At 64.3% G+C, this 54,262-nt stretch carries 62 protein-coding genes and 1 pseudogene (2 of these 63 only partly in view); 44 read left to right on the top strand and 19 right to left on the bottom strand.

Going from position 1 to position 54,262, the window contains the following annotated elements; all coding sequences use genetic code 11:
• The 6 genes from rdgB to radC form a co-directional block, all read left to right on the top strand.
• Positions 1-8, top strand: the 3' end of a protein-coding gene (gene rdgB / locus ACDI39_RS19270; RefSeq protein ID WP_225787554.1) for an RdgB/HAM1 family non-canonical purine NTP pyrophosphatase. 589 nt of this gene lie to the left of the window's left edge; 8 of the gene's 597 nt are visible here — the last part of the coding sequence; its start codon lies off the left edge, out of view; the stop codon is at positions 6-8.
• The gene (gene hemW, locus ACDI39_RS19265) at positions 5-1,219 is read left to right on the top strand and encodes a radical SAM family heme chaperone HemW (RefSeq protein ID WP_253090983.1); all 1,215 of its coding nucleotides are present in this window, start codon (positions 5-7) and stop codon (positions 1,217-1,219) included. The genes rdgB and hemW overlap by 4 nt, the downstream gene beginning before the upstream one ends.
• A 9-nt stretch (positions 1,220-1,228) precedes the next feature.
• Positions 1,229-1,555 (top strand): DUF3392 domain-containing protein, encoded by a 327-nt coding sequence (locus tag ACDI39_RS19260; RefSeq protein ID WP_003257821.1) that lies wholly within the window; start codon positions 1,229-1,231, stop codon positions 1,553-1,555.
• A 745-nt stretch (positions 1,556-2,300) separates the two neighbouring features.
• Complete coding sequence (locus tag ACDI39_RS19255; RefSeq protein ID WP_023083128.1) at positions 2,301-3,503, top strand: tyrosine-type recombinase/integrase; 1,203 nt, start codon at positions 2,301-2,303, stop codon at positions 3,501-3,503.
• Entirely contained in the window at positions 3,500-4,564 is a 1,065-nt protein-coding gene (locus tag ACDI39_RS19250; RefSeq protein WP_023083127.1) for a PDDEXK nuclease domain-containing protein, read from the top strand. Before ACDI39_RS19255 ends, ACDI39_RS19250 begins: the two co-directional genes overlap by 4 nt.
• A 340-nt stretch (positions 4,565-4,904) precedes the next feature.
• Entirely contained in the window at positions 4,905-5,414 is a 510-nt protein-coding gene (gene radC / locus ACDI39_RS19245) for a RadC family protein (RefSeq protein WP_008643200.1), read from the top strand.
• Positions 5,415-5,455: 41 nt separating this feature from the next.
• On the opposite strand, the gene arsH is transcribed toward radC, so the two are convergent.
• The 8 genes from arsH to ACDI39_RS19205 are packed head-to-tail and all read right to left on the bottom strand — an operon-like array spanning position 5,456 to position 11,195.
• A complete protein-coding gene (arsH, locus tag ACDI39_RS19240) occupies positions 5,456-6,193 on the bottom strand; it encodes an arsenical resistance protein ArsH (RefSeq protein WP_023083126.1) in 738 nt (245 codons plus the stop codon).
• Positions 6,171-6,593, bottom strand: a complete 423-nt coding sequence (gene arsC, locus ACDI39_RS19235) for an arsenate reductase (glutaredoxin) (RefSeq protein ID WP_023083125.1) — start codon at positions 6,591-6,593, stop codon at positions 6,171-6,173. Before arsC ends, arsH begins: the two co-directional genes overlap by 23 nt.
• A 14-nt stretch (positions 6,594-6,607) precedes the next feature.
• Positions 6,608-7,720, bottom strand: coding sequence for an ACR3 family arsenite efflux transporter (gene arsB, locus ACDI39_RS19230; protein WP_008643204.1), 1,113 nt, complete (start codon positions 7,718-7,720; stop codon positions 6,608-6,610).
• Positions 7,717-9,483, bottom strand: a complete 1,767-nt coding sequence (gene arsA / locus ACDI39_RS19225; protein WP_023083124.1) for an arsenical pump-driving ATPase — start codon at positions 9,481-9,483, stop codon at positions 7,717-7,719. The genes arsB and arsA overlap by 4 nt, the downstream gene beginning before the upstream one ends.
• Before the next feature lie 13 nt (positions 9,484-9,496).
• A complete protein-coding gene (gene arsD / locus ACDI39_RS19220; RefSeq protein WP_023083123.1) occupies positions 9,497-9,856 on the bottom strand; it encodes an arsenite efflux transporter metallochaperone ArsD in 360 nt (119 codons plus the stop codon).
• Between the two features lie 41 nt (positions 9,857-9,897).
• Positions 9,898-10,395 carry an arsenate reductase ArsC gene (locus tag ACDI39_RS19215; protein ID WP_008643209.1) on the bottom strand — a complete coding sequence of 166 codons (498 nt, stop codon included), beginning with the start codon at positions 10,393-10,395 and terminating at the stop codon, positions 9,898-9,900.
• Positions 10,396-10,406: 11 nt separating this feature from the next.
• Entirely contained in the window at positions 10,407-10,853 is a 447-nt protein-coding gene (locus ACDI39_RS19210) for an ArsI/CadI family heavy metal resistance metalloenzyme (RefSeq protein WP_023083122.1), read from the bottom strand.
• Positions 10,854-10,865: 12 nt separating this feature from the next.
• Positions 10,866-11,195, bottom strand: a complete 330-nt coding sequence (locus ACDI39_RS19205) for an ArsR/SmtB family transcription factor (RefSeq protein WP_008643211.1) — start codon at positions 11,193-11,195, stop codon at positions 10,866-10,868.
• A gap of 369 nt (positions 11,196-11,564) precedes the next feature.
• On the opposite strand from ACDI39_RS19205, the gene ACDI39_RS19200 reads away from it, so the two are divergent.
• The 5 genes from ACDI39_RS19200 to ACDI39_RS19180 all read left to right on the top strand — a co-directional run bounded on the left by ACDI39_RS19200 (position 11,565) and on the right by ACDI39_RS19180 (position 16,188).
• A complete protein-coding gene (locus ACDI39_RS19200) occupies positions 11,565-11,915 on the top strand; it encodes a DUF2958 domain-containing protein (protein WP_023083121.1) in 351 nt (116 codons plus the stop codon).
• A gap of 65 nt (positions 11,916-11,980) precedes the next feature.
• Positions 11,981-12,259: a hypothetical protein gene (locus ACDI39_RS19195; RefSeq protein WP_023083120.1), complete on the top strand. Its 279-nt coding sequence runs from the start codon at positions 11,981-11,983 to the stop codon at positions 12,257-12,259.
• A gap of 703 nt (positions 12,260-12,962) precedes the next feature.
• Entirely contained in the window at positions 12,963-13,790 is an 828-nt protein-coding gene (locus ACDI39_RS19190) for a DUF932 domain-containing protein (protein WP_023083119.1), read from the top strand.
• Positions 13,791-13,870: 80 nt separating this feature from the next.
• The gene (locus tag ACDI39_RS19185) at positions 13,871-15,916 is read left to right on the top strand and encodes a ParB/RepB/Spo0J family partition protein (RefSeq protein ID WP_023083118.1); all 2,046 of its coding nucleotides are present in this window, start codon (positions 13,871-13,873) and stop codon (positions 15,914-15,916) included.
• A 62-nt stretch (positions 15,917-15,978) separates the two neighbouring features.
• Positions 15,979-16,188, top strand: coding sequence for a hypothetical protein (locus ACDI39_RS19180; RefSeq protein ID WP_023083117.1), 210 nt, complete (start codon positions 15,979-15,981; stop codon positions 16,186-16,188).
• Positions 16,189-16,318: 130 nt separating this feature from the next.
• On the opposite strand, the gene merR is transcribed toward ACDI39_RS19180, so the two are convergent.
• Positions 16,319-16,717: a mercury resistance transcriptional regulator MerR gene (gene merR / locus ACDI39_RS19175; RefSeq protein ID WP_023083116.1), complete on the bottom strand. Its 399-nt coding sequence runs from the start codon at positions 16,715-16,717 to the stop codon at positions 16,319-16,321.
• Between the two features lie 75 nt (positions 16,718-16,792).
• On the opposite strand from merR, the gene ACDI39_RS19170 reads away from it, so the two are divergent.
• The 4 genes from ACDI39_RS19170 to ACDI39_RS19155 all read left to right on the top strand — a co-directional run bounded on the left by ACDI39_RS19170 (position 16,793) and on the right by ACDI39_RS19155 (position 18,827).
• Positions 16,793-17,140, top strand: a complete 348-nt coding sequence (locus tag ACDI39_RS19170) for a mercuric transporter MerT family protein (protein ID WP_023083115.1) — start codon at positions 16,793-16,795, stop codon at positions 17,138-17,140.
• Positions 17,141-17,152: 12 nt separating this feature from the next.
• Positions 17,153-17,428 carry a mercury resistance system periplasmic binding protein MerP gene (merP, locus tag ACDI39_RS19165; protein WP_023083114.1) on the top strand — a complete coding sequence of 92 codons (276 nt, stop codon included), beginning with the start codon at positions 17,153-17,155 and terminating at the stop codon, positions 17,426-17,428.
• 7 nt (positions 17,429-17,435) lie between these two features.
• Positions 17,436-17,651, top strand: coding sequence for a GDCCVxC domain-containing (seleno)protein (locus ACDI39_RS19160; protein WP_071535040.1), 216 nt, complete (start codon positions 17,436-17,438; stop codon positions 17,649-17,651).
• Positions 17,652-18,512: 861 nt separating this feature from the next.
• Positions 18,513-18,827, top strand: a complete 315-nt coding sequence (locus tag ACDI39_RS19155) for a DUF736 domain-containing protein (RefSeq protein WP_023083113.1) — start codon at positions 18,513-18,515, stop codon at positions 18,825-18,827.
• A gap of 318 nt (positions 18,828-19,145) precedes the next feature.
• On the opposite strand, the gene ACDI39_RS19150 is transcribed toward ACDI39_RS19155, so the two are convergent.
• The gene (locus ACDI39_RS19150) at positions 19,146-19,439 is read right to left on the bottom strand and encodes a helix-turn-helix domain-containing protein (protein ID WP_071533935.1); all 294 of its coding nucleotides are present in this window, start codon (positions 19,437-19,439) and stop codon (positions 19,146-19,148) included.
• A gap of 319 nt (positions 19,440-19,758) precedes the next feature.
• On the opposite strand from ACDI39_RS19150, the gene ACDI39_RS19145 reads away from it, so the two are divergent.
• The 13 genes from ACDI39_RS19145 to ACDI39_RS19085 all read left to right on the top strand — a co-directional run bounded on the left by ACDI39_RS19145 (position 19,759) and on the right by ACDI39_RS19085 (position 31,367).
• The gene (locus ACDI39_RS19145; protein ID WP_023083111.1) at positions 19,759-20,109 is read left to right on the top strand and encodes a DUF2958 domain-containing protein; all 351 of its coding nucleotides are present in this window, start codon (positions 19,759-19,761) and stop codon (positions 20,107-20,109) included.
• 343 nt (positions 20,110-20,452) lie between these two features.
• Positions 20,453-21,223 carry a DUF2285 domain-containing protein gene (locus tag ACDI39_RS19140; RefSeq protein ID WP_023083110.1) on the top strand — a complete coding sequence of 257 codons (771 nt, stop codon included), beginning with the start codon at positions 20,453-20,455 and terminating at the stop codon, positions 21,221-21,223.
• Between the two features lie 129 nt (positions 21,224-21,352).
• The gene (locus ACDI39_RS19135; RefSeq protein ID WP_021204050.1) at positions 21,353-21,622 is read left to right on the top strand and encodes a helix-turn-helix transcriptional regulator; all 270 of its coding nucleotides are present in this window, start codon (positions 21,353-21,355) and stop codon (positions 21,620-21,622) included.
• Positions 21,623-21,648: 26 nt separating this feature from the next.
• Positions 21,649-22,494, top strand: a complete 846-nt coding sequence (locus ACDI39_RS19130; RefSeq protein WP_031668140.1) for a replication initiator protein A — start codon at positions 21,649-21,651, stop codon at positions 22,492-22,494.
• Between the two features lie 265 nt (positions 22,495-22,759).
• Positions 22,760-23,398 carry a ParA family partition ATPase gene (gene parA, locus ACDI39_RS19125; RefSeq protein WP_021204048.1) on the top strand — a complete coding sequence of 213 codons (639 nt, stop codon included), beginning with the start codon at positions 22,760-22,762 and terminating at the stop codon, positions 23,396-23,398.
• Entirely contained in the window at positions 23,395-23,658 is a 264-nt protein-coding gene (locus ACDI39_RS19120) for a hypothetical protein (protein ID WP_023083107.1), read from the top strand. The genes parA and ACDI39_RS19120 overlap by 4 nt, the downstream gene beginning before the upstream one ends.
• A complete protein-coding gene (locus ACDI39_RS19115; protein ID WP_023083106.1) occupies positions 23,655-24,212 on the top strand; it encodes a DUF2840 domain-containing protein in 558 nt (185 codons plus the stop codon). Before ACDI39_RS19120 ends, ACDI39_RS19115 begins: the two co-directional genes overlap by 4 nt.
• The gene (locus ACDI39_RS19110; protein WP_023083105.1) at positions 24,209-24,808 is read left to right on the top strand and encodes a S26 family signal peptidase; all 600 of its coding nucleotides are present in this window, start codon (positions 24,209-24,211) and stop codon (positions 24,806-24,808) included. Before ACDI39_RS19115 ends, ACDI39_RS19110 begins: the two co-directional genes overlap by 4 nt.
• A 448-nt stretch (positions 24,809-25,256) precedes the next feature.
• Positions 25,257-27,245, top strand: coding sequence for a relaxase/mobilization nuclease and DUF3363 domain-containing protein (locus ACDI39_RS19105; protein ID WP_019043455.1), 1,989 nt, complete (start codon positions 25,257-25,259; stop codon positions 27,243-27,245).
• 312 nt (positions 27,246-27,557) lie between these two features.
• On the top strand, positions 27,558-29,036 hold the full coding sequence (locus tag ACDI39_RS19100) for a SulP family inorganic anion transporter (protein ID WP_019043456.1): 1,479 nt from the start codon (positions 27,558-27,560) through the stop codon (positions 29,034-29,036).
• 14 nt (positions 29,037-29,050) lie between these two features.
• Complete coding sequence (locus ACDI39_RS19095) at positions 29,051-29,914, top strand: universal stress protein (protein ID WP_019043457.1); 864 nt, start codon at positions 29,051-29,053, stop codon at positions 29,912-29,914.
• Positions 29,915-30,155: 241 nt separating this feature from the next.
• The gene (locus tag ACDI39_RS19090) at positions 30,156-31,067 is read left to right on the top strand and encodes a LysR family transcriptional regulator (protein WP_023083103.1); all 912 of its coding nucleotides are present in this window, start codon (positions 30,156-30,158) and stop codon (positions 31,065-31,067) included.
• A 33-nt stretch (positions 31,068-31,100) separates the two neighbouring features.
• The gene (locus tag ACDI39_RS19085) at positions 31,101-31,367 is read left to right on the top strand and encodes an EexN family lipoprotein (RefSeq protein ID WP_024570447.1); all 267 of its coding nucleotides are present in this window, start codon (positions 31,101-31,103) and stop codon (positions 31,365-31,367) included.
• Here the strand turns inward: ACDI39_RS19085 and ACDI39_RS19080 are convergent.
• A complete protein-coding gene (locus tag ACDI39_RS19080; RefSeq protein WP_060446475.1) occupies positions 31,334-31,513 on the bottom strand; it encodes a hypothetical protein in 180 nt (59 codons plus the stop codon). The genes ACDI39_RS19085 and ACDI39_RS19080 overlap by 34 nt on opposite strands.
• Positions 31,514-31,602: 89 nt before the next feature.
• Between ACDI39_RS19080 and ACDI39_RS19075 the strand changes: the two genes are divergently transcribed.
• The 13 genes from ACDI39_RS19075 to ACDI39_RS19015 are packed head-to-tail and all read left to right on the top strand — an operon-like array spanning position 31,603 to position 43,976.
• Positions 31,603-33,609, top strand: a complete 2,007-nt coding sequence (locus tag ACDI39_RS19075; RefSeq protein WP_019043460.1) for a conjugal transfer protein TraG — start codon at positions 31,603-31,605, stop codon at positions 33,607-33,609.
• Complete coding sequence (locus tag ACDI39_RS19070) at positions 33,606-34,094, top strand: hypothetical protein (RefSeq protein ID WP_023083102.1); 489 nt, start codon at positions 33,606-33,608, stop codon at positions 34,092-34,094. The genes ACDI39_RS19075 and ACDI39_RS19070 overlap by 4 nt, the downstream gene beginning before the upstream one ends.
• A complete protein-coding gene (gene trbB, locus ACDI39_RS19065; RefSeq protein WP_019043462.1) occupies positions 34,091-35,161 on the top strand; it encodes a P-type conjugative transfer ATPase TrbB in 1,071 nt (356 codons plus the stop codon). Before ACDI39_RS19070 ends, trbB begins: the two co-directional genes overlap by 4 nt.
• The gene (locus tag ACDI39_RS19060; protein WP_019043463.1) at positions 35,158-35,550 is read left to right on the top strand and encodes a TrbC/VirB2 family type IV secretion system protein; all 393 of its coding nucleotides are present in this window, start codon (positions 35,158-35,160) and stop codon (positions 35,548-35,550) included. The genes trbB and ACDI39_RS19060 overlap by 4 nt, the downstream gene beginning before the upstream one ends.
• The gene (locus ACDI39_RS19055) at positions 35,547-35,816 is read left to right on the top strand and encodes a VirB3 family type IV secretion system protein (RefSeq protein WP_019043464.1); all 270 of its coding nucleotides are present in this window, start codon (positions 35,547-35,549) and stop codon (positions 35,814-35,816) included. Before ACDI39_RS19060 ends, ACDI39_RS19055 begins: the two co-directional genes overlap by 4 nt.
• Before the next feature lie 12 nt (positions 35,817-35,828).
• A complete protein-coding gene (trbE, locus tag ACDI39_RS19050) occupies positions 35,829-38,279 on the top strand; it encodes a conjugal transfer protein TrbE (protein ID WP_019043465.1) in 2,451 nt (816 codons plus the stop codon).
• Positions 38,276-39,019: a P-type conjugative transfer protein TrbJ gene (trbJ, locus tag ACDI39_RS19045; RefSeq protein ID WP_023083101.1), complete on the top strand. Its 744-nt coding sequence runs from the start codon at positions 38,276-38,278 to the stop codon at positions 39,017-39,019. Before trbE ends, trbJ begins: the two co-directional genes overlap by 4 nt.
• Positions 39,020-39,031: 12 nt before the next feature.
• Positions 39,032-39,346 (top strand): hypothetical protein, encoded by a 315-nt coding sequence (locus ACDI39_RS19040; RefSeq protein ID WP_023083100.1) that lies wholly within the window; start codon positions 39,032-39,034, stop codon positions 39,344-39,346.
• Positions 39,343-40,731, top strand: a complete 1,389-nt coding sequence (gene trbL, locus ACDI39_RS19035) for a P-type conjugative transfer protein TrbL (protein ID WP_019043468.1) — start codon at positions 39,343-39,345, stop codon at positions 40,729-40,731. Before ACDI39_RS19040 ends, trbL begins: the two co-directional genes overlap by 4 nt.
• Positions 40,732-40,748: 17 nt before the next feature.
• On the top strand, positions 40,749-41,453 hold the full coding sequence (gene trbF / locus ACDI39_RS19030) for a conjugal transfer protein TrbF (RefSeq protein ID WP_019043469.1): 705 nt from the start codon (positions 40,749-40,751) through the stop codon (positions 41,451-41,453).
• The gene (trbG, locus tag ACDI39_RS19025) at positions 41,450-42,454 is read left to right on the top strand and encodes a P-type conjugative transfer protein TrbG (RefSeq protein WP_023083099.1); all 1,005 of its coding nucleotides are present in this window, start codon (positions 41,450-41,452) and stop codon (positions 42,452-42,454) included. The genes trbF and trbG overlap by 4 nt, the downstream gene beginning before the upstream one ends.
• Before the next feature lie 2 nt (positions 42,455-42,456).
• Positions 42,457-43,734, top strand: coding sequence for a TraB/TrbI/VirB10 family type IV secretion system protein (locus ACDI39_RS19020; RefSeq protein WP_019043471.1), 1,278 nt, complete (start codon positions 42,457-42,459; stop codon positions 43,732-43,734).
• Complete coding sequence (locus ACDI39_RS19015; RefSeq protein WP_019043472.1) at positions 43,731-43,976, top strand: DUF2274 domain-containing protein; 246 nt, start codon at positions 43,731-43,733, stop codon at positions 43,974-43,976. The genes ACDI39_RS19020 and ACDI39_RS19015 overlap by 4 nt, the downstream gene beginning before the upstream one ends.
• 334 nt (positions 43,977-44,310) lie before the next feature.
• Here the strand turns inward: ACDI39_RS19015 and trmB are convergent, their stop codons facing one another.
• The 4 genes from trmB to ACDI39_RS18995 all read right to left on the bottom strand — a co-directional run bounded on the left by trmB (position 44,311) and on the right by ACDI39_RS18995 (position 46,564).
• A complete protein-coding gene (trmB, locus tag ACDI39_RS19010; protein WP_225787556.1) occupies positions 44,311-45,033 on the bottom strand; it encodes a tRNA (guanosine(46)-N7)-methyltransferase TrmB in 723 nt (240 codons plus the stop codon).
• Positions 45,034-45,042: 9 nt separating this feature from the next.
• Complete coding sequence (locus ACDI39_RS19005; RefSeq protein WP_253100168.1) at positions 45,043-45,837, bottom strand: thiazole synthase; 795 nt, start codon at positions 45,835-45,837, stop codon at positions 45,043-45,045.
• Between the two features lie 51 nt (positions 45,838-45,888).
• Positions 45,889-46,089, bottom strand: coding sequence for a sulfur carrier protein ThiS (gene thiS / locus ACDI39_RS19000; RefSeq protein ID WP_225787558.1), 201 nt, complete (start codon positions 46,087-46,089; stop codon positions 45,889-45,891).
• Between the two features lie 103 nt (positions 46,090-46,192).
• Positions 46,193-46,564 (bottom strand): DUF423 domain-containing protein, encoded by a 372-nt coding sequence (locus ACDI39_RS18995; protein WP_368815395.1) that lies wholly within the window; start codon positions 46,562-46,564, stop codon positions 46,193-46,195.
• Between the two features lie 37 nt (positions 46,565-46,601).
• Between ACDI39_RS18995 and mtgA the strand changes: the two are divergent.
• Positions 46,602-47,341, top strand: a pseudogene (mtgA, locus tag ACDI39_RS18990) (monofunctional biosynthetic peptidoglycan transglycosylase); the annotation flags it as partial.
• Positions 47,342-47,554: 213 nt separating this feature from the next.
• On the opposite strand, the gene rpoH reads toward mtgA, so the two are convergent.
• The 4 genes from rpoH to ftsY all read right to left on the bottom strand — a co-directional run bounded on the left by rpoH (position 47,555) and on the right by ftsY (position 51,768).
• On the bottom strand, positions 47,555-48,409 hold the full coding sequence (gene rpoH / locus ACDI39_RS18985; protein ID WP_225787561.1) for an RNA polymerase sigma factor RpoH: 855 nt from the start codon (positions 48,407-48,409) through the stop codon (positions 47,555-47,557).
• A 112-nt stretch (positions 48,410-48,521) separates the two neighbouring features.
• Positions 48,522-49,547: a permease-like cell division protein FtsX gene (ftsX, locus tag ACDI39_RS18980; RefSeq protein WP_225787562.1), complete on the bottom strand. Its 1,026-nt coding sequence runs from the start codon at positions 49,545-49,547 to the stop codon at positions 48,522-48,524.
• Complete coding sequence (gene ftsE, locus ACDI39_RS18975; RefSeq protein ID WP_225787563.1) at positions 49,544-50,215, bottom strand: cell division ATP-binding protein FtsE; 672 nt, start codon at positions 50,213-50,215, stop codon at positions 49,544-49,546. Before ftsE ends, ftsX begins: the two co-directional genes overlap by 4 nt.
• Positions 50,212-51,768: a signal recognition particle-docking protein FtsY gene (ftsY, locus tag ACDI39_RS18970; protein WP_486536985.1), complete on the bottom strand. Its 1,557-nt coding sequence runs from the start codon at positions 51,766-51,768 to the stop codon at positions 50,212-50,214. Before ftsY ends, ftsE begins: the two co-directional genes overlap by 4 nt.
• Before the next feature lie 232 nt (positions 51,769-52,000).
• Here ftsY and ACDI39_RS18965 point away from each other — a divergent pair, with 232 nt between their 5' ends.
• Positions 52,001-53,356 carry a M16 family metallopeptidase gene (locus tag ACDI39_RS18965; protein WP_225787565.1) on the top strand — a complete coding sequence of 452 codons (1,356 nt, stop codon included), beginning with the start codon at positions 52,001-52,003 and terminating at the stop codon, positions 53,354-53,356.
• On the top strand, positions 53,349-54,262 hold the 5' portion of the coding sequence (locus tag ACDI39_RS18960) for a M16 family metallopeptidase (RefSeq protein ID WP_225787566.1). The gene runs 583 nt beyond the window's last position; only the first 914 of its 1,497 coding nucleotides appear in the window; the start codon lies at positions 53,349-53,351; its stop codon lies off the right edge, out of view. The genes ACDI39_RS18965 and ACDI39_RS18960 overlap by 8 nt, the downstream gene beginning before the upstream one ends.

Here is a 54,262-nt window from a genome sequence, read left to right as displayed (position 1 = left end):
TGGCATGACCGACAAGCCGTCCATCCAGCTGCTCCACCCCGGGGCGGCTGGTTCCGGCCTGCCAGCGCCACACCTGGCACTGCCGGAACTCCCGCCATTGGCGTTGTACATCCATATCCCCTGGTGCGTGCGCAAGTGTCCCTATTGCGACTTCAACTCTCACCAGGCAGGCCCCGACCTGCCGGAAGAAGCCTACGTCGACGCCCTGCTCGCCGACCTCGACCAGGAACTGCCCGCCGTGCAGGGGCGCCCGATCCGTTCGATCTTCTTCGGGGGTGGCACGCCGAGCCTGTTCAGCGCACATGCGCTGGGTCGCCTGCTGCGCGGCGTGGAGCAGCGCACGCCGTTCGCGCCTGACATCGAGATCACCCTGGAAGCCAACCCCGGGACGTTCGAGCAGGACAAGTTCAAGGCATACCGGCAGACCGGGATCAACCGGCTGTCCATCGGCGTGCAGAGTTTCCAGCCGGCGAAACTGGAAAAGCTCGGGCGCATCCACAACGGTGACGAGGCCGTGCGTGCCGCCGGCATGGCACGCGCCGCGGGCTTCGACAACTTCAACATGGACCTGATGCACGGCCTGCCCGACCAGTCGCTGGACGACGCCCTGGGCGACTTGCGCCAGGCCATCGACCTGGGGCCGACCCACCTGTCGTGGTACCAGTTGACCCTGGAGCCCAACACGGTGTTCTGGAGCCAGCCACCGGAGCTGCCCGAAGACGACATCCTCTGGGATATCCAGGAGGCGGGCCAGGCCCTGATGGCCGCCCAGGGCTACCAGCAGTACGAAGTATCGGCCTATGCCCAGCCGGGCCGCGCCGCACAGCACAACCTCAACTACTGGCGCTTCGGCGACTTCATCGGCATCGGCGCGGGGGCCCATGGCAAGCTGTCGTTCCCGGATGGGCGCATCCTGCGCACCTGGAAGACTCGCCTGCCCAAGGACTACCTGAACCCGGCCAAGCCGTTCAAGGCCGGCGAGAAGCTGCTGCCAGCCGACGAGCTGCCCTTCGAGTTCCTGATGAACGCCCTGCGCCTGACCCAAGGCGTGGAAGCCGAGCTTTTCACCCTGCGCACCGGCCTGCCGCTGGAGCAACTCGCCGAGGCGCGCCGCGAGGCCGAACGAAAGGGCCTTTTGCAGGTCGAACCGGATCGACTGGCGGCAACGCCGCGAGGCCAGCTGTTCCTCAATGACCTGTTGCAGTATTTCTTGACCTGAGGATGACCCATGGACCTGGTACTTGACCTGCTCGCGACCGTTTCTCGCTGGAGCCGCAGCAACCTCTCGGAGATCTCCCTGGCCCTGGTAGGCTGCCTGCTGGTGCTGTTCGGCACCGATATCAAGGGCTGGGTGGAACAGCGCCTGGGCGGCCTGGCTGGCGCCTTGCGCGTGCCATTCATGGCCCTGCTGGTGATGATCGGCAGCGGTGCGGCGCTGATCTATGCAACGCCTTGGGTGGTGAAGGGGCTGAGCCAGTTCAACAACTATGCCCTGGCGCCGGTGCTGCTGGTGGTGCTGGTGTTGATCGGCGTGGTGGCCGATCGGCGGGGGTGATCCTAAAAGCCGCCCTGGAATACCAGGGCGGCCTCTCCACGCCGACTATCCCCTAGAGGGAATCGTCGAAGTGATCACGCATGAAATCCCGCGCGGTCTTGAGCACAGTCAGGACCCGAATGAGCTTCCACACGCGGCTCAGCGTATCAAGCAAACGCTTCATATGCCTTGGCCTCCGTGTTGGCTGGGCCAATCTTCCAGCATCTAGCCGGTACGTCGATGCTTTCGGAATCCATGTGATTGATTTCCAGTGAAGTGGCCAGGTTGATGGCCCTTCGAAGAAAATCACCGGCACGGTTCTCAGGCCGTGTCGAAGGGGCTAGACAGCAAAATCCTTCGCCTACCCAGCCCTTTCATTGGATCCACTCACATGAGAGCAGGGGCGATAATACGCGGAACTGCTTTGCCTGAAGGCAATTAACTACTGCTGGATATGTCAACTCAATTGACGCCCCACTCGATGCTTTCTATCATCGACGCTGTGATTGATTTCCAGTGAAGCATCCGCATTGACGGCCTCTCAATCCGTCATTGCAAAAAAAACCGCCCTTTCAAAGGCGGTTTTTTTATTTCAGGATGACTCCAGTACCGCACTTTGCTGGACTACGCCACAGCCATATACAGCAGGTTTATCAATGACTTAGGCGAGTTCAAGATATGCCGGTGCTTTCTGATACTTGACCCGGCTTCCCTTCTACTGGCTCCTACGAGGCTCCTGGGAATCGGGTCTTTCCGAGGAGTCATCATGGCTAAGATCAAGCTCACCAAGTCCGCAGTAGATGCGGCACAACCCCAAGCGCAAGCCATCGAGCTGCGCGACACCCTTGTTCCCGGCTTCCTGTGCAAGATTACGCCGGTCGGTCGCAAGGTGTTCATGCTCCAGTACCGAACGAACGCCGGCGAGCGACGCAAGCCGGCCCTGGGCCTGTTCGGCGAGCTGACCGTTGAACAGGCCCGCTCGCTGGCGCAGGAATGGCTGGCCCAGGTGCGCCGGGGCGGCGATCCGGCAGCGGACAAGGCCGAGGCACGCCAGGCACCCACTGTTGAGGAGTTGTGCAAGAGGTTCATGGAGGACTACTCCAAGAAGCGCAACAAGCCCAGCACCCGAGTCGGCTATCAAGGCGTCATCGACCGCTGCATCATCCCGCTGCTGGGCCGCAAGAAGGTTCACGACGTGAAGCGGCCGGACGTTGCCGGGCTGATGGAGAAGCTTTCATACAAGCAGACCGAGGCGAACAAGGCGTTCAGCATCCTGCGCAAGATGTTCAACATGGCGGAGGTGTGGGGCTATCGGCCAGACGGCACCAATCCTTGCCGCCATGTCCCGATGTTCCCTGCCGGCAAGTCCACCCATCTCATCAGCGACGACGACATGGGCAAGCTGTTCCGGCAGCTCGACAAGATCGAGGTCGAAGGGCTTGAGAACTACGTCATCCCTCTGGCGATTCGCCTGCAATTCGAGTTCGCCGCCCGCCGCTCCGAAATCGTCACGCTCGAATGGGAATGGGTCGATCTGGAGAATCGGCGCGTCGTCTGGCCTGACAGCAAGACCGGCGGCATGTCCAAGCCCATGAGCGAGGAAGCCTACCGGCTGCTTTCGACGGCACCGAGACAGGAAGGCAATCCCTATGTGCTGCCGTCGCCACGCCATCCGGCGCAGCACCTGACCACAGGCGAATATTACGGCGGCTGGTGCCGCGTGCTCAAGGCGGCGGGCGCGACGCACGTGGGGACGCATGGCATCCGCCATCGCTCTGCTACCGACATTGCCAATTCAGGTATCCCGGTCAAGGTCGGCATGGCGCTGACGGCGCACAAGACCGTCGTGATGTTCATGCGCTATGTCCACACCGAGGACGATCCAGTGCGCGAGGCGGCCGAACTGGTGGCGAACCGGCGCAAGGCGATTACCGGCGCCAAGCAGCCTCCTGCGGAGGCGACAGCATGACCAGGCGCCGGTCATCTGTGGTATCGCCCGTAGCGCCGTCGGCGCTGCTGGGCGACATTCGGGCACTGATCGAGGCGGCGCGTAAGCACGCCGCCTCGACGGTGAATAGCGAGCTGACGATGCTCTACTGGCGCATCGGCCAGCGCATCCACACGCAGGTCTTGGACGGGCGCCGGGGCGCTTATGGCAAGGAAGTCCTGCCTACCCTGGCGGCGCAGTTGGTGAAGGAGTACGGCAGCAGCTTTGCCGAGCAGAACCTGCGCCGTATGGTGCAGTTCGCGGCCACCTTCCCCGACGAGAAGATTCTCGTATCACTGATACGAGAATTGAGCTGGACGCACTTCATCGCCCTGATCCCGCTGAAAGACCCACTCCAGCGGGACTACTACGCGCAGATGGCGAGCGCCGAACGCTGGAGCGTGCGGACGCTGCGCGAGCGCATCGACTCGATGCTGTACGAGCGCACGGTACTGTCCCAAAAGCCGGGCGAGACGATCGCGCAGGAGCTGGCGACGATGCGCGATGCGCAGCGCATGTCGCCCGCCCTGGTCATGCGTGACCCGTACATCCTCGACTTCCTGGGACTGCGGGACACATGGCAGGAAGGCGACTTGGAGGCGGCGATCATCCGCGAAATGGAATCCTTCCTGTTGGAGCTGGGCGCAGGTTTCAGCTTCGTTGCCCGGCAGAAGCGCATCCAAATTGACGGCGAAGATTTCCACCTTGACTTGCTGTTCTACAACCGCAAACTGCGGCGGCTGGTGGCAGTGGAGTTGAAGGTCGGCGAGTTCAAGGCGGCTTTCAAGGGTCAGATGGAGCTATACCTTCGCTGGCTGGACAAGCACGAACGGGAGCCGGAGGAAGCCTCGCCGCTGGGAATCATCCTTTGCACCGGCAAAAAGCGCGAGCAGATCGAATTGCTGGAGCTGGACAAGTCGGGCATCCACGTTGCCGAGTATCTGACCGCCTTGCCGCCGAGGGGCGTGCTGGTGGAGCGGCTGCAACAGGCAACGCAGCGGGCGCAGTTGCAGATCGAGCAGCGCAAGACCGACAACGAGTAGTCCTGTCCCAAGCAGTCGGGCGTCCCGGCGTGCCGCCGTCGGGTTCACGGGCTGCGCCCCGCGCTTCGTGCCGAATCGCGGCCATCCGGCTTTGACCCCTGACGCCTCCGGCCCTCTCGGGCCTGCGTGCTCCGCTTGCCCCAAAAGCCGACTGTGTGCAGTGGGCGGGTGTGGGCGGTCTTGCTGTTCCCTTCACCGTATCACGGCGTTCTCGCCGTCAAGGGCGGCGCGTGCCATGCACGCTTGCGTCCTGGCGGCCGTCTGCGACCCCTGACTGCTTGCGCTGCGCCGTGCTGGCCACGGTTCCGGGCAATTCCGCCCGAGCAACCGGAGCACGATCATGTCGCAACTGTCCTTTTCCTCGTTCGATGCCTCGCTGATGGTGCGCGATGCACAGGGCCGCTACCTGCTGGCGACGGCCGACCAAATTCTGGAGGCCGCACGCCAGGCCATCGAGTACAAGATGCAGCGCGGTGCGTCGTTCAGTTCGCCGGTGGCGGTCAAGGAGTACCTGAGCGCCAAGTTGGCTGGTTTCGAGCATGAAGTCTTCGCTGTGCTGTTCTTGGATACGCAGCATCGCCTGATCGAATACAGCGAGCTTTTCCGAGGCACCATCGACAGTGCATCGGTGTATCCACGCGAGCTGGTCAAGGAGGCGCTGCGGCTCAATGCGGCAGCGGTCATCGTTTCGCACAACCATCCGAGCGGCAACCCCGAACCGAGCGGCGCCGACAAGGTACTGACCCAGCGGCTCAGGGAGGCGCTGGCGCTGGTGGATGTCCGCACGCTGGATCACATCATCGTGGCGGGTGGCAGCACCATATCCTTCGCCGAACGCGGTCTGATTTGACCGAGGGGGCTTCGGCCCCCTTTTTGCTGCGATGGCGGCTCTCAGATCGCTGCTTGATTGACGCGCCGGCTCAGGGCTTCGGCGCTTTCCTTGCGTTCGCTGTAGCGATCTACCAGATATGGCGCCACGTCGCGCGTGAGCAGCGTGAACTTCATCAGCTCTTCCATCACATCCACGATGCGGTCGTAATAGGCCGAGGGCTTCATGCGTCCCGCTTCATCGAACTCCTGGTATGCCTTGGCGACCGAAGACTGGTTTGGGACGGTCAGCATCCGCATCCAGCGGCCCAACACGCGCATCTGGTTAACGGCGTTGAAGGACTGCGATCCACCCGACACCTGCATCACCGCCAACGTCTTGCCCTGTGTCGGGCGCACCGCGCCGACCGACAGAGGAATCCAGTCGATTTGGGTCTTCATCAAGCCGGTCATGGCACCGTGGCGCTCGGGCGAACTCCACACCATGCTTTCGGCCCATTGCACCAGTTCGTGCAGTTCCCTGACCTTTGGGTGATCGTGAGGCGCGTCATCCACCAGCGGCAGGCCCGAGGGGTTGAACATCCGTGTCTCACCGCCGAGCGCGCTCAGGATGCGTGCCGCTTCTTCGGCAGCCAGGCGGCTGAACGAGCGTTCGCGCAGCGAGCCGTAAAGCAGCAGGAAGCGCGGCGCGTGGGTGGCACGCTCGGGTGCCATCAACCGCTGGGCATCGGGTTGCTGGAACAGCGCGGTGTCGATATTGGGTAGGTCGATTCTGGATTCAGACACGGCGGCCTTCCGCATTCACGACGGCTTCGCCGTCTTCCTTGCTGAATGCACCGCGCTGCGGCTGGGGCAGGATGCCCAGCACCGCTTCCGAAGGTCTGCACAGCAGTGTGCCCAACGGCGTGACCACGATGGGGCGGTTGATGAGGATGGGGTGCTGGAGCATGAAGTCGATTAAATGTTCGTCGCTCCATTTGGAATCATCCAGGCCCAATTCCGCATAAGGTGTGCCTTTCTCGCGCAGCACCGCACGCACTGGCACGCCCATCGCGGCGATCAGCGTTTTCAGCGTCTCGCGGTCGGGCGGTGTTTTCAAGTATTCGATAATGGTCGGCTCTTCGCCGCTGTTGCGAATCAAGCCCAGCACGTTGCGCGACGTACCGCAGTCGGGGTTGTGATAGATGGTGATCTGGCTCATGCCATTGCCTCGGTTCAGGGATTCGTGGGGTTGGCGGAATACATGCTGGCGCCCTTGAGCCGCCACCGGCGGCCCAACCGCAAGGCGACATGCACCAGCAGGATGAGCACCGGCACTTCCACCAGCGGCCCGATCACCGTGGTGAAGGCGACAGGCGAAGCCAGGCCGAACGACGCGATAGCCACGGCGATGGCCAACTCGAAGTTGTTGCCTGCGGCAGTGAAGGCGATGGCGGTGGTGCGTGGGTAGTCGGCTTGGATCAGCCGGCCCATGAAGAAACTGATGAGGAACTGGATCACGAAGTAGAGTGTCAGCGGCACGGCAATCTTTAGCGCGTCCATCGGCAGGCGCACCACGTCGGCACCTTTGAGGCTAAACATGGCCACGATGGTGAACAGTAGCGCCGCCAGCGTGATGGGACTGATCCGCGGCAGGAATGCACGCTCGTACCAGTCCTGGCCCTTGCGTCGAATCAGCGAGCGCCGGGTCAGGTAGCCGGCCAGGAACGGGATGCCCAGGTAAATCAGTACCGCCTCGGTGATCGTCCAAAAGCCCACGTCGATGACGCTGCCTTGCAGGCCGAACACAGGCGGCAGCACCGAAAGGAAGAACCAGGCATAGGTCGAGAAGAACAGGATCTGGAAGATCGAATTGAAGGCGACCAGGCCCGCGACGTACTGGTTATCACCACGCGCCAACTGGTTCCACACAAGCACCATAGCAATGCAGCGTGCCAGTCCAATCAGGATCAGGCCGGTCATGTATTCCGGCTGGTCGCGTAGGAAAATCACCGCCAGCACGAACATCAGCACCGGCCCGATGATCCAGTTCTGCACCAGTGACAGCAGCAGCACGCGCCGGTCGGCGAAGACCTCGTGTAGCGTCTCGTAGCGCACCTTGGCCAGCGGCGGGTACATCATCAGGATCAGGCCGATGGCGATCGGGACGTTGGTCGTGCCGATCGAGAGCGCATTGAGCGCATCGGGCAAGCCGTCGAAGAACGTGCCCAATGCAACACCCAGCGCCATCGCGGCGAAAATCCAGACGGTGAGATAGCGATCCAGGAAGGACAGGCGCGATGGCGTGTTCAGCATCGAATGCCCGCTTTGGGGGCTGTCGTGATTCATGAGGTTTTCCTGTTTGCCAAAGCCCGCAGACGCTCCACTCCCACCGGCTCTTCGGTCAGAAGCGGCACGACAGCATGGCGTCGGGCATGTTGTGTGGCCACGGCGTCGATTTCCCGCAACTCGTTGCGTGCACGCTGGCGCAGCAGCGGGGAATGCGGATGTGCGGCCGCCACGCTGTTGTTAACGATCCAGGCCCACGGCTCGATGCCCGCGCGGCGCAGGTCGTCTTGCAGGTTGGCCGCTTCCAGCACGGGCGTGGTTTCGGCCAGGGTGACAATGAGCACCTTGGTCTGCTTCGGGTCTTGCAACTGCATCATCGGCGTCGTGAAGTGAACGCCCGTCTCACCCATCTGCCGGGCGATGTCGCGGTGGTATGCGCCGGTGGCGTCGAGCAGCAGCAAGGTGTGGCCCGTGGGCGCGGTGTCCATCACCACGAACTTTCTGCCCCCTTCACGGATGGCACGGGAGAATGCCTGGAACACCGCGATTTCCTCGGTGCAGGGCGAGCGCAGGTCTTCTTCCAGCAAGGCGCGGCCTTCGGCATCGAGCTGCACGCCCTTGGTGTCCATCACATGCTGGCGATAGCGTGCCGTGGCTTCCTGGGGGTCAATGCGGCTGAGAGCCAGATTGGGAAGCGAACCTTCCAGCGTGTCGGCCAGATGTGCAGCCGGGTCGGAGGTAGTGAGATGCACGGGCAGGCCCCGGCCCGCCAGCTCCACGGCAATGGCGGCGGCCAGCGTGGTCTTGCCCACGCCGCCTTTGCCCATCACCATGACCAGACCGTGCCCATCGGCAGCGACTTCATCGACCAGGGCGGACAAGTCCGGTGCATTGATCTGGTCGGGCAGCTCGATGGCATCGGCGCCATACGTGGCGTCGGTATCGACCAGCAGGTGGCGCAGAGCGTCGAGGCCCACGAGGTTGAACGGCTTGAGCGCGATCTGATCCCGAGGCAACGCCTGGAGGACAGACGGAATGGCGGCCAGCGTAGCCTGCTCTTTTTCGTAGATGGCAGCGGCAAGCGTATCGGTTTCGGCCTCGCTGGCAGGAAATACGCCGTTGATGACCAGGTGTTGCTGTGACAGGCCGATAGCGGCCAGTTCTTCATGGGTGCGGGCCGCCTCGCGCAGCGTGGGGCGCTGCGCACGGGCAACCAGCACGAGGCGAGTACGCAAGGGATCAGCCAACGCCTCTACCGCAGCCTTGTACTGACTGCGCTGTTTTTCCAGGCCCGCCAGCGGCCCCAGGCACGACGCATCGCCTTTGCCTGCTTCCAGAAAGCCACTCCATGCGCCCGGCAGTTGCAGCAGGCGGATGGTGTGGCCGGTAGGGGCTGTGTCGAAAATGATGTGCGCGTAATCCTGCGTCAGCGCCGCATCGGTCAGCAGGGCCGTGAACTCATCGAAGGCGGCGATTTCCGTGGTGCAGGCACCCGACAGGGATTCTTCGATGCCATCCACTACCGCATCGGGCAACACGCCTCGCACTGGGCCGACTATGCGGTCACGGTACGCTTGCGCGGCTGCCTGCGGGTCGATTTCCAGTGCCCATAGATTCGGCACGGCGGCAATCGTCGTGATGTGGTTTCCGATGCGTTCGCCGAAAACCTGCCCCACGTTGGAAGCCGGGTCGGTACTGACGAGCAGCACACGCTTGCCCTGGGTCGCCAGTTGCACGGCCGTTGCGCAGGCGATGGAGGTCTTGCCGACGCCCCCTTTGCCGGTGAAAAACAGGAAGCGAGGCGGCTGGGTCAGGAAGTGCATGGGATCTCCTTGTTCAGCAGCAGCGGCCGCCAGAGCAGCAGGCGTTTTGGGCTGGCGAGGCTTCGGGCGCCTCGATGCCAGCCCAGCGGGTCAATTCGCTTCGGCTGGGGTAGCGACCGGCCAAGGCCACCTCACCATCGACCAGAACCAGGGGCAGCGCCTCTTGGCCCGAGCGTTGTAAAAAGCCTTTCACTGTCGGGTTTTCGGCGAAAGCGAGGGGTTGCTGTGCCAGGTTGAAGCGTTCGACCTGAGCACCGTGTTGCTTGGCCCAATCCACATCGGCGGCGAAGTTCACCAAGTTTTGATCCACTTCAACGCCACATACGCCGGTGCTGCAACACAGCGCCGGGTCGAAAATCTGGATGTTTGGCATGGGGTGTCCTTTCAAATTGGTTGTTGATGAAATGACGCTCTTCACTCTTGGCCGATGTTTCGCAACTCGCGTTGCAGCGACATGGCGTCCAGGCGTTGCAGTGGCAGCGAGAGAAACAGCTCGATGCGGCGGCGCAAGATCAGCGCGGCATCCTTGAACGCTTTGAGTCGTTGTTCTTCGCTGCCTTCGACGGCTGCCGGATCGGGCACGCCCCAGTGAGCCGATACCGGCTTGCCCGGCCAAAACGGGCACGCCTCGCCGGCGGCGTTGTCGCAGACGGTAAAAATGAAGTCGAACACCGGCGCCCCCGGCGCTACGAACTCATCCCAGCTTTTGCTGCGGTAGCCAGTCGTTGGCATGTGCAGCCGCTCCAGCGTGGCGAGCGCCAGCGGATGCACTTCGCCCTTGGGCTGGCTACCTGCCGAGTACGCCCGAAAGCGCCCTTGGCCCAGTTTGTTGAGGATGCCTTCGGCGAGGATGGAGCGTGCGGAATTGCCCGTGCAGATGAACAGTGCGTTGTATGCGGCCTCTGTGGTCATGGTGTGCTTTCTCAACAGCAGGAAGAACGGGGGCTTGCTGTGCAGCAAGCCGGTGCGATGATCGGTGTCGTGACTGAGGCCGCTTCATGGAAGACCGGGATGCTGCCTAACGTGTGGAAGTGCTCCCAGGCAATACCCTGCGGATCGGTGACCCAATGCTTCTCGCTGCGTGCGTAGCAGCAGGTGGTCGTGCCTTCGTCGAGCAACTCCATGTCGGCGGCTTGTGCACGGATTTTCAGGGCGGCCAGTTCCTCGGCGTCGTCGGTCTGGATACCCAGGTGGTCGATGCCCGGCTTGCTGCCGCGCGTGGAGATGGCGAAGTTGACCGGCGGGTCTTCGAGCATCCACTTCGCGTAGTCGCCTTCGACGCGCGCAGGCTGCGCCGCGAATAGTTGGGAATAGAAGCCGATGCTGCGGTTCAAGTCATCGACGTGCAGGTGGACGTGGAAGCGCTTCATGGAGAGTTCCTTTCAGCAGGAGGCACAGGTGGAGGGAGATTCAGTGACTTCGCATACGCCGCCCTGGCAGCAGTGCTCGGTCATGTAGCCAAGCAGACTATTCATCTGCGCGAAGTCGGCGCGATAGATCAGGTTGCGCCCTTGCTGTTCGATGGTGACGAGGCCAGCGTGAGCCAGCTCCTTCAGATGGAAGGACAGAGAGTTGCGGGCCACGTCGAGCTGGTCGGCCAAGACGCTGGGCGTCAGCCCCTCGGGGCCTGCGACGACCAAGGCGCGGAACACGCGCAGGCGTTGGGTGTGGGCCAGGGCACCGAGGGCGGAAACAGCTTGATCTTCGTTCATGGTTCGATAATACAACATTTATTGAATCATTGTGCAAGAAACCAGCAAACAGAACCTCGTAGCGCCCCGGCGTGCCGCCATCGGGTTCGCGGGCTGTGTCCCGCGCTTCGTGTCGAATCACGGCCATCCGGCTATGCCCCCTGGCGCCTCCGACCTGGGTGCTCTGCTCGCCTAAAACCGACGCATATGGAGGTGTAAGGGAGGCGGTCTTGCTGTTCCCTTCATCGTGCCACGGCGTGCTCGCCGTCAAGGGCTGCGTGCCGATGGCGCTTGCGTCCTGGCGGCCGTCGTTGACCCCTGACTGCTTGCGCTGCGCCGTGCCCCGGAAGGGTCGGGCAATTCCGCCCGGCAACCCTTCAGGAGTTCACCATGAACAACGCACTCATCACTGACGAGCAGCGCGTCGTGCTGCTGGCCAACGGCCGCGAATCGCTGGAGAACCCGGACTTCGATCCGGCGCCCGTGGTCAAGCTGTTCACGCCGGATGGCGGCGCGACCTGGCTGCTGACCGAGATTGATCCCGACGACCACGACCACGCCTTTGGTCTTTGCGACCTGGGCTTGGGGATGCCGGAAATCGGCTGGGTCAGCTTGGGCGAACTGGCGACGGTGCGCGGCGGGCTGGGCCTGCCGATCGAGCGCGACCTGTCTTTCCGAGCCGAGAAGCGGTTGAGCGCCTACGCACGCGATGCGCGGCTGGCCGGGCGGATCGCTGTCTGACTCGGCCCTGGAAGCGCCGCAAGGCGCTCCTTGTGCTTTCTCAACCTTTGCAGGAGATCCATGCCATGAGCAGCCATCACGACTACATCATCGAAATCACGGCGCAACACGATGCGCTCAAGCCGTTCGCGCCGGAGAACGGACAACCCTTACGCTTCAAGATCGGCGACGCGGTGATCTACACCAACGAGTTTGGTGCGCAGTTCCGGCGCCGCGTCACCGGGTTCTACCAGCCTACCGAGCCTTCGGGGCTGTATGCGCGTGGCAGGCGCTACTACCTGAACTCGACTTCGCCTTGGATGCCGGTTGCGGAATCCAGCCTGTGTCCTGACGACTCGGCGTGATGCCTTCGCGCCCCTGACGGGGCGCTGCGCTTGCCTCCAGGGGAAAGCCCTCCGGGCCATCCCCGCCGCGCGATGCTTGGCGCCCCTCAAAGACCGCCGAACCGGCTACGCGGGATCGGCCAGACCGCAGCAATCACCGGCACAACTGGCTCTGCTTCCCGATGCTTGGCGAATGAGCTTGTGCATCGAGCTTTGAAATCCGGGCGTCCCCGGCCAAGAAACATGGCCGGTCGCGCTGTCGTGCTGCGCATCGAACCCCCTGCGGGGTTTCGCCCCTGACGGGCTTCCATCGTTCCCTCGCTCCGCTCGGCTGACGCCTCCGGCCCGGCTTCCAGCTTCGGGCCTGCGCGCTTCGCTTGCCGTGCGGTTCGGCACACAGGGAAGGCCGTTGCCTTGTCCAGCCGTCTCCCCTGACTTCATCACCTTGTCCGCGACTGTAGCCCGCGCCCGTGCGCCGTCAAGGCGCGCAGGGCCGTGTCCTCGGCTTCGCCTGCGGGCCGCACCAACCCTGCGCTTGCCTCCTTGACGGCACCCGTTCGCGCGCTCCTGACCGTCGCGGGCGATGAACTCAGGAAAGACGGTGGCAACAGGGCCAACCGGGTTCCTCGTGCCAACCGCACCGAACAGCCGAAAGGCTGGGCTCCGAATCTAGGAATCCGGTGTGCGGTTTGAACAGCAAACCCTTTTCGTCAGGAGAAAGACCATGCAACTCGCATCCCGTTTCGCTTCCCGTTCCCCGTCGCTGCGCAGCGACTACCCGCTGTCCGATGACCAGATTCGCCGCGTGGCCCCGTCCATCTTCGCGGATGCCCCACACGAGAGCCGTTCCGAGCGGTACAGCTACATCCCCACCGCCACGGTGCTGACCGAGCTTCGCAAGGAGGGGTTTCAACCCTTCATGGTGACGCAGACCCGCGTGCGCGATGAAGGCCGCCGCGAGCACACCAAACACATGATTCGCCTGCGCCACGCCAGCCAGATCAACGGCGCGGAAGCTAATGAAATCGTGTTGCTGAACTCGCACGACGGCACCAGCAGCTATCAGATGCTGGCCGGGATGTTCCGGTTCGTGTGCAGCAATGGCCTTGTGTGCGGCGACACCGTGGCGGATGTGCGCGTACCCCACAAAGGCGACGTGGCCGGGCACGTCATCGAAGGCGCTTTCGAGGTGTTGAGCGGCTTTGAGCGAGTGAAGGAATCCCGTGACCTGATGCGCAGCATCACGCTGGACGAAGGCGAGGCCGAAGTGTTCGCCCGCGCTGCGCTGTCGCTCAAGTACGACGATCCCGACAAGCCTGCACCCATCACCGAATCGCAAATCCTGATGCCGCGCCGGTTCGACGACCGCCGCCCGGACTTGTGGAGCGTGTTCAACCGCACGCAGGAGAACCTGACCAAAGGCGGATTGCATGGCCGCAGCGCCAACGGACGCCGCCAACGTACCCGCCCCGTGCAGGGCATTGATTCCGATGTGCGCCTGAACCGCGCCCTGTGGCTGCTGGCCGATGGCCTGCGCCAGTTGAAAGCCTGATTCCCCACGCGGCAGGGGCAGGCAGCAGCCCTTGCCGCTTCTTTCGCTGCTGCATTTCCTAACCGCAAGGAGTTATCACCATGAACGCCATCACCCAAACCGAAGCCCGCGCCGTCAATACCGCCGCAGCTATCCCGCTGGAAGCCGCCGACCCGACCAAGAACCTGATTCTGGTTCCGCTGTCGCGGCTGGTGCTGCGCCCCACCGGCCGCAACGTGCGCAAGACCCCGCGCATGTCCATCCCCGAACTGGCCGCATCCATCCAACGTGTCGGCTTGCTGCAAAACCTGATCGTGATTGCATCCGCCGATGGCGAGCATTACGAAGTCGTGGCCGGTGGCCGTCGCCTCGCCGCCTTGAAGCTGCTGGCAAAGAAGCATCGCATCAGCAAGGAATGGGAAGTGCCTTGCCTGCTGGTGGCCGATGGCACCGCCCGCACGGCCAGCCTCACCGAAAACGTGCAGCGCGAGGCCATGCACCCGGCAGACCAGTTTGAAGCCTTCGCCGCGCTGGTGGCCGAAGGCCGGCCCATCGAGGACATTGCAGCAGATTTCAGCGTTACGCCGCTGGTGGTGCAGCGCCGCTTGAAACTCGCCAACGTGTCACCGCGATTGATGGCCGACTATCGCGCCGATGCCGTGAGCCTTGACCAGTTGATGGCCCTTGCCATCACCGACGATCACGCCGCGCAGGAAGCCGCGTTCTACGATGCCCCGCAATGGCAGCGCCATCCCTCGCACTTGCGCGAACGCCTGACCGAACGGGAAATCGACGCCTACCGGCATCCGCTGGTGCGCTTCGTCGGGCTGGACAGCTACGAAGCCGCAGGCGGCGGCATCCGCCGTGACCTGTTCGCCGAAGATGACGCAGGCGTGTATCTGACCGATGCCGCGTTGCTGGAACGGCTGGCGCAAGACCGGCTGGCAGGCATTGCCGCCAATGTTCGCGCCGAAGGTTGGGCATGGGTGGATGCCACGCCGGGAATGACCCATTCCGACCTGCACGCCTTCCAACGCGCACCGAAGGAGCGCCGCGAACCGAACAAGCGCGAAGCCGCACGCATCGAGAAGCTGCAAGCCAAGCTGCACGAACTGGCCGAAGCCGTGGATGCCGCGCTGGACGCCGAGGACGAGGACAAGGCCGACGCGCTGCAAGAGGAAGGCGAAGCCGTGGGCGAGCAATTGCAGGCGCTTGAAGATGGCTTGCAGGACTACAGTCCGAACGTGAAGGCCGCAGCCGGGGCTATCGTCACCATCGACCGCAACGGCGAAACCGTGATTCATCGCGGCCTGATGCGTGAGGCCGAAGCCAAGGCGCTGCGCACGCTGGAACGCTTGCGGCAGGGTTTCGGCGGCGAAGGCGAAGCCGGAAACGACGACGAAGGCGAGGACGACGAACAGCCCAAGATCGCCGCCATGTCTGACCGGCTGGCGCAGCGGTTGAGCGCCCACCGCACCGCCGCGCTGCAAATCGAAGTCGCCCGGCACCCGCAAGCCGCGCTGGCTGCCGTGGTGCATGGCATGGTGCAGACCATCTTGCAGGGCAGCCACTACGGCCACGACCTGCCGCTGGGCGTGAGCTTGAAAGTGCAAGACCGGCTGGAAGGCATGGTCCCGGACTGGCCGGAATCGCCCGCCGCCGTGGCACTGCGCGAACTGCAACAGGTGGCGGGCGAAGCCTTGCCGGAGGACAGCGCCGAACTGTTCGCCGCGCTGCTGGCGAAGCCGCAAGACGAACTGGTGCGGCTGCTGGCCGTATGCGTGGCTTCCACGGTGGACGTGGTGACGCCCCGCGCCACGGTGCAGCAACCCGGCGAGGAATTGGCGCAGGCCGTGGGCCTAGACATGGCCGCATGGTGGCAGCCGACCGCAGAAGGCTATTTCAAGCACGTTCCTAAGGCCGTGATTCTGGATGCCGTGGGCGAGTACGCGCCGCAGCACGTCACCCGGCTGGCGAAGTTGAAGAAGGCCGACATTGCCAGCGAGGCCGAACGGCTGGCCGATGGCACCGGCTGGATGCCCGCCATCTTCAAGGCCGCAGGCCCGCAGGAGGCAGGCCCGGAGCAGGACGCCCCGGAGGACGCCGAGGCAATGGCGGATGAACCCGCCGAGGCGCTGGCCGCTTGATCCGCGCCGAAGGCATGCGCCCCGGCCTCAACCGGGGCGCTTCGCTGGAAGGAGACACCCCCATGACCCGCACCACCATCAGCCGCCCGCGCATGGCGGCGATCTACGCCCCCGGCACGGTACGCGCCCGCCGCTGGCACGGCGATGGCGACGTGCGCGGCTACCGTCCGCCCTTGGGCTGGACGGCCTGCGCCGACCTCACCGACATTCATCCCATCACAGGCCGCGTCTTGCCGCGTGCCGTGTGGTGGCTCATCGAGACGAAGGGATGACGCCAGCGCCGACCCCAGCGTTTTGCTGGGGCCGGTGGACTCAAAAATCCGGGCGCGGCAGTGGCCGCGCCCGGTGTTGAAGGCCAACAGCCCAACGCACTTCGCCGCCCTCATTCCTGGGAGACGGGCCTCAATCACACTCCAGCACGTCGATGATCGGGCAGGAAGCATGTCTACCCCCGGCATCGCACTGCTGCACCAAGCTGGCCAGCGCCTGCCGCATGGCCGCGAGATCGGCCATCTTCTGTTCGATCAGACTCAGCTTGCGCACCGCCAGCGCCCGCGTCTCGCTACAGGCGCACGCCGCGTCGAGAGTCAGCAGGGCGCCCACCTCGTCCAAGGTGAAGCCCAGCGCCTGCGCGCGCTTGATGAACCGTACGCGCTTCACCTGCCCCGGTTCGTAGCGTCGATGACCGCCCTGCGGTTTGGGTGGCTCGTCCAGCAAGCCGCGCCGCTGGTAGTAGCGGATTGTCTCGATGTTCACCCCGGCAGCTTCCGCCAGCCTGCTGATGGTTAGATCGGCTGTCATCAGATTTCCCTTGATTCCGTACCTAGGTACGGAATGTAGAGTAACACTTGGGCAAACAGGTTCATGGGGATCTCTATGGCACAACTCACCGGGAAGGGCTCGTTGATCGCGGGCGTATTGGCCGCCATCGGTGCGTCGGTGTGCTGTGTCGGGCCGCTCGTGCTGCTGACGCTCGGGATCGGCGGCACGTGGGTCGCTGGCCTCACGGCGATGGAGCCGTATCGACCCATTTTTATCGGCCTGACGCTGCTGTTTCTCGGGCTGACCTTCCGCCAGCTCTATCTGGTGCCGCAAGTCTGTGCGCCGGATACGTCATGTGCCGCCCCTCGCACGCGCGCACGCCAACGGCTCGTGTTCTGGATTGTCGCGGCGTTGCTGGTCGGTCTCTTGGCCGTTCCGTGGCTGGCCCCGCTGTTTTACTGAAAGGAGACGCTCATGCGCAAACTGCTGATCGCTTTGCTGGCGGCCTTGCCGCTCGCGGTGCTGGCTGCCACCCCGAAATCCATCACGCTGTCCGTGCAGAACATGACCTGTGCGCTATGCCCGTTGACGGTCAAGAAGTCGCTGGAAAAGGTGTCTGGCGTCAATGCTGTTCACGTCGATTTCGACAAGAAGACGGCCACCGTCACCTATGACGCTGACAAGACCAAGCCAGAAACTTTGACCCAAGCGACAACAAGCGCGGGCTACCCGTCCACTGTGCAGAAGTAGCGCCACCATGAGTATCGTCAATCTCGAATCCGTGCTGACCTGCCCGCGCTGCGGTCATGCCAAGCAGGAAACCATGCCAACGGATGCCTGCCAGTTCTATTACGAGTGCTCGGCCTGTCATACGCTGCTGCGCCCGAAGCCGGGAGATTGTTGTGTGTTCTGTTCCTTTGGCTCGGTGCCATGCCCGCCGATCCAGGAGCAACGCGGGTGCTGCGCAGGTTGAAGCCATAGCGGCCCGAGCTGGCGGCGCTGCTCAAGGCGGCAGCAGCCTGGGGTAGTCCTGATTGGACAAGCCCCCAGGCTCCTGAAAGAACGGCCTGGGCGTGTCGGCGCGATGCGCCGCCGGGCTTTCGGGCTGCGCCCCGTGCCGACTTCGCTGTCACGGCCATTCGGCTTCAATCCCTCACGCCTTCGCGCCTGCGGCGCTGCGCGCTGCGCTTGCCTCCAGGGGAAAGCCCTGCGGGCTATCCCCGCCGCGCGTGGCTTGGCGCCCCTCGGTCCCGCCGAACCGGCCCGGCCAGCGCCCCGCCGCAATGGGCGGGGCGCTGGCGAACACGCTGGCGCTTGCTGCGGCGGGTTGTGCAGTTGCGTGCCGTCCTCAACGCTAGTGGTTCTCGCCCATCACGTCACGAAGGACGGTTCACGGATATCCCGTCCGGCATCGCTATGGAACTTCCACGCCACGCCTCAAGACCGGCGCCGCAAGGTGCGGCAGGGGCGTTCTCGCCTGTCGTCGGGTGGTTGACCTGGCCCACGTCAGCGGGCGAGCCGGAGAAGCCTTCGTGCGGGGATGCCGAGTCGGCCACATCTCCTTTCGGTGCGGTTCGGCCCAAGGCGTCCTTGTGTTGTTATGAATCCTGGCGGGGGCGCGGCTGCGCCTCGGGCTTCATGGCTGCAACCGTCCGGCGAAAACAATTTCCCCTGCGCTGCGCGCATTCCTCGCGGGACAAATTCTTTTCGCCTCCCGGCTCTCCACTGCGTTGCGACCGCAAGCGGTGCAGCCAGCCCGCCCCCCCCCCGCCGGCCGGATCACAACAAGGACGCGATGGGCGCGAACCTTGTTCAACCGAAAGGAGAAATCATTATGGCCAACATCGGCACCTTCACCGCAGACAAAGACGGCTTCACCGGCACGCTTCGCACCCTGACGCTCAGCGTCAAGGTCAAGCTGGTTCCCAACGACAAGGGCAGCAGCGAGAACGCCCCCGACTTCCGCCTCCAGGCCGCCGGCCACGACATCGGCGCGGCGTGGAACAAGACCAGCGAAGCCGGGCGGGAATACAAGTCCGTGACCCTCGACGATCCTTCATTCCCGGCTCCGGTCTATGCTCGCCTGATCGAAGGCGAGGACGGCACGCACGATCTGATCTGGTCACGCAGCAGGCCGCAAGCGGCCTGACGGCTACCCCAAGCACCCCGCCCATTGCGGCGGGGTGCAGCGCTGCTTATCGCAGCACCGAACACGCGGCAGCGGGAAACCGTCAGCTCGCGCCCGATCGTTTCTGGTTCCGGTATTGCCGCAGTCATATTCAGCAGGTTCAATGCCCGTGGAGGCAAATCCAAGATGGCGTGTCGGCGCTGCTAGCACCGCCGGGCTTTCGGGCTGCGCCCCGTGCCGGCAAGCCGTCACGGCCATGCGGCTTCAATCCCTCACGCCTTCGCGCCTGTGGCGCTACGCGCTCCGCTTGCGGACTCCAGTCTTACACGCCGACGCGCGCTACGGCGTGCTGCGCTCTTTCAACACCGCCTCAAGCTCCTGGCGTACCCGCGCCAGCAGCTCATCGGTCTTATCCGTGCTGTCGCCGGCATAGGCCAGTGTCAGCAGCGTGAGCGGATGCACCTCCATGACCTCGCACAGCTCGGTCAGCTTGTGCAGGGTCGGGCTTTTCAAGTCGCGCTCCAGCGAACTCATGTAGGTGCGGCTAGACACGTCCGAAAACGCTTCCTGGCTCAAGCCCCGCGCCTTCCTGACTGTCCGTATCGCCGTCGCCAATGAGTGTTTCGCTGTCACCAACTTGGTTTCCCCATAAAAACCAAGATGACAGTCCATTGCGCCCTATAGGGCTACAATCTATAGTGTTCATTTATGACTGAGAGGCACGCTTTCGTGCTTTTACGGAAATCCGCATATGCGGATTTCCTCAAACCCGTGGAGCCACATCCGTGTCTTTCATGGCCTGCACAATTCCGCTTCTGCGCTTCCGTGCCTGTACGGATTCGACGGCTTACGCCTTCGTGCTTCCGCACGAAAGCACGCATCCATTTCGCCGCTTCCGTGTTTTGGCAGGAAGGCTCCTCCTTGCATCGTCGGATTCGTGGGAATGCCAACCATGACCCAACCGCTCATCACTGCCGAACAGCACGCACAACTGCTCGCCGTTGGCGAGGCGCGCGCCGCCGGCCGGAGCATCGACCCGATGCCCGTGGTGCGGCTATTCACCCCGGACGCGCACGCAACCTGGTTGCTGGCCGCGCTCGATCCTACCGATGGCGATACGGCCTACGGCCTGATCGACCTCGGGATCGGGATGCCCGCCTTGGGAACGGTGAAGCTGTCCGATCTGGCTGCCATCGTCGGGCCATGCAAGCGGCCCGTGATGCGCGACAGTTACTTTCAACCTGTGCGGCAACTATCGGAATACGTGCGGCTGGCGCAGGAAAACGGCTCGATCATGGATTGATGCAAGCCAGCGCAGCCGGGTCAAACGGGCGCATCGTGACTATTTCGGTCTTACCCAAGACCGGGCAGGTCTGAATCCACATCCTTGCACCGAAGCGGTGCGCTTCTGACGCAAACAGTCATGATCTTTGGCGCGGGCTGCTGCACCGTGCGCCATGCCGCGCACCATTTTCGTGGCGGCGCAGCCGTCGCATTCAGACGATTTCAGCAATGCCCCGGAGCGAATCTGTCTTGACACCAGTAGTTACAGCTTACCCCGATTTCGATGACAACCTGATGGTGATTCGATAGCTCCCGCACGACGGAATCCAGGCGACGCACCCCAAGCACAGGGAGGTTCCGTCATGACTGATCGCAGCGTCGAACACTGGTATCCGACAGCGGCTTATCTCTACGTTCTGCACCAGGGCGGCCCCGCGCTGGCCTGGGAGTACCTGCGCCGAAACCCTGACTACCGGCACGACTGGCTGCACCGTCGCCGCCGACCAGATACGGCGCATCGTTGGGGCTTGCGCCTGCTGGAAGATCCCGCCCTGGATGCACGCGACGCGCATCCGGCGTGGTTCCCCGATCACGATGGCGTGATCCAGCTCTACCCGGACGACGACCCGCCGCCGGATGCCGATGCCTTCGAATTCTGGAACGTCCCAGGACGCAAGCACCTGATCCATGATGGCAAGCGCCTGGTGCTGACGACGCAATGGCCTGGCTGCTGCGTGCGGCTCGCGCTCACGCCGAGCATGGCCGACGGAATGGCCTACCTCTACGCCATCCGAGGCTGCACTACGCCTTGCGCACGCTATCGCGCACTGGCGGCTGGGCTGGATGCGTTGTCCACTGCAACCGGGGCCGCGCCTGCGGCGGCGACCCGCTCGCGGCCCACGCACGCCGCAGTGCTGGAACTGCACACCTTGCAGGCACTAGACGCGACCCTGGCGGGCGCGTCTTTGCGCGAGGTTGCCGAGGGGCTGTTCGGCGTTGATGCCGTCGCGGCCGATTGGCACAAAGACAGCGCCTTGCGTGCCCGCGTGCGGCGCCTGGTGCGCCGGGGCGATGCGCTGATGCGCGGCGGCTACCGCCGCCTGGCACAGCTTCCGCCGTTCCCGTCGCATTAGGAGGGGGGACGTTTCGCGCCCCCTGCAAATCGTCCCTTAGCAAGAAGCCTTGCTTTCTTGAAAGTGCCTCTATCCGGCCGCGTGGTGTGGCCGGGCTTGATGGAGGTACACCCCATGCGACCCTCTCCCTTGCGGCCTGCCGCCGCTACTGTCGCTGCGCCCTCGCAGCCCCAACGCTACCTGACCAACGACGAAGCCGCCGAGTATCTGCGCCTCAGTCCTCGCACGCTGGAGAAGCAGCGCGTGATCGGCGGTGGCCCGAAGTTCCGCAAGTTCGGTCGCCGCGTCATGTACGCAGTAAGCGACCTCGATGCCTGGGCCGACCAGCGCAGCTACGAGGCTACATCCGACCCGGAATACGCCGAACGCCACGCGGGTGACTACCGTGATGGCCGCTGATCGTCGGCGCGTGGGTGGCCTTCGCCATGTCCGGCCCTCCAGGGCAAGCCTTGCCGCAGTGCGAACAGCTCGACCTGTTCCGCGCGCTGCCGGGCGACATGGCGCCACGCGACAGCCAGGACTTGATGGCCTTTCCATTCTTCTCGCTGGCGAAGTCGCGGCGCATCGCGCCGATCGACTTCCGCAGCGGGAACATCACCATCCGCGTGGAAGGCACGGCCGAGCACGGCATCGCCACGATATGGGATGCCGACGTTTTGATTTGGGCGGCCTCGCAGATCGTGGAGGCACGCGACGCGGGCATTCGCCCGTCGCGCTGGATACACGCCACGCCCTACGAGATCCTGCGCTTCATCGGGCGCGGCACATCCCTCAACGACTACCTGCGCCTGAAAGCGGCGCTCGACCGGCTGCAATCGACCAGTGTGGCCACGTCCATCCGAGAAACCACGGGCAGGCGCTTGCATCGCTTTTCGTGGATCAACGAATGGCGCGAACTGGCCGATGCCAGCGGCACGCCGCTGGGCATCGAGCTGATCCTGCCGGACTGGTTCTATGCCGGCGTGCTCGACGCCGCCCTGGTGCTGACCATCGACCCGGATTATTTCCGCTTGAAGGGCGGCATCGAACGCTGGCTGTACCGCTTGGTACGCAAGCACGGCGGGCGGCAGGAACACGGCTGGCAATTCGACTTCCGGCATCTGCATCGCAAATCCGGCAGCGCGGCTCGCTTCTCGGACTTCGCCTACGACCTGCGCGTGCTGGTGGCACGGCAGTCGTTACCCGGCTACGTCCTCGGCATCGAGCGCATGCCGGACGACAACACCGAACTGCTGACCTTCCGGCCCGTGCTGCATACGGCACGGGGATAACTGCGGGAAAAGCTGTGGACGGCCTCGTGCTATCAGGAGTACCCGGTATCGTGCTATCGGGAGTACGCCTATCGTGCTATCAGGAGTACGAAAACGCCGCAAAGCCAGTAATGGCGCGGGTTTTCGGCCTCTCTAACTTACCTAACTATAAATCTCTAACTTTTAGTAGAAGCGCACCGTTTCGGTGGACAACCGCCAAACGGCACAGCGAACAGCGTTTTGCAGGGCAGGTGAATCCCCGCTTTCCAGCATGGGAGGCCGCGTCATGATCTTCGCGCTTCTCAATCAGAAAGGCGGCGTCGGCAAGACCACGCTCGCCACGCACATCGCGGGCGAACTGGCGATGCGCGGTCTGCACGTCATCCTGCTGGATGCCGACCCGCAGGGTTCCTCACTGGACTGGACGCAGCGCAGAAGCCAGCAGGGCTTGCCCCGGCTGTTCAGCACCGTGGGCCTCGCCCGCGAGACGCTGCATCAGGAAGCGCCGGAGCTGGCCCGCCGCGCCGATCACGTCATCATCGACGGCCCGCCGCGCATCGCCGCATTGGCGCGTTCCGCGCTGCTGGCGGCCGAGCGCGTGCTGATTCCCGTGCAGCCCAGTCCGTATGACCTGTGGGCCAGCGCCGAGATGGTGGCGCTGATCCGCGAAGCGCAGGTGTTCCGGCCTGCGCTGCACGCGGCCTTCGTCATCAACCGGCGCGTCAGCACCACCATCATCGGCAGGGAAGCGCGGCAATCGCTGGCCGAACAGCCGCTGCCGGCGCTGCGCAGCGAAGTGCGCCAGCGCATCGTCTTCGCCGACAGCGTGGCCGCTGGCCGGCTCGCCCGCGAGACGGCGCCCGACAGCGCCGCCGCCCGCGAGATCGCCGTGCTCACCGATGAACTGCTGCGGTGGCCGACATGAGCAGCCCGCGCAGCAAGCGCGTCGGCATCGGCGCACGTCCGCCCGCGAATCCGCACGCCGAGGCGTGGATTCGCCAGGGCGATGCCGATGCGCTCAACAAGGGCGACCTTTATACGGCCCGCCTGACGCTCGACGTGACGCCCGCGCTACGTGCACGCATCAAGATCGCCGCCTTCGGCCAGGGCGTGACCGTGGCCGAGTTGCTGCGCGGCTTGCTGGAACGGGCGTTCCCCGACAAGCGCCCGGAGAACCTGCCATGAATGCATCCGCCTTGCCTGCCGCTCACGCGGCGACGGCTGCACCGGCTGCTGCGCCGCCGCCTTCGCTTTCGACGCTCGCCGGCCAGGCCGGCAGCGTGCCGCTGACTCGCGTATCGCTCGCCTACATCGAACCGCGCTTCAAGCTCTACCTGCGTTTCGGCGAACCGGCGCGCACGTTGCGGCTCGACCGCTGGCGGCGCTGCGCGGTGTTCCTGCCGCGTGCAATGTTCTGCCGCGTGCGCTGGGAAGCAAACGACTACGGCACGATCCGCTGGCAGCTCATGGTGATGCAAGCCGCCACGCCGCTGGACGACATGCAGCGCATCCCTGGCGTGCGGCCGGGCGCACGCCTGCTGCTGCACGCCGAAGGCGAAAACGCAGTGCGTGCCGCGCTGGAACGCATCGACAACATCGACGCGCAGGGTATCGCCGCCATCGACGTGTCGCCCGCGTACTGGCGCACGCTGGGCAACCGTCTGGCGGCCCGCCTGGCGCTGCCCGAATACACCGCCGAACGGCACGCCGCCTGGCTCGCTGGAAAGGCGCTGCCATGACGACCCAATCCAACACCACATGCACGCACGAAGCCGCGCCGCATCCTCGCTCGCGCCTGCGTGCTCGCATCGTGCTGGCGGCCTTCGCCGCCGTCGGCCTCGCTGCGCTGGCCTGGGCGGCTTTCGTGTCGCCACTGCCGCGTCTGACCTACAACCCGTCCGACAGCGTGGCGGTCGGCTGGTATCGCATCGAACCGTTCGACCCGCGTACCGCCTCGCTGCCACGTCCGTTGTCCGTGGACAGCATCGTGCTGGTGCGGCTGCCCGACAGGGCCGCCACGCTGGCTGCGCAGCGCGGCTACCTGCCGACGCGCGTGCCGCTGCTCAAACGTGTGGGCGCGGTCGCGCCGCAACACGTTTGCATCGTTGCCGGGCAGGTTCGCATCGACGGCGTGCCTGCGGTCGCCGCGCTGCCTGCCGACCGGCTGGGCCGGCCGCTGCCATCCTTGCAGCTTTGCCGCCGCCTCGAATCGGGCGAGCTGTTCCTGTTGAGCGTGACCAATCCAGCGTCGTTCGACAGCCGCTATTTCGGGCCAGTCAGCGCATCCGCCGTGATCGGCGTCGCGTATCCGGTCTGGCTGGAGACACGCCCATGATGGCCGCCGATTCGCTGCACGTTGCCGTGCATCTCATCGTGCCATCGGGCATGTCGTTCCGGTGGCTGCCGCCGTGTCGTCGCGCGTGCAGCGCGGGCGCATCCGCGCCGCGCCTCGCGCAACATCCGGCGCAGCCGTCCAACGTGCAGGCGTCTTGCCTCGAACGCGCCCGGCCTGCGGCCATTGGCGCGTTCGCCGGCGGGCGGGTTGCAAGCAGCACAGCGCCGCCGGGCCGCCGACGCCCGGAGCGACAGCGAAGGGCAAAGGCGGAAGGCAAGACAAAAGGACGCGGCACCGGGCCGCGCCCAAAGCCTGTCTGCACATGGGGGTGGCGCGGCACGGAGCGGCTTCGCCACCGTGCCGCGTGGGGCGCGAGGCCCGCGCCAACGCAGGCATGTCCGCGTGCTTTGCACGACAGGACACGCCGTAGCTTGCGGGGAGCGCATCCATGACCGACCACCGCGACGACGATTTCCGCGTGCGTCCCAGCGCCCCGAAGAACCGGGGCAAGGGCCAGGGCCAGAGCTTCGTTTCCAAGGTGCTCAAGCAGGCGGGCAAGGCCAGCGGCGGCAAGTCCTCGATACGCCATTCCGCCGTGTCCGGCGGCCAGCGCGCAGGCCAGCGGCCCGGCTCGCGCCTGGGGCGCGGCCACACGGCGGCGCGTTTCGCCGGGGCGAAGCTGACGCCCATGTCGCGGCGCGTGACCATCAAGACGCTGCTGGTCAATCACCAACGGGCCAGCCCGCAGTCACTCGCCAAGCACCTGCGCTACATCGAGCGCGACGGTGCGGGCCGCGATGGCGAGCCGGGTCTGGCCTACGGGGCGCAGGCCGACGATGCCGACCTTGAAGCCTTGAAGGAACGCTGTGCCGATGACCGGCACCATTTCCGCTTCATCGTCTCGCCCGAGGATGGCGCCGAACTGGACGACCTGCGCACCTACACGCGGCATCTGGTGAACCGCATGGAAGCTGACTTGGGCACGCGGCTGGATTGGGTGGCGGTGGATCACTGGAACACCGACAACCCGCACACCCACCTGATCGTGCGCGGACGCGACGACACCGGCAAAGACCTCATCATCGCGGGCGACTACATCGCCCACGGCTTCCGCCACCGGGCCGCCGAGCTGGCGACGGAATGGCTGGGGCCGCGCACTGAACTGGAGATCCAGCAGACCTTGCAGCGCGAGGTGGAACAAGAGCGGTGGACGAGCCTCGACTGCACGCTGCAACGCGAGGCCGGCGAGGATGGCCGGGTGCAGATCGAACGCTTCAATGAACCAAAGCTGCAACGCCAGCGCCTGCTGTTGATCGGCCGCCTGCAACGCTTGCAGCGCATGGGCCTGGCCGACGAGACGCAGCCCGGCACCTGGGCCGTCCATGCGGATGCCGAGAAGACCTTGCGCGCCCTGGGCGAGCGCGGCGACATCATCCGCACCATGCAGCGGGCCATGAGCGGCCAGCCGCGCGAGCTGGCGGTGTTCGAGCCCGGCGACGACGGCCGCACCGTCATCGGCCGCGTGGCCGCCAAGGGGCTGGCCGACGAGTTGCACGACCGCGGCTATCTGGTCATCGACGGCGTGGACGGCAAGGCCCACTACGTCGCGTTGAACACCCGCGACGAGCTGGCGAACTATCCCACCGGAGCCGTGGTGGAGGTACGCGGTTCCGCCGTGGTGCGGGCGGCCGACAGGAACATCGCCGCGTTGGCGAGCGATGGCCTCTACCGCACCGATCATCACCTGGCGATCGAGCAAGGCCGAGCTGAGCCCGGCCGCGACCCGCAGGAGGTCGTCGCGGCCCACGTCCGCCGGCTGGAAGCCCTGCGCCGGGCCGGCATCGTGGAGCGCGTGGCCGATGGCTTATGGAGGGTGCCGGACGACCTGGCCGAACGTGGCCGCCAGTACGACTCGCAACGGCTGGGCGGCGTGGCCGTAGAGCTGAAATCTCATCTGCCGATTGAGCGGCAGGCACGCGTGATTGGCGCCACTTGGCTCGACCAACAACTGATCGGTGGCGGCAAGGGGCTGGGCGACTCGGGCTTTGGCGGTGACGCCAAGCAAGCCATGCAGCAGCGCGCCGACTTCCTTGAAGAACAGGGGCTGGCCGAGCGGCGGGGACAGCATGTGATCCTCGCCCGGAATCTGCTGGGCACGCTGCGCAATCGAGAACTGGCGCAGGTCGCCAAGGACATTGCCGCCGAAACCGGCCTGGAGCACCGCCCGACCACAGACGGGCAACGTGTAGCAGGTATCTACCGCCGATCCGTCATGCTTGCCAGCGGGCGCTACGCGGTGCTCGATGACGGGATCGGGTTCAACTTGGTGCCGTGGAAGCCTGTGATTGAGCGGCGACTAGGACAGCAACTTGCTGCGACAGTCCGGGGCGATACGGCGGTTTGGCATTTCACGCGGCAGCGCGGGTTAAGCCAGTGATCCACCTCACGACGATGGCTTTTATGGGGTCGTCATGCCTCTCAACTTGCCGCTACGCGCAAAGACAGGTTACAATTCAAGAGCAATTTTCAAATTCACAGCCAACACTATTGGAGTATCGACCAGTGTAACTATCAGTCTCGCAGCGAGCCGTTTCCTAATTTCAATCTTCGCTCGCACGAGGCTGTATGTATGACTGGCTGTGGTTTGCCAGCCCATAGTCTTGGGCTGTTCTCTATTCCGGGATCGGAAAGAGGCATTCGCGCCTAGTCCCGTTCCAGCCTGCGGCCGAGCCTGCACCGGAATAGATCAATGATGAAATCCTTACGTCAGGACTGGTTCTCCAATGTCCGACGCGACCTGTTAGCAGGCGTTGTTGTAGCGCTTGCCCTTATCCCTGAAGCAATCGCTTTCTCGATTATCGCAGGCCTTGATCCCAAGGTCGGCCTGTATGCCTCATTCTGCATAGCCACAGTGATAGCTTTCACTGGCGGTCGCCCTGGCATGATCTCGGCAGCCACAGGCGCGATGGCATTGCTGATGGTCACCCTCGTTAAAGAGCACGGGCTGCAGTACCTGCTCGCTGCCACCGTCTTAACCGGTGTACTCCAGATCATCGCAGGCTGGCTGCAACTGGGCACGCTGATGAGATTTGTTTCACGCTCAGTTATTACTGGCTTCGTAAACGCCTTGGCCATTCTGATCTTCATGGCTCAACTGCCGGAGCTGACGAACGTAAGCTGGCACGTCTATGCCATGACGGTTGCAGGCCTGGGCATCATTTACCTCTTCCCTTACGTTACTAAGGCGATACCGTCGCCGCTTGTCGCCATCGTGGTGCTGACAGCCGTCTCGATCTTACTCGGCCTCGACATTCGCACAGTAGGCGATATGGGGCAGTTGCCCGACAACCTGCCGGTGTTCCTACTGCCCGATGTCCCGTTGAGCTTGGAGACACTCCAGATCATCTTCCCAGTATCTGCAACTTTGGCCGTAGTGGGTTTGTTGGAATCCATGATGACGGCTTCCATCGTCGATGACCTCACCGACACGAGCAGTAACAAAAACCGGGAATGCGTAGGTCAAGGCGTCGCAAATATCGCGAGCGGCTTTCTTGGCGGAATGGCCGGTTGCGCGATGATCGGTCAGTCGGTCATCAATGTGAAATCCGGTGGCCGCGGCCGTCTCTCCACATTGGCCGCTGGCGTATTTCTTCTGCTGATGGTGGTTTTTATCGGTGACTGGGTGGCCCGTATCCCAATGGCAGCACTCGTCGCTGTGATGATCATGGTGTCCATCGGCACCTTTAATTGGGCCTCGATCCGTAACTTGCGAGAGCACCCTAAAAGCTCCAGTGTGGTGATGCTCGCGACTGTCGCTATGACAGTGGGCACCCACGATCTGGCCAAAGGCGTGCTGGTTGGTGTGCTGCTCTCGGGATTTTTCTTCGCCCAAAAGGTCGGTCGGATCTTCCATGCCTCCTCGCACACGGAGGACGAAGGCCGCATGCGCGTTTACACCATTACCGGCCAAGTGTTCTTTGCATCGGCCGAACGCTTCGTCAATTCATTCGACTTCAAGGAAGCCATTGAAAAGGTGCGAATTGACGTCGGCCGCGCCCATTTCTGGGACATCACTGCGGTTAGCGCCTTGGACAAGGTAGTCATCAAATTCCGGCGAGAAGGTACGGAAGTGGAGGTGACTGGCCTGAACGAGGCCAGCGCCACGATGGTGGACAAGTTCGGGATTCACGACAAGGACGGCGCAGCGGACATGCTCGCAGGCCACTAAGAGGAGAGCAAATCATGAAAAACGAAAATAAAGTGCTTGCTTGCGTCGATCAATCACGCTACGCGGTTCATGTGGCCGACTGCGCTGCCTGGGCGGCACGCCGTATTGATGCTCCGCTGGAGCTTCTGCACGTGATCGACAGCCATCCCGAGCGGGCAACGGATGACGATCACAGCGGCGCAATCGGTATCGACGCTCAAGAGAGTCTGTTGGCACATCTGTCTGCAGAAGATGAAGCACACGCCAAGAGCGCGAGGGAGCAAGGCCGGTTGTTTTTGAACCGACTGCGCGAACGCGCAATCTTGGCAGGTGCAGCCCGTGTCGATGTGCGACAGCGCCACGGTTCTCTGGAAGATACGTTAATTGAGCAAGCGCAAGGCTTGCGTTTGCTGGCGTTGGGGCGAAGAGGCAAAGGGGCCAGAACGCACGAAAATGAGCTAGGCCATCACGTCGAAAACATTATTCGCGCTTTAAAGCTTCCGATTCTTACTGTAAGTGAAGAATTCAAGCCTCCTGAGCGCGTCATGATCGCTTTTGATGGCGGCACTGCAATTCGGCGTGGCATGGAGATGTTGTCCAGCAGCCCTTTGCTGCGAGGCTTGCCCATCAGAATTTTGATGTCTGGAAATCAATTTGGCGGTCAAGCCAAATCGCTTGAATGGGCGAAGCAAACTCTGTCGAGAGCGAGCTCTGAAGTGACCGCTTCGCTAGTGCCCGGAGATGCCGGAGCAGTGGTCGAAAAGGCAGTGAAAGAACAGGAAATTGACCTGCTCATTATGGGGGCATTCAGTCACTCGCCACTGCGCGCTCTTCTGTTCGGAAGCAAGACGGCTGAATTACTGCGTTCGTCACACATTCCAATTCTTCTACTGCGTTAAGTCTTGATCAACGCCACTAATTGGCTGTCAGGTTTGAGCCAAACCGATCACCGTCAACCGGCAATACATCTGGATGGGAAGTTTGAAGCGAACTAGTTGATCTGCGCTGCATAAGGCGATTTGTCCCGCTGATAACAACCTGTCCTTTTAGAAGTTTTCAACACATTGGCGGTTCATGACGAGAGTTTGTTGAAAGGCGCGCGTGAGCGGTGGCCACGCGCCTATGGACAGGGAGATTCCTATGGAATTGCGTCATCTACGCTGCTTCTTGGCCGTCGCAGAAGAACTGCACTTCGCACGCGCCGCTGAAAAACTACACATCGAGCAATCGCCGTTATCGCGCACCATTAAAGAACTAGAAGCTGATGTCGGCGAGCAGCTATTCATCCGTACTAGCCGCAGCACTCGATTGACACGGGCAGGGAAGCTTTTCCTCGAGCATGTTCCTCGCATCTTCACGGCCTTACAGCAGGCTCGCGATAGCGTTAAGGCAGCGGCCAATGGCTTTCATGGGCAACTGCGCATCGCTCTGTCTGACGGCATCACGCCTTCACGTTTACCGACGTTACTCGCGCTATGTCGGCAGGAGGAACCCGAAGTCGATTTGCGCCTTTTCGAGGTGCCGCTTTCTCAACAGATCAAGGGGCTACATGACGATCTATACGATGTTGGGTTTGCGCAGTGGAACAAAGTCGGCCAAGGTATCGTAGCCGAGGCGGCGTGGCGTGATGCGTTAATGGTGGCAGTGCCTGCGCGGCATCCATTGCTCAGGTACAAGCGCATTCCGCTTGAAGAGGTTCTGCGTCATCCACTAGTGCTTTGTGATCCTTCGATTTGCGAAGGGCATGCCCGGCAGGTTGACGGCATGCTTCAGCGAGCAGGCCTGGAACCGCTGATTGCAGAACGTGTTGCGTCCTTCGACCTAATGATGGCGCTAGTGGCAGCAGGCTTTGCCTTGGGTTTAGCCGGAGCGCCACATATCACAGGTAGCCGCGAACCCGGCGTAGTCGCCCGTTCGCTGGCAGGGCGAACTCCCATGCTCGTTACGTATGTGCTGTACCGCGAGGACGAGTTCACCGAATCGGTGACACGATTCAAACAGCGCGTCCACGCAATCGACTCTCCCGAAGGGACGGAAAAACCCACGTTTTAAACCCTATCTGCGAGAGGATGTCGGATCATGATTTTGAAGCTGATTGCCCCGTTCTTGCTGGTTGCTGCAATCACCGCCTGCGGCCCATCCGAGCCGTCGAACCAGGAAGCTATTGTGCCGACCGTCGAAGAGCTGGCCGCCGATCCCGAGCGCTTGAAGGAACTGCGCCTCCAGTGCAAGACCGAGCGCCCGACGATGGGCGACGTGCTGTGCAACCGGGTGGCCGAAGCGACGAACAAGCGCTTCTTCGGCGACGGCAAGGTGCCTTACACGCCATCGGAAACGCCGCCGAAGTTCTGACCGTTGGCGGCTTGCCGCATATCCTGTTTTTCTTTCTTAACACGCCGCAGCGCGCTCATGCCTGCGGCGTTTTTATTGGCTTTGTCCCTGCATGAAACCATGCTTTCTGCATCACCTTGCTGCCGATAACGGTCTTTGACCGGCACTGAACCGACACCGATCCTGACGTCTGCGGCACGCCTTCGTGCCGCGTTTTCCACGGGGAATCAGCGCAGGAGAAATCGGAGGCCAAGGTATGCAGGCTCAAGGTGTGTTGTTCGGGCAGATCGCCGCCGTGTTCGGCATCGTGATCGCCGGTGTGTGGGTTGCCACGCAATGGACAGCCGCAGCCTTGGGCTACCAACTACGCCTGGGCTCGCCCTGGTTCGACTTCCACGGCAAGCCGGTCTATTACCCGTGGAAGCTTTTCGAGTGGTGGTTCTTCTTCGATGCCTACGCGCCGCAGGTCTTCGACACCGGCGGCATGATCGCGGCAAGCAGCGGCCTGCTGGCCGTGGCGGTCGCCATCGCCATGTCGGTGTGGCGCTCGCGCCAGGCGCGCAAAGTGACGACCTATGGCTCGGCCCGCTGGGCCGATGCCGCCGACATTCGCAAGGCCGGGCTGACGCAGCCTGCTGGCGTCTTTCTCGGCCAGCATGACGGCCACTACCTGCGGCACGAAGGGCCGGAACACGTCCTGACCTTTGCGCCGACGCGCTCCGGCAAGGGCGTGGGCCTGGTGGTGCCGACGCTGCTGTCCTGGCCGGCATCCGCCGTCATCCATGACATAAAGGGTGAGAACTGGCAGATCACCGCTGGCTGGCGCAGTCGATTCAGCCACTGCCTGCTGTTCAACCCGACCGATGCCAGTTCAGCGGCCTACAACCCGCTGCTGGAAGTAAGGCGCGGCGCGCATGAGGTACGCGACGTGCAGAACATCGCCGATATCCTGGTCGATCCCGAAGGCGCGCTGGAGAAACGCAACCACTGGGAAAAGACCAGCCACGCGCTGCTGGTCGGGGCGATCCTGCATGTGCTGTACGCGGGGGAAGACAAGACGCTGCGCGGCGTCGCCAACTTCCTCAGTGATCCGGCCAGCCCGTTCGAGCTGACCTTGCACCGGATGATGACGACCAAGCACCTGGGCGGTGCCCAGCATCCCGTCGTTGCATCCGCTGCCCGCGAAGTGCTCAACAAGTCGGACAACGAGCGGTCGGGCGTGCTGTCCACCGCCATGTCGTTCCTTGGTCTGTACCGTGATCCGACCGTGGCGGAAGTCACTTCGCGCTGCGACTGGCGCATCGGCGACCTGATCGCAGCAGAGTATCCGGTATCGCTGTATCTGGTAGTGCCGCCTTCCGACATTTCGCGCACCAAGCCGCTGATCCGGCTGATCCTCAACCAGATCGGCCGGCGGCTCACCGAATCGCTCGATGGCAGTGACGGTATCGAGCGCCGGCACAAGCTGCTGCTGATGCTCGATGAGTTCCCGGCGCTTGGCCGTCTGGACTTCTTCGAGACGGCGCTGGCCTTCATGGCGGGCTACGGCATCCGCAGCTTTCTGATCGCGCAGTCGCTCAACCAGATCGACAAGGCGTACGGGCAGAACCATTCGATTCTGGACAACTGCCATGTGCGCGTGACCTTCGCCACCAACGACGAACGAACCGCCAAGCGTATTTCAGAAACTTTGGGCACCGCCACTGAGTTGCGCGCCCAGCGCAACTACGCAGGCCACCGGCTTGCACCGTGGCTGGGGCACCTGATGGTGTCACGCCAGGAAACCGCACGTCCGCTGCTGACGCCGGGCGAAGTGATGCAACTACCGACCGATGAAGCGGTGGTGATGGTGTCCAGCGTCGCACCGATCAAGGCGAAGAAGCTGCGCTACTTCGCCGACGCCAATTTCAAACAACGGGTATTGCCCCCGCCTGTAGTAACGGCTGGCCCCTACGCCGATGTACCGCCTGCACGACCTGACGATTGGAGCGGCCTGGCAATACCCGCGGTTCCTGCGGCACCGGCCACGGCATCCGCCGATGACCTGGAGGCCTTGGGCTCGACTGACGACGGCGGCCCACGCCGCCAGCCCGAACTGTCGGAAGCCATCGCCTATGCCCCCGAGATGGACGCCCCGACCAGCGATCTGTCGCTGCTCGATGACGACGACATGCCCCCGGTGCTTCCCGACCAGCTCGACCCCGCACTGCAACGCACGGCGCGACTGGCTTCTCTCGACCCCAACGACGGAATCAACCTATGAGCCAATACCGATTGAACCTGTTCATTCAGCACGAGCACGCCAAGCGCCTGGACGAGCTAGCCACGAAGAAAGGCGTCTCGAAGTCCAGCATCGTCGCCGCTGCCTTGGCGTCCTGGCTGTCGCCCGATGCTGGCGACCAGCGTGAGGCCGCCATCGCCAAGCGGCTGGATCGTCTGTCGCGGCAGGCCGAGCGTCTGGAGCGTGACCAGAACATCCAGATCGAAACGCTGGCGCTGTTCATCCGCTACTACCTGACCGTCAGTACGCCGGTGCCCGAAGCCCATCAGGATGCGGCTCGCGCTCAGGGCAAGGCTCGTTTCGAGCAGTTCGTCGAACAGTTGGGTCGGCACCTGATGCGTGGCCGCAGCCTGGTGCGCGACGTGGTGGAAGAACTGCACCCCCAAGGTCGTGAGTTCGGCATGCGCATGGACGACGCGGCGGCGTTGGCCGAAGCCCATCAACGCACAGCGGAGCGTGCGTCATGAGTGCCGTTCCACAGACCCCGCCCGATCCACGCTCATCCGCTGAGGCGTCCCAGGATCGCCGCATCCAGATGCTGCGCACGGCGATGGGGCCGGTGATCGCTGCTGCGCTGGAAGACCCGGACGTTGTGGAGGTGATGCTTAACCCCGACCGGACATTGTGGGTGGATCGGCTGTCCTCTGGCCGTGCGCCGCTCGGCGTCGAACTGCCCGAGGCCGATGGCGAACGCATCATCCGCCTGGTGGCCGCCCACGTCGGTGCGGAGGTACATCGCGGCCAACCGCTCTTGACTGCCGAGCTGCCGGAGACGGGCGAACGCTTCGAGGGCATCTTGCCGCCCGCTGCACCTGGCCCGGCCTTTGCGCTGCGCAAGCGTGCCGTGAGCATCATCGGTCTGGATCGCTATGTGGCCGAAGGCATCCTGACTGCTGGGCAGGCCGAGTTTCTGCGTCACGCCGTGCGCGAGCGGCACAACATCCTAATCGCCGGAGGCACCAGTACCGGCAAGACCACGCTGGCCAATGCCTTGCTGGCCGAGATCGCCGCCACCGGCGACCGCGTACTGGTGCTCGAAGACACCATCGAACTGCAATGCGCTGCCCGTGACCATGTGCCGCTGCGCACCCGCGCAGGCGTGGTGTCGATGCAAGAGCTGGTGCGCGCCACGATGCGGCTGCGCCCGGATCGCGTGATCGTCGGCGAAGTGCGCGGCGGCGAAGCGCTGGATCTGGTGAAGGTCTGGGGCACTGGCCACCCCGGTGGCATCGCCACCATCCATGCCGGCTCCGCCTTGGGTGCGCTGCTGCGCCTGGAACAACTGATCCTCGAAGTGGCGGTGCATCCGCCCCGCGCCCTGATCGCCGAGGCGGTCAATGTCGTGATCCACATCGCAGGCCGTGGACGCAAGCGCCACGTCGAAACCATTTCTCGCGTCGTCGGTTTCGACGGCGAGGGCTACCGCCTGGCGGATGCGCTGGAAGCACCGTTCTCCGAGCTTCCGCCGGTTCCTCTTGCAGCCGCTGCCGCTGCGCCTTCCTCGATCCCTGACCAACCTGGAGAACTGCCATGACGCAGATGCACGTTCCTGCTTTCCGCTTTTCCGTAAATCCGCTTTCCCACCTGTCCAGCCTGGCACGACTGCGTAGCCTGGCCCGCCCCGCACGGCAAGGGCTGCTGCTGGCAGCGCTGCTGCTGTTCCTGGCCGGAACCGCGCAGGCGGCCGGTTCCTCGATGCCGTGGGAAGGCCCGCTGCAATCCATTTTGGAGTCGATCCAGGGGCCGGTGGCTCGCATCGTCGCGGTCATCATCATTATTGCGACGGGCCTGGCGCTGGCCTTCGGTGATACCAGCGGTGGCTTCCGCAAGCTGATTCAGATCGTCTTCGGCCTGTCCATCGCCTTCGCGGCTTCGAGCTTCTTCCTGTCGTTCTTTAGCTTCTCCGGCGGGGCCGTCGTATGAGCACGGCCACCGATCTTCCGGGGTTTGAAGTGCCGCTGCATCGCTCACTGACCGAGCCGATCCTGCTGGGCGGTGCGCCGCGCACCGTAGCGATCGCCAACGGCACGCTAGCCGCCGCCGTCGGGCTGGGCCTGCAACTGTGGATTCCCGGCGTGGTGATGTGGATCGTCGGCCATTCGCTGGCGGTTTGGGGGGCGCGTGTCGATCCGCAGTTCATGCAGGTCTTCGCCCGGCACATCAAACACAAGCCGCTGCTGGACGCATAGGGAGAAGCCGACATGCTGAACCTTGCCGAATACCGCCAGCGGCCAGCGCTCTTGGCCGACTGGTTGCCTTGGGCCGGGCTGATCGCGACGGGCGTGGTACTGAACAAGGATGGCTCGTTCCAGCGCACGGCACGCTTTCGCGGGCCGGATCTGGACAGCGCCACGCAAGGCGAACTAATAGCTACATCAGCGCGGCTGAACAACGCACTGCGCCGGCTTGGTTCGGGCTGGGCCTTGTTCATCGAAGCCGAGCGCCGCCCGGCAGCAGGCTATCCACGCTCCGAATTCCCGGAGCCGTTGTCATGGCTGGTGGATGAAGAACGCCGCGCGGCCTTCGAGGAATCCGGCCAGCATTTTGAGAGTGCCTATCACTTCACACTTGCCTATCTTCCACCAGAAGAGTCCCGCGCCCGCGCCGCCAAAATGCTCTATGAGAACCCGCCAGGCGATGGCGTGGACTGGCGTGGGCGGCTGGAAGCCTTCGTGGCGGAAACGGATCGCGTGTTCGACTTGCTCGACGGCGTGATGCCGGAAATCGCCTGGCTCGATGACAGCCAGACACTGAGCTACCTGCACGCCACGGTGTCCATGCGGCGCTACCGCGTCGGTGTGCCCGACGTGCCGTTCCATATCGACGCACTGTTGGCCGACTGCGCCCTGGTCGGTGGTCTGGCGCCCATGCTGGGCGACCAGCACCTGCGCGTGGTGTCGGTGCGAGGCTTTCCGACTTCGACGTGGCCAGGGATTCTGGACGACCTCAACCGCCTGGGCTTTGGCTACCGCTGGAGCACGCGCTTTTTGTGCCTGGACAAAGCTGAGGCGGAAAAAGAACTCGGCCGCCTGCGCCGCCAGTGGTTTGCCAAACGCAAGAACGTCGTCGCGCTGTTGCGCGAAACGATCTTCCAGCAGGAAAGCCCGCTGGTCGATACCGATGCTAGCAACAAGGCGGCCGACGCCGATGCCGCCTTGCAGGAACTGGGCAGCGATCAAGTCGCTTTCGGCTACCTCACCGTCACTGTGACGGTGCTCGATGCCGACCCGGCCGTAGCCGACGAGAAGCTGCGCATGGTGGAGCGCGTCATCCAGGGCCGGGGCTTCGTGACCATCCCCGAGACCCTCAATGCAGTCGATGCCTGGCTGTCGTCCATCCCTGGCAATGCCTATGCCAACGTGCGTCAGCCCATCGTCTCGACGCTGAACCTGGCGCACATGATGCCGCTGTCAGCGGTGTGGGCCGGGCCGGAGAAGAACGCGCATCTGGATGGCCCGCCGTTGATCGTCACCCGCACCGATGGCGCGACGCCTTTTCGCTTGGTCACGCACATCGGCGACGTGGGCCACACGCTGGTCGCCGGGCCGACCGGCATGGGCAAGTCGGTCTTGCTCGCTACGCTGGCGATGCAGTTTCGCCGCTATCCCGGCTCGCGCATCTTCGCCTTCGATATGGGCCGCTCCATGCGTGCCACAATCCTCGGGCTGGGCGGCGAGCATTACGACCTAGGCAATGACGGGGCGATTGCTTTCCAGCCATTGGCCCGCATCGACCAGGAGGGCTACCGCACCTGGGCCGCCGAATGGGTGGAAGGCCGCCTGCTGCATGAAGGTGTCTCCATTGGCCCGGACGAGAAGGCCGCGATCTGGTCGGCACTCGGCAGCCTCGCCGGCGCGCCGGTGGAGCAGCGCACGCTGACGGGCCTCTCGGTGCTGCTGCAATCGAACGCACTGCGCCAGGCGCTCGCGCCCTATGTGCTGGGTGGTGCCCACGGCAAGCTGCTGGACGCCGATTCTGATCGGCTGGGTTCCGGCAGCGTGCAGGGCTTCGAGATGGAAGAGCTGATGCACAGCAAGGCGGCAGTGCTGGCCGTGCTGGGCTACCTGTTCGCCCGCTTCGATGAACGCTTCGACGGCGCGCCCACGCTGTTGATCCTCGATGAAGCCTGGCTGTTCCTCGATGATCCGGTGTTCGCTGCCCGCATCCGCCAGTGGCTCAAAACGCTGCGCAAGAAGAACGTCAGCGTCATCTTCGCCACGCAGTCGCTGGCCGACATCAAGGATTCAAGTATTGCACCGGCAGTGATCGAAAGCTGCGCCAGCCGGATTTTTCTCCCTAACCCACAGGCGACCGAGCCTCAGATCCGCACGATCTACGAGGGCTTCGGCCTCAACAGCCGCCAGATCGAGATCGTGGCGACCGCGCAGCCCAAGCGTGACTACTACTACCAATCGCGCCTGGGCAATCGCCTGTTCGACCTCGACCTGGGGCCAGCAACTTTGGCCTTCGCCGGGGCATCCACTCCGCAAGACCAACGCGACATGGATCGCGTGCTGCTGGACGCAGGCACACCGGGCTTCGCCGGTGCCTGGCTGCGTCATCGTGGCCTCGATTGGGCCGCTGATCTGCTGCCGTCCTCGCCGGCGGCAGCGTCCTTCCTCGCTTCTCAACCCCAGGAGGTTTCACCATGAAAACCCAACCCCGTTTGCGGTCCGTCTCGCTCGCCGCCGTGCTGTCGGCATCGCTGCTGGCCGTGCAGCCTGCATCCGCGCTGACGGTGTTCGACCCGTCCAACTTCGTGCAGAACACGCTGACCGCCGTGCGCACGCTGGAGCAGATCAATAATCAGATCAACCAGCTTCAGAACGAAGCGCAGATGCTGATGAACCAGGCGCGCAATCTGACGAATCTGGACTTCAACATCGTCAATCGCCTGCGCTCGACGCTGGCGACCACCGAGCGGCTGATCGCCGAGGCTCGCGGCCTGGCCTACGACGTGCAGAGCATGGATGCCACCTTCGCCCGGCTGTACCCGGAGCAGTACGCCGCGACCGTCAGCGGCGACCAGATGCTGCGCGACGCGCAGGAACGCTGGAAGAACACCTTGAACGGCCTGCATACCGCGATGCGGATGCAGGCGCAGGTGTCGCAGAACCTGGCGCAAGACGAAAGCGCGCTGTCCGACCTGGTCAGCCAGAGTCAGTCCGCCACCGGCGCACTGCAAGCCATGCAGGCGACCAATCAGCTTCTGGCCTTGCAGGCCAAGCAGTCGATCCAGGCGCAGCAGCTCCAGATCACGCAGGAACGCGCCGCCGCGCTGGAACTGGCACGCCAAGCAGCGGCTGTCGAACGCGGCCGGGAAGTGACGCGCCGCTTCCTAGGCGACGGCACGCCATACACGCCGCAGCGCGTGGATTTCTACGGCAACTGACGGGAGACGGCCATGCGATGCGTTTCCTTGCTGCTGCCCGTGCTGCTGGTCGCTTGCAGCCAGCAGCCGACCGAAGACCTGGCCGCAGCCTTGGCTGCCAATCCCGCGCGGCTCAAGGTTTTGCGTGCGCAGTGTGCAGCCGACCGGGCTACGGCAGGCGAAGACGCTTGCCTGGCTGCGGCTGAAGCCTTCCGGCGGCGCTTCTTCGCCGGTGAAACCGGGCCTGACGAGTTCCACACGCTGGCCGATCTGCCGCCGATCCCACCGAGCTTCGACACACCCATCAGTGACCAGGACGCCATGCCCTTCGAGGGGGACGTGCCATGAATGACGTGACAGTGATCGACCGATTCCTCGCTACCTTCTCGCGCTACATCGACTCGGGCTTTGGGCTGCTGCAGGGCGAAGTCGCGTTCCTGACCGCCACGCTGATCGTCATCGACATGACCATCGCTGGGCTGTACTGGGCGATGAGCCACGCCACCGGCCAGGGCGATGACTTGATCGCAAAACTGCTGCGCAAGGTGCTTTACGTCGGCGCCTTCGCCTACATCATCAACAACTTCAACTGGCTGGCCAGCATCGTCTTCCGCTCGTTCGCGGGCCTGGGCCTAACGGCCAGCGGCTCGACGATGAGCATGGGCGAATTTCTGCAACCGGGCCGCCTGGCCAAGACCGGCATCGACGCGGCAGCGCCGATTCTTGAGCAGATCAGCGACATGGCGGGCTTCCCCGAGGTGTTCGTGAACATGACGCCCATCGTGGTCATGTTCCTGGCCTGGGCCGTGGTGATCCTGTGCTTCTTCGTGCTGGCGATCCAGCTTTTCATCACGTTGATCGAGTTCAAGCTGACCACGCTGGCGGGCTTCGTGCTGGTGCCTTTCGCCTTGTGGAACAAGACCTCGTTCCTCGCCGAAAAGGTGCTGGGCAACGTGGTGTCCTCGGGCATCAAGGTGCTGGTGCTGGCCGTCATCGTTGGCATCGGCTCGGGCCTGTTTGCCGAGTTCCAAGTGCATCCGGCCGAGCCGTCCATCGACCATGCGGTGGTCATCATGCTGGCCTCGCTCACGCTGCTGGCGTTGGGGATCTTCGGGCCGGGCATTGCCACCGGGCTGGTATCCGGTGCACCGCAGCTTGGCGCAGGCGCGATGGCTGGTGCTGCGATTGGTGCCGCAGGCGCGGCGGTTGCCGTAGGTGCCGCAGCCACCGGCGTGGGCGGTGCTGTGATGGCCGGTGCGCGCATGGCACCGGCTGCCGCCAAGCTCGCCGGGTCTGGTGCGCGGGCTGCAACCTCGGCGGCTGGCAGCGCGAAGTCGGCTTTCCAGGCCGGTTCCGCCGCTGCGGGCGGCGGAGCCAAGGGCGCGATGGCCGGGCTGGGCAGTGTTGCCAAGGGCGGCGCACAGGCCGCTGGCCAGCGCGCTGGTGCTGGCATCAAGGCAGCAGCGGCCAAGGCTGCAGCGCCATTCAAAGCAGGCTGGCAAGGCTCTGGTGCCGATGGCGGCTCAGGCGGTGGCACTGCGGGGCCAGCCGCCGCAGGCGATGCCGCTGGCAACACAGCCAACGCGCAAAAACAAGAGCAGCCCGGTTGGGCCAAAAACCTGCAACGCCGCCAACGACTCATCCAGGCCACCACTACGGCCGCGCACACGCTGCGCGGTGGCGACGGCGGCGGTTCGGGCCAAGGCCCGAGCCTGCGGGATTCCGATAGCTGACTTTCAAGGAGAACTCCATGCGATTCAAACGACCGCAGGTGCGCTATGCCGATACGCCGCAGCCTGCCACTCCGTATCAAGCCGCTGCCCAGGTGTGGGACGAGCGCATCGGCTCGGCCCGCGTGCAGGCCAAGAACTGGCGGCTGATGGCCTTCGGCTGCCTGGTGCTCGCATTGCTGATGGCCGGCGGCCTGGTGTGGCGCTCGGCCCAATCCATCGTCACGCCCTATGTCATCGAGGTCGATCAGTCCGGCCAGGTGCGCACCGTGGGCGAAGCGGCCACGCCGTATCGGCCCACCGATGCGCAGACGGCACACCACATCGCGCGCTTCGTGACGCTGGTGCGCTCGCTGTCCATTGACCCCATCGTCGTGCGCCAGAACTGGCTCGATGCTTACGACTACACCACCGATCGTGGCGCGGCGGTGCTCAACGACTATGCGCGGGTGAATGACCCGTTTGCCCGCATCGGCAAGGAATCGGTGACGGTGCAGATCACCAGTGTGGTTCGCGCCAGCGAGGCGTCGTTCAACGTGCGCTGGACAGAGCGCCGCTACGTCAATGGCGCGGCGACCGGGCTGGAGCGATGGACGGCGGTGGTGTCCATCGTGCAGCAGACCCCGCGCACCGAAGAACGCCTGCGCCGCAACCCGCTGGGCATCTACGTCAATGGCTTGTCGTGGAGCCGTGAACTGGATTCTTCTGAAGGAGCCAAACCATGAATGCACGTTTCCGTAAAACCGCATTGCCGGTGATCCTGCTGGCATCGACTGTCCTGTTTGCGGGCTGCGCCACGCAGGGCAAGCCGCCGCCGGTGATCTCGCTCGATGAGCCGGTGCAGGCTCAGCCATTGCCCGAGCCGCCCACGCCCATCGAAGTGGTGGCAGTGCCCGAACCGTTGGCATTGCCCGGACAGTTGAAACCGCTGCCGGACGTTGATGCGACCCCGGCTTCACCGGAGCCTGCCGACGAGAAGGTGCGCGTTTCGCGTGCCAATGCCGAGGCGCGCATTGCGCCGACCCGTGAGGGCTACGTCAATGCGATCCAGGTCTGGCCCTTCACTGACGGCGCGCTGTATCAGGTCTATGCGTCCGTGGGCCGCGTGACCGTGATCGCGCTCCAGCCCGGCGAGGAACTGGTGACGGTCGCTGCGGGCGATACCGTGCGCTGGATCGTGGGCGACACCTCCAGCGGCAGCGGGGCCGATCTGCGCGTCAATGTGCTGGTCAAGCCTATCCGTTCCGGGTTGAAGACCAATCTGGTCATCACCACCAGCCGCAGGACGTACCTGCTGGAACTGACTTCGACCGACAAGGCATGGATGGCGTCCGTGTCCTGGGACTATCCCAAGGATCGAATGCTGGCCTTGCAGCGCCAGGCCCAAGCCGCCAACGCTGCCGCGCCGGTCGATGCAGGCTTGTCGCTGGAGAACATCCGGTTTCGCTATGCAATCAGCGGCAGCAATCCACCGTGGAAGCCGCTGCGCGCCTTCGACGATGGCGAGAAGGTCTATATCCAGTTTCCTGCAGGCATCGCCCAGGGCGAGCTGCCGCCGCTGTTTGTCATCGGCGCGCAGGGCCATGGGCAACTGGTGAACTACCGCTTCCGCTCGCCGTACTACATCGTGGATCGGCTGTTCGGTGCGGCCGAACTGCGCCTAGGGGCCGACAAGGGCGACGTGGTGCGCATCGAGCGCACGGATGGCATTGCTGGGAGGAACTGAGCATGAGCCAGGACGATACCCCCGACCTTGACGCGCCGCAGGCGGACAAGGTGGCACCCGAGGCGGTGGCGCTGCGCGCCCAACCGCGCCCGGTCACGCGCCTGAACCGGCGCACGCTGGCCATCCTCTCCGGCGGGCTGTCGGTCGGCCTGATGGGCGCACTGATCTGGTCGCTGCAACCGCAGCAACGCAGCGCGAGCGAGTCTACCGAGCTGTACAACGTGGATCGCGTGTCCAAGTCGGAAGGGCTGGATGCGCTGCCGACGGACTATTCCAAGCTGCCAGCGCTGCCGCCCGACGTGCCGGAGCTCGGGCCACCGCTGCCGGGCGATTTAGGGCCAGCCATCGTCAATTCGCAGCAGCCAGTTGCCGCCACCTATGCCGCGCCCGGCTACGACCCCAACGATGCGCTACGCAAGGAAGAAGAAGCAGCGGCAGCTTCATCGGTGTTCTTCCGCACGGGTTCCCCGCAGGCTGCGCCCGTGGCGCAGTCGCAGGTCGCTGCCGCGGCAGGCTTCGCTGCCAATGCCGCTTTCGATCCGCTGGCCGCTGGCCCAGCCTCGACGGCGGCCCAGCCTGCTGATCCGACTGCCGTGCAGAACCGGCAAGACCAGAAAGAGGCGTTCCTGACAGGCGGCTCTAGGGAAACCCGTAACTCCGGCAACCTGCAAATGCCCGCATCGCCGTACCAAGTCATGGCAGGAACGGTGATCGCAGGTGCGCTGGTGACGGGCATCAAGTCAGACCTGCCGGGCGACGTGATCGCCACGGTGACGGAGCCGATCTACGACACGGCCACAGGCAAGTTCCTGCTGATCCCGCAGGGTTCGCGCATCCTGGGCAAGTACAACAGCCAGGTCAGCTACGGCCAGAGCCGCGTGCAGGTGGTGTGGAACCGCATCATCCTGCCGGACACGTCTTCGCTCACGCTCGACAACCTGATCGGCACCGACCCGGCGGGCTATGCCGGTCTGGAAGACGACGTGGACTGGCATTGGGATCGGATTTTTGCCGGTGCCGTGCTGACGACGCTGCTGGGCGTCGGTGCCGAACTGGCCGCACCCGAGAACCGCCAGGACGGTGATCGCGTCATCATCGCCGGGCGCGACAGCCTGCAGGACACGGTGAACCAAGTCGGCCAGGAAGTGACCCGGCGCAACCTCAACATCCAACCCACGCTGACCAGCCGTCCCGGCTTGCCAGTGCGCATCATCGTGAACCGCGATCTGGTGCTGCGGCCCTATCAGCCGCTGTTCTTCAACAAGGGGACTTCGCGATGAGCTCGACCAGGAAACTGCGGCTGGGGCCGCTGCCCAAGACCGAAAGCGTCAAGCTGACCTTCGCTTGCTCGGCCAGCTTGAAAGCCGATCTCGACCGCTACGCCGCGCTGCATGCGCAGGCGTATGGCGAGGCGGTCGATGCCTCGACGCTGATCCCGCACATGCTGGAGGCGTTCATGGCGGGGGATCGGGGATTCAGGAAAGGAAACGCCAACAAGTCCTTGCCGCCGAACCCAAGCTGAAGGTGCACCGGAACCAGATTGACCATCACTCGAACGCGCAGCCCAACGCTGCGCGTTCTTCGTTCTGGATAGGCTGCGAGGGAATGGGCTAAAGTGACCGAGCAGGCCTGCCAGTTCTTGGCAATCTCCATCGCTACAACGCGACTCGGCTTGCTTTCTACAGGCTCTTATGTGGCCCCCAGTCCACAACACCGCATCCCCTGCAAGCGGCATAAAACAGAGCTAACCTATTGCCCCATATATGGTTTCAAGCCTCCCGTGTTTTGCACGAAAGGCTTGACGCTGGCCATTTTTTATTGCATTACGCAGGCAGTGTGGCGTCAGCCCAAGCCACTCAACCCAGCTTCTCGAACTTCAGATCCCACACCCCATGCCCCAGCCGCTCGCCACGGCGTTCGAACTTGGTGATCGGGCGCTCTTGCGGGCGCGGCACATAGGTACCGTCGGCGGCCTGGTTGCGATACCCCGGCGCGGCGCTCATCACCTCCAGCATGTGCTCGGCATAGGGCTCCCAGTCGGTGGCCATGTGGAACACGCCCCCGACCTTGAGCTTGCGCCGCACCAGCTCGGCGAATTCCGGCTGGACGATGCGGCGCTTGTGATGGCGCGCCTTGTGCCAGGGGTCGGGGAAGAACAGCATCAGCCGGTCGAGGCTGTTGTCGGCCACGCAGCGGTTGAGCACTTCGATGGCGTCGCAATCGTACACCCGCAGGTTCTTCAGGCCCTGGGTCAGCACGCCGTTGAGCAGCGCGCCGACACCTGGACGGTGCACCTCGACACCGATGAAGTCCTGTTCAGGCGCGGCAGCGGCCATTTCCAGCAGGGAATGGCCCATGCCGAAGCCGATCTCCAGGGTGCGCGGCGCCGAACGGCCAAACACCTGGTCGTAGTCCACCGGGCTGTCGGCCAGGGGCAGGATGAACAGGGGGCCGCCCTGTTCCAGACCGCGTTGCTGGCCTTCGGTCATGCGCCCGGCACGCATCACGAAGCTCTTGATACGGCGGTGGGGGCGCGCTTCGCCGTCGGTGGTGATCGGCGTTTCTTGCGATTCAGTCATCAGGGGCTCTTACTTGATCAGACCTTCCAGCGGCGACGAGGCGCTGGCATAGAGTTTCTTCGGCATGCGCCCGGCCAGGTAGGCCATGCGACCAGCGACGATGGCATGCTTCATGGCCTCGGCCATCAGCACCGGCTGCTGGGCATGGGCGATGGCCGAGTTCATCAGCACGGCCTCGCAGCCCATCTCCATGGCGATGGTGGCGTCGGAGGCGGTGCCCACGCCGGCATCGACCAGTACCGGGACCTTGGACTCCTCAAGGATGATCTGCAGGTTGTAGGGGTTGCAGATCCCCAGGCCGGTGCCGATCAGGCCAGCCAGCGGCATCACTGCGATGCAGCCGGCCTCGGCCAGTTGGCGGGCGATGATCGGGTCGTCGCTGGTGTAGACCATCACGTCGAAACCGTCCTTGACCAGCACTTCGGCAGCCTTGAGGGTTTCGATCACGTTGGGGAACAGGGTTTTCTGGTCGGCCAGGACTTCCAGCTTGACCAGGTTGTGGCCATCCAGCAGCTCGCGGGCCAGGCGGCAGGTACGCACCGCTTCGGTGGCGTCGTAGCAGCCGGCGGTGTTCGGCAGGATGGTGTAGCGGTCCGGTGGCAGCACGTCGAGCAGGTTCGGCTCGCCCGGATTCTGGCCGATGTTGGTACGGCGCACGGCGACGGTGACGATCTCGGCACCCGAGGCCTCGATGGCCAGGCGGGTCTCTTCCATGTCACGGTACTTGCCGGTACCGACCAGCAGGCGCGACTGGAAAGTGCGCCCGGCCAGGGTGAAGGGCTTGTCGCTACGAACGTTGCTCATCGTTGTTCCTCTGGAAAAGGTTACGGGGCTTGCAGGTGAATCGCCGACGGATCAACCGCCACCGATGGCATGGACCACTTCGACCTGGTCGCCGTCGTTGAGCAGCGTGCTGTCGTGCTGGCTGCGCGGCACGATATCCAGGTTGAGCTCCACCGCTACCCGGCGACCGGCCAGTTCCAGGCGGTTCAGCAGGGCCGCGACGCTCTCGCCATCGGGCAATTCGTAAGGTTCACCGTTCAATTGAATGCGCATGCGCACGGCCACCATTGTTCTTTGGGGGCCCGCATTCTAGCCCCGATCAGCGCTCGAACCCAAGGGCACGAGCGGCCATTAGTCGCGATTGTGGACCACTTGGTCAGCTCAACCGCCACGCCGCCAGCCCCAGGCACAGCCAGCCGGCGAGAAAGCACAGGCCACCGATGGGGGTGATGATGCCAAGCTTGCCCAGGCCGCTGGTGGTCAGCACATAGAGGCTACCGGAGAACAGCACGATGCCCACGGCGAACAGACCGCCGGCCCAGCCCACCAGGCGCCCGGGCAAGTGCGCCGACAGCACGGCGACGCCGAGCAGGGCCAGGGCGTGGACCAGTTGATAGGTCACGCCGGTGTGGAAGATCGCCAGGTAATCGGCTGTGAGCCGGTTCTTCAGGCCGTGGGCGGCGAAAGCCCCCAGGGCGACACCAGTGAATCCAAAGAACGCGGCGAGCATCAGGAAGCTGCGAAGCATGGGGACGACTCCTCGGGTGGGGTCTGTATAATGGCCCGCTCCACAGGTTCCGGCCAAGCCATCGCCATGCTGTCATCCCTCATCCGCCGCCTCGTCCGCGCCCTGCTCTGGTTCGCCGCCGGCAGCATCGTGCTGGTCCTGGCGCTGCGCTGGGTACCGCCTCCGGGCACGGCACTGATGGTCGAGCGCAAGGTCCAGTCGTGGATGGCCGGCGAGCCGATCGACCTGCAGCGTGACTGGACGCCCTGGGCGCGGATCTCCGACGAACTGAAGGTCGCGGTCATCGCCGGCGAAGACCAGAAGTTCGCCAGCCACTGGGGCTTCGACATCCCGGCCATCCAGGCGGCCCTCGCCCATAACGAACGCGGCGGCAACCTGCGCGGCGCCAGCACCCTCACCCAACAGGTGGCCAAGAACCTGTTCCTGTGGTCCGGTCGCAGTTGGCTGCGCAAGGGGCTGGAGGCCTGGTTCACCGGGCTGATCGAGCTGTTCTGGTCGAAGGAGCGGATCCTCGAGATCTACCTGAACAGTGCCGAATGGGGGCCAGGCGTGTTCGGCGCCCAGGCGGCCGCACGCTATCACTTCGGTATCGATGCCAACCGCCTTTCCCGCCAGCAGGCCAGCCAGTTGGCGGCCGTACTGCCCAGCCCGATCAAATGGAGCGCCAGCCGGCCCAGCGCCTACGTGGCCAGCCGGGCCGGCTGGATCCGCCGGCAAATGAGCCAGTTGGGCGGGGCCAGCTACCTGATGCAGCTGGAGGCATCGCGCAGGCCTTGATACTCCTGCACCACCCTGCCCCTGCCCTGCCTGGCCCTATCGCTGGCAAGCCCCACACATGACCCTGCAATCCATATCATGCGTGATCGACTCGGACCCTGTGGGAGCTGGCTTGCCAGCGATAGGGCCAGTTCAGGCACCTTGAAACGCCAGGCATAAAAAAACCGCCTGCCCATAAGACAAGCGGCTCTATCGATCCAGCCCAGCCGTCGATCAGACCGCGATCAACGCCTTGACCTTGTTCATCGCGTTCTTCTCCAACTGGCGAATACGCTCCGCCGACACGCTGTATTTCTCCGCCAGCTCGTGCAGGGTGGCTTTTTCCTCGGCCAGCCAGCGCTGATAGAGAATGTCGCGGCTGCGCTCGTCCAGGCCTTGCAGGGCATCGTGCAGGTTGCTGGTGGAGTTGTCGCTCCAGTCGGCATCCTCCAGTTGCAGGGCCGGGTCGTAGCGGTGGTCTTCCAGGTAATGCGCTGGCGACTGGAAGGCACTGTCGTCATCGGCTTCGGCAGCTGGGTCGAAGGCCATGTCCTGGCCGCTCAGGCGGCTTTCCATCTCGCGCACTTCGCGAGGCTCGACGCCAAGGCTTTCGGCCACGCGATGGACTTCGTCATTGTTCAGCCAGGCCAGGCGCTTCTTCTGGCTACGCAGGTTGAAGAACAGCTTGCGCTGGGCCTTGGTGGTGGCCACCTTGACGATGCGCCAGTTGCGCAGGATGAACTCGTGGATCTCGGCCTTGATCCAGTGCACCGCGAAGGACACCAGACGCACGCCCATTTCCGGGTTGAAACGCTTTACCGCCTTCATCAGGCCGACGTTGCCTTCCTGGATCAGGTCGGCCTGGGCCAAGCCGTAGCCTGCATAGCTACGGGCGATGTGTACGACGAAACGCAGGTGGGCCATCACCATTTGCCGAGCGGCCTCAAGATCCTGCTCGTAGTAGAGACGCTCGGCCAGTTCACGCTCCTGCTCGGCCGTCAGCAGGGGGATGCTGTTGACCGTGTGCACATAGGCTTCCAGGTTTGCACCGGGAACCAGGGCATAAGCAGGTTGCAACGAAGTGGTCATTCAAGAACCTCCGACTCACTGAACTCGTGCCTTTTGGGCACTGCCAACATTGACCGGAAACCAAGAAACAAGTTCCCAGACTGAGAAAAAAGTCAATGCTGGCCAGAAAACATTATCGAGGTGCCAACTCGTTCAAGTGGCGGGCGACCGCGATCCATGCACCGATATACCCCAACAGCACGGCCCCGATCAAGAGCGACAGACCATCGGAACCCGGCACGCCGCCCAGGGCGAAGTCGCTGCCGTACAGCCCGGAGAGCCCTATGACCGCATCGTTCAGCCAGTCCAGGGAGAACGCCAGGATCCCCCAGGCCAGCAACCCCGCGCCCAGGCCGTACAGGGCCCCCATATAGAGGAAGGGGCGGCGCACGTAGCTGTCGGTCCCGCCCACCAGCTTGATCACTTCGATCTCGGTACGGCGGTTCTCGATGTGCAGGCGAATTGTGTTACCAATTACCAACAGCAGGGCCGAAACCAGAAGCACGGCCAGGCCGAAGACGAAACGGTCACCCAGCTTGAGGATCGCCGCCAGGCGCTCCACCCACACCAGGTCCAACTGCGCCACCTCGACCTGCGGCAGCTCCGACAGACGCTGACGCAGGGCTTCCAGGGCCGGCTTGTCGACCTCGGTCGGGGTCACCACCACCACGCCGGGCAACGGGTTCTCCGGCAGCTCGCGCAGGGCTTCGCCCAGGCCGGACTGCTGCTGGAACTCCTCCAGCGCCTGTTCGCGGCTGACATACTGGGCATCGGCCACGCCAGGCATGCCCTTGATCTCGTCGCGCAAGGCCTCGCCTTCCTTGCCACCGGCGTCGAGCTTGAGGAACAGGGAGATCTGCGCGGCACGTTGCCAAGAACCGCCGAGCTTCTCGACGTTCTTCAGCAGCAGCGACAGCCCCATGGGCATGCTCAGCGCCACCGCCATCACCAGGCAGGTGAAGAAGCTGCCGATCGGCTGCTTGCCCAGGCGCCGCAGGCTGTCGGCCAGACTGGCCCGGTGGCTTTCCAGCCAGGCGTGCAGCAGGGTACGGAAATCTGGGCCGTCGTCGTCGTGACCTGCGCGTTTTTTCGCCGGCTGCGGGTCGGCGGCCTTGGGCGCGACGCGCTCGGAAACCTTCGGCGTACGTGTAGTGCTCATTGCCCGGCCTCCCCATCGCCGATCAGTCGACCGCGCTGCAGGGTCAGCATGCGGTGCCGCATGCGCGCGATCAGCGCCAGGTCATGGCTGGCGATCAATACCGTGGTGCCCAGGCGGTTGATGTCCTCGAACACCCCCATGATCTCCGCGGCCAGGCGCGGATCGAGGTTGCCGGTCGGCTCGTCGGCCAGCAGCAGGGCCGGCTGGTGGACGATGGCGCGGGCGATGCCGACCCGCTGTTGCTGGCCGGTGGACAGGTCGGCCGGGAACAGCTCGCCCTTGTCGGCCAGGGCCACTCGCTCCAGGGCCGAGTCCACCCGTTTGGCGATCTCGGGCTTGGACAGGCCTAGGATCTGCAGCGGCAACGCGACGTTGTTGAACACCGTGCGGTCGAACAGCAACTGGTGGTTCTGGAACACCACGCCGATCTGCCGACGCAGGAACGGGATCTGGGCGTTGCTGATCTGGCCCAGGTCCTGCCCGGCCAACAGCAGCTTGCCGTTGGTCGGACGCTCCATGGCCAGCAGCAGGCGCAGCAGCGTGCTCTTGCCGGCACCGGAGTGGCCGGTGACGAACAGGAACTCGCCCCGGCGCGCCCGGAAGCTCAGTTCGTGCAGGCCGACATGGCCGTTGGGGTAGCGCTTGGCAACCTGTTCGAATCGGATCATGGATGCTCCCGCTCGGCGAACAGAGCCTTGACGAATGGCTCGGCCTCGAAGGTACGCAGGTCGTCGATGCCTTCGCCGACGCCGATGAAGCGGATCGGCAGGGCGAACTGCTTGGCCAGGGCGAAGATCACTCCGCCCTTGGCGGTGCCGTCCAGCTTGGTCAGGGCAAGGCCGGTCAGTTCGACGCTCTGGTTGAAGTACTTGGCCTGGCTGATGGCGTTCTGGCCGGTGCCGGCGTCCAGCACCAGCAGGACCTCGTGGGGTGCCTCGGCATCGAGCTTGCCGATGACCCGGCGCACTTTCTTCAGCTCTTCCATCAGGTTGTCCTTGGTGTGCAGGCGACCGGCGGTATCGGCGATCAGCACGTCGATGCCACGGGCCTTGGCGGCCTGCACGGCGTCGAAGATCACCGAAGCCGAGTCGGCACCGGTGTGCTGGGCGATCACCGGGATCTGGTTACGCTCGCCCCACACCTGCAGTTGCTCCACGGCCGCGGCGCGGAAGGTGTCGCCAGCGGCCAGCATGACCTTCTTGCCTTCGAGCTGCAGTTTCTTGGCCAGCTTGCCGATGGTGGTGGTCTTGCCCGCGCCGTTCACACCGACCACGAGGATCACGTACGGCTTGCCCTGCGACTGGATCGTCAGTGGCTGTTCCACAGGGCGCAGCAGGGCGGCCAGCTCCTCCTGCAGCGACTTGTACAGCGCATCGGCGTCGGCCAGCTGCTTGCGAGCCACTTTCTGGGTCAGGTTCTGGACGATGGTCGAGGTGGCCTCCACGCCGACATCGGCGGTGAGCAGGCGTGTCTCGATCTCGTCGAGCAGGTCATCGTCGATGACCTTCTTGCCAAGGAACAGGCTGGCCATGCCCTCGCCGATGCTGGCGCTGGTCTTGGACAGGCCCTGCTTGAGGCGGGCGAAGAAACCGACCTTGGAAGGTTCGGCGGCGACAGCGGGCGCAGCAGCGACCGGCTCGGGGGCAGGCTCGACGGGCGTCGGCGCAGCGTCCGGCGCGGGCACAGGCTCGACAGGCGCCGGCGCAGCGACCGGTACGGGTTCGGGGCGCTCGGTTCGAACCTCAGCCAGCACCAGCTCAGGGGCCGGGCGCTCGGGAATGACAGGGGGGGTCCTGGGCTCCAGGTCTGGGACCAGGGCCACAGGCTCCTCGGCGACTGGCAGGGTCAGGGTGCTGGCAGGCTGGGAGGTGCTGCCCGCCAGCGCTGGCGACGGCGTGGCCTCGTTCGCGGGCAAGCCCGCTCCCACAGGGGCCGCCAGGGCTTGATCCTCGGCGACAGGCAGCACCGGCGCGCCAGCAGGGGGCTGCGGCGCGGCGGCAGGTGCGGACTCGACAGGGGCTGGAGCCACGACCGGCGCCTCGGCGACCGGAGCAGGCTGCTCGACAGGCGCCTGCGGCGCTACCGGCTCGGCAGCCTGAGGCTCAGGGGATTGCGGCTGTTCGGCGACAGCTTGCTGCGGCTTCTTGCGAAACCAGCTGAACAGGCCTTTCTTCTCGCCAGCCTCGGCCGGCGCTTTTTTGTCGTCGTTGGAACCAAACATGGAAGACGGCTATCTCAGGGTAGCGATGGGCCATCAACGGCGCATCGGAAATTCTTGGTAACGCAGAACAGACTCTCTTGGATCCGGCTGGTTCATGCGCAACGTTTTGTCGAAGTGGCCTGTGGGCCAGAACGGCGACAGGCATGGTCGCCAGGCAACCGGATCAGTATCCTAGCACCTCCTGGCCCGCCGACGCTAAGCCAAGCGGGCCGCCGTACAGGTTAACCAACGTATGAATGCTCTAGCCCGCCGCGCCGCTGGCCTGTTGCTCAGCGCGCTCTGCCTGCCGCTCGCGGCCCTCGCCGCCGATCCGCAGCCCACCCACGAGTTCATCCTCGACAACGGCCTGAAGGTGGTCGTGCGCGAAGACCATCGCGCCCCGGTGGTGGTTTCGCAGATCTGGTACAAGGTCGGCTCCAGCTACGAGACCCCGGGCCAGACCGGGTTGTCCCACGCCCTGGAGCACATGATGTTCAAGGGCAGCGCCAAGGTCGGCCCTGGCGAGGCCTCGCGCATCCTGCGCGACCTCGGCGCGCAAGAGAACGCCTTCACCAGCGACGACTACACCGCCTACTACCAGGTCCTCGCCCGCGACCGCCTGCCGGTGGCCCTGGAGCTGGAGGCCGACCGCCTGGCCAGCCTGCGCCTGCCGGCCGACGAGTTCAGCCGCGAGATCGAGGTGATCAAGGAAGAGCGCCGCCTGCGCACCGACGACCAGCCCAATGCCAAGGCCTTCGAGCTGTTCCGCGCCATGGCCTACCCGGCCAGCGGCTACCATACCCCGACCATCGGCTGGATGGCCGACCTCGAGCGCATGAAGGTCGAGGAACTGCGCCACTGGTACGAATCCTGGTACGCGCCGAACAACGCCACCCTGGTGGTGGTCGGCGATGTCAGCGTCGACGAGGTCAAGGGCCTCGCCAACAAGTATTTCGGCGCCATTCCCAAGCGCGCCGTGCCGCCGGCCAAGCTGCCGCTGGAGCTGGCCGAACCCGGCCTGCGCCAGCTGACCCTGCATGTGCGCACCCAGTTGCCAAGCCTGATCTACGGCTTCAACGTACCAGGCCTGGCCACCGCCAAGGACCCACGCAGCGTCCATGCCCTGCGCCTGATCTCCGCCCTGCTCGACGGCGGCTACAGCGCCCGCATGCCAGCCCGCCTGGAGCGCGGCCAGGAGCTGGTGGCCGGCGCCTCGTCCAGCTACAACGCCTTCACCCGTGGCGACAGCCTGTTCCTGGTCTCGGCCACTCCGAACGTACAGAAGCAAAAGACCCTCGCCGACGTCGAGAAAGGCATCTGGCAATTGCTCGACGAACTCAAGACCACGCCGCCCAGCGCCGAGGAGCTCGAGCGCGTGCGCGCCCAGGTGATCGCCGGCCTGGTCTACGACCGTGACTCCATCAGCAGCCAGGCCACCACCATCGGCCAACTGGAAACCGTGGGCCTGTCCTGGAAGCTGATCGACAGCGAACTCGACGAGCTCAAGCGCGTGACCCCGCAGGACATCCAGGACGCCGCCCGCACCTACTTCACCCGCGAACGCCTGAGCGTTGCCCATGTACTGCCCGAGGAGTCCGCCCATGAGTGACCGCAGCGCAACTCGCTACACCCTGTTCGGCCTCGGCATCATCGTGCTGGTGGTGGCCCTGGCCATGGCCTTGGCCCGCCCAGCCCAGTCGGACAACGTGGCGCAGGCCGACAGCACCGCCGCCCGTCCGGCCAACACCCTGCAGTCCCTGGCCGAGCTGGACGGCAAGGCGCCCAGCCGGCGCCAGCTGAACATCCAGAGCTGGAATACCGCCGAAGGCGCCCGCGTGCTGTTCGTCGAAGCCCGCGAGCTGCCGATGTTCGACCTGCGCGTGACCTTCGCCGCCGGCAGCAGCCAGGACGGCGACACGCCAGGCCTGGCCACCCTGACCAACGCCATGCTCAACGAAGGCGTGGCCGGCAAGGACGTGACCGCCATCGCCGAAGGCTTCGAAGGCCTGGGGGCGGACTTCGGCAACGGCGCCTACCGCGACATGGCGGTGGCCACCCTGCGCAGCCTGAGTGCCGCCGACAAGCGCGAGCCGGCGCTGAAGCTGTTCGCCGAGGTGGTGGGCAAACCGACCTTCCCGGACGATGCCCTCACGCGCATCAAGAACCAACTGCTGGCAGGCTTCGAGTACGAGAAGCAGAACCCCGGCAAGATCGCCGGCAAGGCGCTGTTCGCCAAGCTGTACGGCGATCATCCCTACGCCCATCCGAGCGACGGCACCGCCGAGAGCATCCCCGGAATCACCCTGGAGCAGTTGCGCGCCTTCCACGCCAAGGCCTATGCGGCCGGCAACGCGGTGATCGCCCTGGTCGGCGACCTCAGCCGCGACGAAGCAGAGGCCATCGCCGCCCAGGTTTCCACTGCCCTGCCCAAGGGCCCGGCCCTGCCCAAGCCGGCCGAGCCTGTCGAGCCCAAGGCGGGCCTGACCCACATCGACTTCCCCTCCAAGCAGACCCA

Source organism: Pseudomonas sp. Tun-23181 (assembly GCF_057415455.1).
The sequence above is the reverse complement of the archived record's forward strand: the minus strand, read 5'-3'. Positions and strand labels throughout refer to the sequence as shown.

Bases quoted from the DNA above. Each gene is read 5' to 3' on its own strand.
- ACDI39_RS19145 (WP_023083111.1), top strand. From the start codon at position 19,759: ATGACCCAACCGCTCATCACTGCCGAACAGCACGCACAACTGCTCGCC.
- ACDI39_RS19140 (WP_023083110.1), top strand. From the start codon at position 20,453: ATGACTGATCGCAGCGTCGAACACTGGTATCCGACAGCGGCTTATCTC.
- arsB (WP_008643204.1), bottom strand. From the start codon at position 7,720: ATGAATCACGACAGCCCCCAAAGCGGGCATTCGATGCTGAACACGCCA.
- ACDI39_RS19200 (WP_023083121.1), top strand. From the start codon at position 11,565: ATGAACAACGCACTCATCACTGACGAGCAGCGCGTCGTGCTGCTGGCC.
- ACDI39_RS19205 (WP_008643211.1), bottom strand. From the start codon at position 11,195: ATGAACGAAGATCAAGCTGTTTCCGCCCTCGGTGCCCTGGCCCACACC.
- thiS (WP_225787558.1), bottom strand. From the start codon at position 46,089: ATGCGCATTCAATTGAACGGTGAACCTTACGAATTGCCCGATGGCGAG.
- ACDI39_RS19070 (WP_023083102.1), top strand. From the start codon at position 33,606: ATGAGCCAATACCGATTGAACCTGTTCATTCAGCACGAGCACGCCAAG.
- trbL (WP_019043468.1), top strand. From the start codon at position 39,343: ATGAATGACGTGACAGTGATCGACCGATTCCTCGCTACCTTCTCGCGC.
- ACDI39_RS19005 (WP_253100168.1), bottom strand. From the start codon at position 45,837: ATGAGCAACGTTCGTAGCGACAAGCCCTTCACCCTGGCCGGGCGCACT.
- ACDI39_RS19120 (WP_023083107.1), top strand. From the start codon at position 23,395: ATGAGCAGCCCGCGCAGCAAGCGCGTCGGCATCGGCGCACGTCCGCCC.
- ACDI39_RS19170 (WP_023083115.1), top strand. From the start codon at position 16,793: ATGGCACAACTCACCGGGAAGGGCTCGTTGATCGCGGGCGTATTGGCC.
- ACDI39_RS19090 (WP_023083103.1), top strand. From the start codon at position 30,156: ATGGAATTGCGTCATCTACGCTGCTTCTTGGCCGTCGCAGAAGAACTG.
- arsA (WP_023083124.1), bottom strand. From the start codon at position 9,483: ATGCACTTCCTGACCCAGCCGCCTCGCTTCCTGTTTTTCACCGGCAAA.
- ACDI39_RS18995 (WP_368815395.1), bottom strand. From the start codon at position 46,564: ATGCTTCGCAGCTTCCTGATGCTCGCCGCGTTCTTTGGATTCACTGGT.
- trbB (WP_019043462.1), top strand. From the start codon at position 34,091: ATGAGTGCCGTTCCACAGACCCCGCCCGATCCACGCTCATCCGCTGAG.
- ACDI39_RS19215 (WP_008643209.1), bottom strand. From the start codon at position 10,395: ATGACCACAGAGGCCGCATACAACGCACTGTTCATCTGCACGGGCAAT.
- ACDI39_RS19255 (WP_023083128.1), top strand. From the start codon at position 2,301: ATGGCTAAGATCAAGCTCACCAAGTCCGCAGTAGATGCGGCACAACCC.
- ACDI39_RS19100 (WP_019043456.1), top strand. From the start codon at position 27,558: ATGATGAAATCCTTACGTCAGGACTGGTTCTCCAATGTCCGACGCGAC.
- trbF (WP_019043469.1), top strand. From the start codon at position 40,749: ATGCGATTCAAACGACCGCAGGTGCGCTATGCCGATACGCCGCAGCCT.
- ACDI39_RS19155 (WP_023083113.1), top strand. From the start codon at position 18,513: ATGGCCAACATCGGCACCTTCACCGCAGACAAAGACGGCTTCACCGGC.
- ACDI39_RS19185 (WP_023083118.1), top strand. From the start codon at position 13,871: ATGAACGCCATCACCCAAACCGAAGCCCGCGCCGTCAATACCGCCGCA.
- ACDI39_RS19105 (WP_019043455.1), top strand. From the start codon at position 25,257: ATGACCGACCACCGCGACGACGATTTCCGCGTGCGTCCCAGCGCCCCG.
- ACDI39_RS19190 (WP_023083119.1), top strand. From the start codon at position 12,963: ATGCAACTCGCATCCCGTTTCGCTTCCCGTTCCCCGTCGCTGCGCAGC.
- ftsY (WP_486536985.1), bottom strand. From the start codon at position 51,768: ATGTTTGGTTCCAACGACGACAAAAAAGCGCCGGCCGAGGCTGGCGAG.
- ACDI39_RS19130 (WP_031668140.1), top strand. From the start codon at position 21,649: ATGTCCGGCCCTCCAGGGCAAGCCTTGCCGCAGTGCGAACAGCTCGAC.
- ACDI39_RS19055 (WP_019043464.1), top strand. From the start codon at position 35,547: ATGAGCACGGCCACCGATCTTCCGGGGTTTGAAGTGCCGCTGCATCGC.
- rpoH (WP_225787561.1), bottom strand. From the start codon at position 48,409: ATGACCACTTCGTTGCAACCTGCTTATGCCCTGGTTCCCGGTGCAAAC.
- hemW (WP_253090983.1), top strand. From the start codon at position 5: ATGACCGACAAGCCGTCCATCCAGCTGCTCCACCCCGGGGCGGCTGGT.
- ACDI39_RS18965 (WP_225787565.1), top strand. From the start codon at position 52,001: ATGAATGCTCTAGCCCGCCGCGCCGCTGGCCTGTTGCTCAGCGCGCTC.
- ACDI39_RS19115 (WP_023083106.1), top strand. From the start codon at position 23,655: ATGAATGCATCCGCCTTGCCTGCCGCTCACGCGGCGACGGCTGCACCG.
- merP (WP_023083114.1), top strand. From the start codon at position 17,153: ATGCGCAAACTGCTGATCGCTTTGCTGGCGGCCTTGCCGCTCGCGGTG.
- ACDI39_RS19195 (WP_023083120.1), top strand. From the start codon at position 11,981: ATGAGCAGCCATCACGACTACATCATCGAAATCACGGCGCAACACGAT.
- arsD (WP_023083123.1), bottom strand. From the start codon at position 9,856: ATGCCAAACATCCAGATTTTCGACCCGGCGCTGTGTTGCAGCACCGGC.
- ACDI39_RS19250 (WP_023083127.1), top strand. From the start codon at position 3,500: ATGACCAGGCGCCGGTCATCTGTGGTATCGCCCGTAGCGCCGTCGGCG.
- ACDI39_RS19015 (WP_019043472.1), top strand. From the start codon at position 43,731: ATGAGCTCGACCAGGAAACTGCGGCTGGGGCCGCTGCCCAAGACCGAA.
- ftsE (WP_225787563.1), bottom strand. From the start codon at position 50,215: ATGATCCGATTCGAACAGGTTGCCAAGCGCTACCCCAACGGCCATGTC.
- ACDI39_RS19020 (WP_019043471.1), top strand. From the start codon at position 42,457: ATGAGCCAGGACGATACCCCCGACCTTGACGCGCCGCAGGCGGACAAG.
- ACDI39_RS19180 (WP_023083117.1), top strand. From the start codon at position 15,979: ATGACCCGCACCACCATCAGCCGCCCGCGCATGGCGGCGATCTACGCC.
- ACDI39_RS19095 (WP_019043457.1), top strand. From the start codon at position 29,051: ATGAAAAACGAAAATAAAGTGCTTGCTTGCGTCGATCAATCACGCTAC.
- ACDI39_RS19160 (WP_071535040.1), top strand. From the start codon at position 17,436: ATGAGTATCGTCAATCTCGAATCCGTGCTGACCTGCCCGCGCTGCGGT.
- ACDI39_RS19260 (WP_003257821.1), top strand. From the start codon at position 1,229: ATGGACCTGGTACTTGACCTGCTCGCGACCGTTTCTCGCTGGAGCCGC.
- trbJ (WP_023083101.1), top strand. From the start codon at position 38,276: ATGAAAACCCAACCCCGTTTGCGGTCCGTCTCGCTCGCCGCCGTGCTG.
- ftsX (WP_225787562.1), bottom strand. From the start codon at position 49,547: ATGAGCACTACACGTACGCCGAAGGTTTCCGAGCGCGTCGCGCCCAAG.
- ACDI39_RS19075 (WP_019043460.1), top strand. From the start codon at position 31,603: ATGCAGGCTCAAGGTGTGTTGTTCGGGCAGATCGCCGCCGTGTTCGGC.
- ACDI39_RS19110 (WP_023083105.1), top strand. From the start codon at position 24,209: ATGACGACCCAATCCAACACCACATGCACGCACGAAGCCGCGCCGCAT.
- trmB (WP_225787556.1), bottom strand. From the start codon at position 45,033: ATGACTGAATCGCAAGAAACGCCGATCACCACCGACGGCGAAGCGCGC.
- arsC (WP_023083125.1), bottom strand. From the start codon at position 6,593: ATGAGCCAGATCACCATCTATCACAACCCCGACTGCGGTACGTCGCGC.
- arsH (WP_023083126.1), bottom strand. From the start codon at position 6,193: ATGCGGAAGGCCGCCGTGTCTGAATCCAGAATCGACCTACCCAATATC.
- trbE (WP_019043465.1), top strand. From the start codon at position 35,829: ATGCTGAACCTTGCCGAATACCGCCAGCGGCCAGCGCTCTTGGCCGAC.
- ACDI39_RS19040 (WP_023083100.1), top strand. From the start codon at position 39,032: ATGCGATGCGTTTCCTTGCTGCTGCCCGTGCTGCTGGTCGCTTGCAGC.
- merR (WP_023083116.1), bottom strand. From the start codon at position 16,717: ATGACAGCCGATCTAACCATCAGCAGGCTGGCGGAAGCTGCCGGGGTG.
- trbG (WP_023083099.1), top strand. From the start codon at position 41,450: ATGAATGCACGTTTCCGTAAAACCGCATTGCCGGTGATCCTGCTGGCA.
- ACDI39_RS19210 (WP_023083122.1), bottom strand. From the start codon at position 10,853: ATGAAGCGCTTCCACGTCCACCTGCACGTCGATGACTTGAACCGCAGC.
- parA (WP_021204048.1), top strand. From the start codon at position 22,760: ATGATCTTCGCGCTTCTCAATCAGAAAGGCGGCGTCGGCAAGACCACG.
- radC (WP_008643200.1), top strand. From the start codon at position 4,905: ATGTCGCAACTGTCCTTTTCCTCGTTCGATGCCTCGCTGATGGTGCGC.
- ACDI39_RS19060 (WP_019043463.1), top strand. From the start codon at position 35,158: ATGACGCAGATGCACGTTCCTGCTTTCCGCTTTTCCGTAAATCCGCTT.